Raw genomic sequence first — 57,671 nt, forward strand, 5'->3', positions numbered from 1 at the left:
AAAGTGAAAAAGGTTACATAAAAATGAATCTGTTTTGTTCTCACAAAATAATTCACACATCTAGTCATATAAAAAAACGCTATTGATTCCAATATCAATAGCATTTTTGTTTTTAATAAATATTTAGATCAAAATGAATTTCTGCTTGAATCGAACTAGCGAAATCAAGTATATCTTTTTGTAAATACATTGCGGGTGATTCGTTATTCTCAATTTGAATGACTACCATAAATAGAAATTCTAAATCATATTTTTTCTTAAGCTGTTTTAATGGTTCTGTTTTCTCTTCAAGTGATTTTAGAATAACATACAACTGATTATTTATATCGTATGATTCTTGATAGCCAGTGCTTAAAGCCCAATTAGTTTCTTTTCTATATAGGGTTTTGGTGGATACAAGATTCGGATTATCACGTCTTGCGACAATATCACCTTTTTTATAAGTTCTTGTAGGTTCGATATTTAGGGCGTCGGTAATTGCTTCAACAGGGAATATATCACCCGTTATACTAAAATAAGCCATAACTTTGGTTTTATCCAGAATGGTTCCTCCTCTATTGTTAAGATGTCACTCTTATTACATTATAAAAATTTAAGAATGTATTTGCTAGAAGGTAAATGTGTTTTTGATTGAAATTTGGTGTTGGGATATAAATGATAATGCTAGATATATACCTTTGTAGTAAGGGGGGAATTATACAAAAGTAGGATGATTTCAAATGTATTTATTTGTATGATAAAAACAAAATGTTTTTAAAAAATTGGAATGTAGGGGAGAGGAGTTATAATGATACAAAGCATATATGAAACGCATTTACATGTAAGAAATTTAGAAAAGGCGATAGATTTCTATCAAAATAAGTTAGGTTTAATATTGGCAAAAAAACTATCGAAAAGGCGGGTTGCTTTCTTATGGGTAGGAGAAAATAAAGAACAAATGCTTGGATTATGGGAAGTACATAGTAATGAAGATTTTGAGACGAAACACTTCGCCTTTCGTGTAGATTTAGCGTTTTTAAAGACTTCTAAATTGTGGTTAGAGAAACGTGGAATAGAGGTAGTAGGGAGTCAGGGGAAAGGAAATGAAGAGCCAATTGTCCAAAGATGGATGCCAGCTGCAAGCGTATATTTTTTAGATTGTGATGGAAATAAATTAGAGTTTATTTCTATGTTATATGATGATTCAGATGAATTAGAATATGCAACGTATTTAAGTGACTGGGAAGCGGAGCACCAAGAAGAATAAAGTTTAATCAGTAGGAGTGTTATAGCTTTGTATTATGTTAAATAGATAGAGACAAATAAAATCCCTCAAGAAAAGGCATGTTCTTGAAGGATTTTTTTTATTGTTTGTAACTTATTAACGATCTTCACGTTTAGATATTTCAGCGCGTTGAATATAACCATCAGAGAAGCTGAAATAAAGAGAATAGCTTCCTCGATTATATATAAAGCCTTCGCTAGTCATATCCTCTCCGATTAAATCGGGCTCACCAAACCACTCTTTTAATTCATTGATAGAAATATCCATTTTCACCCATATATATCTAGCGTCCCAAGGGTACATATCAATATTATAATCGCCGTATACTGCTATATTAGGTGCATCACATTCTGTACATGGTGCTTTTTTCAAAACATCAGGCACTCCATATTCTTTTTTTACATCAGATAGATCTTTACCCAATGAATTTAATTTAAATGGACCAAACGTCCCATTCTCTAAAGCTGTTGTTAACATTTGTTTCAGTTCTTCTTTTGAATTGATGTTGAAATTATAATCTCTGTTTTTTGCTATTGCATTATAGAAAAATTGTGCATATTGCTCACGCTTCACAAATGTATTTCCGTTAAAATTACCTGCTTCGTCACCTTGTGCTATACGGTTACTACGCAGTGTATTTACAGCTTCATAAGCCCAATGACCTTTTGGTACGTCTTTAAATTTCCCTTGTTCTTTTGATTCTAAATGAAATGCTTTTTGTAATATTACTGCCATCTCATATCGTGTTAATACATCATCTGGACGAAATGTACCTGTTCCATCACCTGTCATAATTCCAGCTTGCGCAATGGCTTTAATATCTTTTTCAAACATATGATTTGCAATATCACTAAACATATTTCCTTGTTTATCGTCTACTTTTAAACCTAAATGTCGATTGACTAAAGAAGCTACCTGTCCTCTAGTGATGTTGTCCCCAAAACCAAATTTGCCATTTCCATATCCCTTATAAATCCCTGCTGCCGCTAAGTAATCAATAGCATCTTTTGACCAGTGGTCTTTCGGTACATCTGTAAATACAATGTTCTCATTGGCAGCTATCTTATAGCTATTCGTAGTTGTTTGTGCATTAGCTGTGCCTACCATCGTTGTAGTTGCTAGTGCTGCGGTGATTACGAATCCGAAAAATTTTTTAGCTTTGCTTGTTTTCTTGCCCATTTGCGCAAGCCTCCCCAGTTTCATTTAACTTTATTAAATATACTCATTACGATGCATGCATTTAATACAACTAAATGCATGCATCGTAATTGTAACATGTAAGTTATAATTATTTGTCATTTATTTCCGTAATGTGGATGGAATTTTGATAATATAACCAAAAATGTAATATTTGGATAATGAATATTCAGCGTTATTTAATAATGGTACATACAGTAAAATGTTCTGTTTTCCATTCTACGATAGAAAACAGAACGTATATTTGGTATAATCGAAATATACTATATGAAACGATGTACATGAGTTTGACATGTATGTATTAAGGTACGTACTACATAACAATAACTACGCTTTATACAAATCAATTGTTAGAAAGGAAAAGAAGTAATGAATCAAATTTCATTTGAAGATTTATTTGAAGAAGAAAACGAGAAAGAAAAGGTGGAGGTAGCTGAAATACCAGTACCTTTATCACCATTGCAAAGAGATATATTGGAATTAATGGATTCTGAAGAAATAAGTGCACTTGAGCTGTGTGAACAATTAATACGAGCTGGAAAAATATCAGATGAAAGATTCACAACGAATAAGCCGAAAGCATATGGAGAAGTATGCTTACTATTAGAAGGATTTGTGAAAGAAGGAAAGCTTATTTTTGTCAAAAGTGATGAGAAAAGAGATAGGGTTTATAAATTAAATGAAGAAATGTTTAACGGATAAGGTGTGCAGGGGGAATTCATTCATTTTTCTCATCAAAAAAGGTGTCAATCTTACTTAGATTGACACCCTTTTAATCATCTAACACCTTACATATTTACGCTTGAAACCAAGTCTTCCTCTATCAAGTTCTTTCTGAATACTTTCTGCAGCATTTAGCAAACTGCTTTTTTTATTATCACGTTTTACTTCAACTATACCAACTTCTTTTGCAATCTCGACTGCCTTTTCGTGTAGTGGCACATATGAAATTGCTACCGTGTTTAGAAAATTATTCATAGCGGATTTAGTTCGTTCTGGCGAATCATGGATTGTCTTTTTCACCATTTCAAGCATATCGGAAATTTTGCTTTCAGAAAACTCATCGTCTTTGCGATTTCCTAAAAGCCAGCAGTAGCAACTCCAGCCTGCAGACATTTGTAGCTCGTCCCCACTTGCAATCCATTTATCAGCAACATCTTGTGCAATATTTGATTCTGATAAAGTGACTGCGACCACATAATCAGACAACATATAAAAATACGCTCCGTCTATCCATCGATCAAAATCAGACTCACTCATAGCTTTCGGGTCCGCAATAATGCCTGCAAAATACATAGCGTCGTAGTTGCCTGTGGCATAAAGTTCTTCTGCTAACTCTTGGTTTATTTTTATTTTTTTTGCGATTGGTTTCATAGCACCTGTAGCTACGCCGAAAACTGGCTCGTGCGCACCGTTAGATATGTATATTTTTTTCGTTCGTTCCTTGCCTAGGGCTTCAAGCTCGTGCATAACTGTTTTAAAATCCAAAGCTGTGTACTTCCTTTCTTCATGTAAAAACCATTTTAATTGCGAACAACTAGCCTATATTTTTTATCATGTTTTCCATACTTTCTAATTTTAAATCTTATGTGAGTAGGATGTCTACTTTCTATAATTTATCGATAGTGCAGATAGTGATTTTGAAAGTCTAGATTTTTAGGATGAAAAACTACTGATTAAAGTTTCACTGTATCTTTGGCTCTTTCTCGGTATTATTATGTTATTATTTGGTAAGAGGATAAATGTAAAGTGAAACATGTGAGGTTGGTTATAAATGATAAAGAAATTTACTAGAGTAGTATTAACTGTAGTTATGCCAATTAGTATGATTGTGGGGTGTGGAAATACTGAAAAAACTGAAGCAAAAGAACCGAAAGCGATACAATCAGAGAAAAAGGACTATACGGATTACTCGTATGGAAACAAAGGTATAGTAGTAAGCGGAAAAGCGAAAGAACGTCAACAATACGAGGTTGGATATATGGATGATAATAAGTTAATTGGGATTGATGAAAATATTGAGGACTGTATCGTTTTAGATAACAAGGATGAAGCAGGTCTTGTTTGGAAGCGAATAGAGCGTGGATCGATTATTGAAGTACAATATGGTAAGGACCGTAATGATATCGTAGGCGTACAATTAGTAGGAGATCGTGAGCCATACGAAATTAGTGATAAGTTTGATCGAAATACGATAAACGAGGTTGTCGAAAACGTTAAAGGGAATTTGTAATAGATGTATTTCGCTAGTATAGGATTTCTTATCATGAAATGATGAATCAACGGCATTTTTCATATGAAAATGCCGTTGATTTGTGTTAAAAATAAATGCTATTCTATAGTTTTGTAGAAAAACACGTATGAAACAAAAATGAATTATTCTTCTTTCGGCTGTTATGATCGACGTAAGGTTATTAACCAAAATAGAAGAGCGAAAGCACTAACAGATACACCTAATATGCATACTCCATCCCAACCATATTTTGCATACGTATTTGTTGAAAGAATTGCACCTGTTGCACTACCGATAGAGTTAAAAATTATGTAACTTTATAATTATTTATTTTTTGAAAAGTAGTAGGGTGTAAGGCGATAAGTGCTTTTGACGGCGATTGCAATTGGTTATTAAATAATGTCTGTTAAGGGGTTTTCTAGAAACTATCATTCGCCTGCTGGGGATAAAATGCAGTGTTTATAAAAAGGCGGAATAACCATATTTTTATACATAGTAGATTCATAGTCTTTCACGAATGAGAAAATAAAGGGAGGTTGAGATATTTACACGAACAGTGTAGGTATCGATTACAGCAATGAATATTAAAAAACGAGTAATCGCACTATCAACAAGTCTAGTAATTTTAGGGAGTGCACCTTTATCAATATCAGCAGAAGAGATAAATAAATCTCATACTGACCAACTTAGTATTGCACAAGGGGAGCGTAGAACGAACGTATTACGTTATTCTAATTTCAATCTAGAAACTCCAGATCACATGCAAATTAATGAAGCAGAAGTATCAGAGAACGAGGAAATTCTTCTAGAAGAATATAAACATAAACATGATGAAACAGAAGAGTTACAGAAAATGAAAGAAGCGAAAAAAGGTCAAGTAGCAGAAGATGAAGCTATCTCAAACATTGAAAAGGCATTTGAACATGTAGACGGACGAAATGATGGCTCTACTCGTGAAATGAAGCCGGTTGAAAAACGAAGAGCTATTCAGTATAGTGCATCGATGACTACAAAGAAATATGGAACACTTGCAGGTGTCCCGTTTGTAGAGTGGATTGTTCCAGCTGGAAATCCTGATATTCGCCCTGCAAATCCGATGAAAGCACGCTACATTACAATTCACGAGACTGCAAACACAGCTCGTGGTGCAAATGCTGAAAATCATGCGAAATATTTGTATAAACAAGCAACGGAAGATACGTTCCGAACAGCTTCTTGGCATTTTACTGTAGACGATAAACAAGTTTATCAGCACTTACCAACAAATGAAAACGGTTGGCATGCAGGAGATGGCGATGGCTCAGGAAATAGAGAGTCTATCGGTATCGAAATTTCAGTTAACCAAGATGGAGATTACAATAAAGCGTTAGAGAATGCAAAGAGACTTGCAGGTTATTTAATGAACAAAGAAGGTATTAGTGCGGACCACATTTATAGGCATCAACAATGGAGTGGGAAAAACTGTCCTGATATTTTAATTTCTCGTGGGAATTGGATTGGATTCGTACAAGGTATTCAATGGTATGCAAATGTTAACGCACAAATTGATTCGCCTTTACAAGAAAGAAATGAGCTATTTGATTCCAATGAATATAATCCAGCTGAACCTAATATGGAGCTTGTAGTAAATGGTGATGGTATAAACGTACGTAGTGGTTCGGGACTTGAACATCATATCGTTCGTAAAGCTTCAAACGGGGATCGTTACAAAGTGTTAGCAGTTAAAAATGGTTGGTATAAAGTAGGTAACGATGAGTGGATTTTCTATAACCCAAGTTGGATTAAGATAAACTATAATGTGCCACATAAAGAAGTACAAAAACCAAAAGATGATATTACAGGTGGATGGTTTGAAGGAAACATTCGTAAGCTGAACAGCCTAGGAATTATGAACGGTGAAGGAAATGGTGTATTTGCGCCTTATCGTAATGTTACGAGAGCTGAGTTTGCGACATTAATCTCAAATGCTCTCAAGCTACCAGAAGGAAACAAGTCATTTGTAGATATTGACAAAGCGCATCCATCCCTTCATAGCGGTATGAAACGTAGTGCAAGTGCAGGAATTATTAACGGTCGTGGCGGCGGGATTTTTGATCCTAACGCATCTATCACACGTGAAGAAGCATCGATCATGATTGACAACGCATTACAGTATAACCGTGTTACAGGTGAATTAGTTGCATTGCCATTTAGGGATAAACATTTGATCACATATAAACAGCCTATTCAACGATTATATAGCTTAAAAGTAGTTACTGGTGTTGGAAATAATGAGTTTAATCCTAAAGGGACAGCAACTCGTGGTGAAGCAGCTGCCTTTTTAGTGAAGATGTTAGATGCAAGTCAAAAATAGAAAGAATGATAAAGGAGCTATCCAAAATGAGAATTTGGAACAGCTCCTTTTTATATAAGCCCTTATTAAGCCCCTTCCAAGCCCCTTATAAGCACCTACCAAGTAATAAATCACTAAGAAAAAACAAAACAAAAACAACTACAAGAGCAAAAAAGCGCGAAAAAATAAAACCGTCGTTGTAGTAGTTAAAAAAATTTGGAATTCAACTGCAAAAACCAAGCCCTCACTCCTATATGTATATTGAAGGATTGAAATCTGCCTTTTTATGAAAACAAGGGGGAGGTAAACATATGGCGGTGTACCGTAATGTGCAAGTGAACTTTTGGCAAGATGAATTCATATTAGATTTAACGCCAGAGGAGCGTTATTTTTACATATATTTGTTAACTGGTACGAAAACGAAGCAATGTGGAATTTACGTATTACCGAAGCGTGTGGCAGAACTTGAAACAGGCTACAATATGGAGACTGTTGAGAAGTTATTAAATAGGTTTGTTGAATACGGAAAGATTTTATACGATGCGGAAACGAAAGAGTTATATATAATAAATTGGCTACACTATAATCCTATTTTAAATACGAATGTAGAAAAATGTGTGTTACGTGAGTTAAAGACTGTAAAAAATAAAGAATTTATACATATGTTTTTACGTACATGTCTGGAAGAAGAATGGAAGATTCCATTGTTATTGCAGTATTTTGGTATGCCAGAGGAAGAGGACACTCCACATAGTGAAGTTTATAAGTTTTACGAGCAACATATAAGTAGTCTATCCCCATATATCGTGAAGGAATTGAAAGAGTGGATACGAAAAGTTTCAGGAGAGAGAGTATTAGAGGCGCTTAAAATTGCGTTTGAACATAATAAGAGAACGCTCGCTTATGTAAAGGGGATTTTGAGGAATTGGTGTAAGAAAGGACGGGGAGATTTCAGTGGAAGAAAGGAAGGAGAAGTCTGTTTACATGATCCATAACATGAGAAAAGAAGGATTTTTCCTATTCAAAAAGGTTCTTTCAAAATAGAAGCGAATAGTTTGAGGTAGGAGGGGGTTATATGGAAGTTGTTATAAAAAAGAAACGAACTCGTGGTAAGAGAATTTTTATTTGGTCGAGTAGTATTGTTCTTTTGTTAATGATTTGTACAGCGATTTTTTTGAACATATATACGCTTAGATCTGTGCCAAAGATAGATGGAACGATAAAGCTAGAGGATTTACAACGTGCTGTTACGGTGAAAAGAGATAGTAAAGGTGTACCGCATATTAAAGCGGAAAATGCACATGATTTATATTTTTCGCAAGGGTATGTACAAGCACAAGATCGGTTATTTCAAATGGATTTAAGTAGAAGGCAAGCTTCTGGGATGTTAAGTGAAGTTGTAGGGGAAGCAGCTATTGATCGAGATAAGTTGTTTCGAACGCTCGGTTTACGGCGAGCAGCCGAAGCATCTGTTAGTCAATATGATGGAGAAGCGAAAGATGCTCTGCAGTCATTTGCTGATGGGGTGAATACCTTTATACGCGAGGCAAAAGTGGAAAAGAAATTGCCAGTTGAGTTTACTATATTAGGCTATGAACCTGCTGAATGGTCCATTGTGGATACGTTAACGATTGGAAAGTATATGGCGTTTGATTTAGGGGGACATTGGCACGGACAGGCATTTCGATATTGGGCGCTGAAAAATTTGCCGAAAGAGCAAGTAAATGAGTTATTTCCTACATATCCGAAAGATGCGCCTAGATTGCTAGCTGAACTGAAAAATACAAATGTAGACGTAGCACAAAGTTTTGCAAAAACGATCATTCCGTCAGAGTTTAATGGTAGTAATAACTGGGTCATAAGCGGTGAGAAGAGTGCGTCTGGTAAGCCAATTTTAGCGGATGATCCTCATTTATCTCTTGCCACGCCTTCTATTTGGTATCAATCAAAACTTGAAATGAAAGATTTGATTGTGAGTGGTGTTATTTTCGCTGGCGTGCCAGGTGTTATATTAGGGCACAATGACAAAATAGCATGGGGTGTTACGAATACCGGTCCTGATGTGCAAGATTTATATATTGAGAAGCGAAATCCTAATAATGAAAATGAATTTTTGTATAACGATAAGTGGGAAAAAGCTACCGTTGTTGATGAATCTATTAAAGTAAAAGGCGGGAAAACAATTCCGTATAACGTTACAGTTACGAGGCATGGCCCAGTCATTTCGGAGTTTGCGGATAAAGGGAAAGAGAAAACGAAAACAGTATTTGCTTTAAAGTGGACTGCTTTAGAGCCTTCGGCTGAATTAAAGGCTGTATTAAATATGAATCAGGCGAAAGACTGGAATGAGTTTGAAACGGCTCTTCAAGATTTTCATACACCAACTCAAAACTTTGTATTTGCATCAAATGATGGCACAATTGCTTATAAAGCAAATGGAAATATACCAGTGCGTAAAAAAGGTGATGGTAGTCTACCAGTGCCAGGATGGACAGATGAATATGAATGGGAAGGGTATATCCCATATGATCAACTTCCAAAAGTAATCAATCCAAAACAAGGGTTTATTTCCACTGCGAATAATAAAATTGTTGATGATCATTATCCGTACCATATTAGTAATACGTGGGCACAGCCATATAGGCAAATACGTATTCAAGAGTTTTTACAAGAGAAGGAAAAGTATACGGTGAAAGATTTAGAAGAGTTACAGATGGATCAAAAAAATTTATATGGGAAAGAGTTTGCTCCTATATTGTTAAAAGAGTTAAATAAAGCATCTTTAAATGAAGTAGAGAAAGAGGGCGTAAAACAATTAACGAAGTGGAATTTTTACGATAGTAAAGATGAATCGGCACCGTTAATATTCCATCTATTAATGAAAGAGATTTTAAATACGTTATTTTCAAAAGAAATACCGAAAGATGTGATGGAGTTATTTGAAGGAAAGGCACAAGTTGTTGATGAATTAATTCGAAAAGAAGTAGCAGGAGAACATAGCGCTTGGTTTATGAAGTACGGAGGCTTCACAAAAGTTGTGCATACATCGTACGAGAATGTAATGAAGAAATTACAGAAGGAGTATGGACCGAATGTTGCGGAGTGGAAGTGGGGCGATTACCATCAACTTGCTTTTACACATCCAATCTCCAAATCATCTAGTATGTTAGCATTACTTGCATTTAATCGCGAAAAACCAGTTCCAATTGGTGGAAGTCAAGTTACCGTTCAAGCAGCGAGCTACGGCGATAATGGTATCGTCAATCACGGAGCTTCTTGGCGATTCGTCATTGATACGAAAGATATGTCAAACGGTTATCATATCGTAGGGCCAGGACAATCAGGACATTTTAGAAGTGATTGGTATCATGATCAAATAGATGATTGGGTAAATGGAACGTATCATACGACTTCATTGAATACGGAGGGGATAGAGGGGAAGGTGTTAAATTTAGAGCCGAAGTGATAATATTTCCACTGATGAAAAATGTTAAATTAGAACATAACCCAGTCCTAAAATACAAAAGCCTACTATCAGATAAATTGATAGTAGGCTTTTGTATTTTAGAGGATAAGATTCAATGATTTTATTATTCCAAAACAGTAAGTGTTTTAACATTTACTTATACGATAAGGAGCTTTATTTACTCTGTTACAAAAGAAACCACACAAAGCATTCTTTTTCTTTGTTGCTCATTTTTATACACCGCAAAACATTTTGTTATTCAATAATTCCAATTTCTAGAGCCTTTTGAACAGCTTCTTCTTTGTTACGGACTCCTAGCTTTGTATAAGCTGTGGAAGCATAATTTCTGACCGTACCATTTGATAAATATAACCTTGATGCTATGGTAGTGTATCGAAGTCCCTTTGCTACTAGTTGCAATATTTCTATCTCTCTAGCTGTTAGCTCATAAGCGGTTGCTTTTGATTGTGGTGTCTTTTTTGGCTCATTAAACTTCTCAAATATTTTGTGAGACATTCCCTGATCAATTAGTGTCCCACCTTTGTGAATAAGTCGGATCGTATTAGCTAGCTCCAACGTTTCAATAGATTTGAGTAAAAAACCATCCGCACCGTTGCGAAGCGATTCCAACGCCTGTTCGGTATCCTGAAAAGTTGTAAAAATCAATATGCGGATATGTGGCCATTGTTGCTTAATCTTTTTGGTTGCTTCGACTCCATCCATGTGCTGCATATCTAAATCCATAAGTATAACATGGGGTTGAAGGCGCCCGCACAAATCGATGGCTTGATTGCCATCCTCGGCCAAACCGACTACATTTAAATCTTCATATCTATCAAGTAGTGTCCTCAAACTTTCTCGAACAAATGGCTGATCATCTACAATTAACAAACGAATAAGTCCATCTTTTATTTCAGTTTGTCGCGGTATGGTACATGTAACAAGCATTCCTTCATCTGGATTTGTATATACAGACAATTGACCTTGCAAATTCATTGCTCGTTCTTTCATCGCATTCATACCGAAGCCTTCCTGCCAGTCTACATTTCCTTTTCCATTATCTCGAACTTCTAATCTCGTATATTGTTGTTCAAACTGCAATGAAACTGTAATTTCAGTCCCCTGACCATGGCGTACTGCATTCGTAAGTGACTCTTGTAAGCAGCGAATGAACGCGATTTTCGCTTGCTGAGACAATTCATATTCCTCTCCGAATGTCCTAAAACTTACATTTACCTGAGCGTGCTCCTGAAATTCGGCTCCAAGATTTTGTAGAGATTGAATCAAGGAAGACGATTGACACGGAGAATCCATTTGATGTAGGTAACCTCTCACGTCCTCGATGCTTTTACGTCCCATTTCAAGCAGAGAATCTAGCCTCTGTATACCCATTTCAGTAGCAAGTTCGGTACGCAACGTTTCCATCCCCATAATAATAGAAGTATAAGCGTGACCAACTGTATCATGAAGCTCACCCGACAGTCTGTTCCGTTCTTCTGCGAGTGTAATACGTTCAATCTGAGACATATATTGCTCAAGTACCGCGTTTTGTTTACGAATCGCTTCATTTTGCTTATGATTGACGATTAATAAATGAAAAGCGAATCCCATTACATAAGCGAATCCATAATAGATGACCATAACCCAATAGCTATTACTTGGCGCAACCGCATAAAAAATTCCAGTTGTTATAAAAACTGTTGTTGGAGCTGTCCAATAATAGGACAAATGCTTACTATTTGCTGCAATAAGAAACACTGATATAAGAAAAATATTGTAAGCCTCTGGAAATAAAGAGGTTAAATATATACATAGTCCACCATAAAGTAATATTTCTATGAATAAATAATATTTATAATTGAATAGTAAGGCTACCCATGGAACAGAGAAGGCAATAATTTCCCAAAGAATAATAATCCAAAGTGGTAATGTTAAACCATCCTGAAAATTTAATGTAGCTAGAATGATAGACACACTAGCAAGTAGACGGATACCTAACATAATCCAATCATACCAAAACCAATATTTAACCATATCAAACAAGTTATTTACCCCCCTAAATAGCCTACCTTTTTACTTCCTATATTATAATTTAATCCTTCCTCATTATACTTTTTATTTTAAAACTGTGATACTACACACAGACTGCAAATTTCTACTGATTTAGTTGCCGAATCATGCTACGTGTATAGCCTCCAATTCTCTTTGTTAAACAATCTACTATTTTAATACTTATGGCGGTAAATACTATACCCATAAACATTACAAAGAGTGACTTAGCAAAAGTATCTATTTGTATGAATATAATATTCATTTCGATGTATTGATACAGTAGTGGTGCCAACAGCAACATAAGTGGCATTACATAAAAAATGATTGCACTAATGAGACTGAAAATGCCAATCACTAATTTCTGCATTAACCAAAAGACAGCAGACCAAGTGTGACGATCTGTAAGCACTAATTTCACTTGAACCCAGTTCGATGTATCCATTGTTATACTTCTATCGTAAGAGTCTGTTGAAATATCTGTATAAATTTTCGTCTGTATGCGCTCGAATTGGACAAAGGGTGTGGTAGTCTGTAGTACGCGTATAACTAGTGGAATCCCAACTACCGTAAATGAAAGGGTGAAGCTAAATAGCAGAGCTATTAGATAAAAACAAAAATAAAACAATCCTGTAACGAAAGTTAGCAATAAAAAATAACCATTCTGGATGAATCTTGATTTCATAAAGTTCTCGCTCCTATCTATGTAATAACCGAATTGTACTGCTTTTTTGTCATTCTCACTAGTGTAAAAATGTCATATGACATTTTTAAATGATGCAAAAAAGGGGAGAGTAACCTACTTCTAGTTAAAAAAGGTGCTTATATGAATCCCCATAAAACAATCCCGTTCTTACATCTGCAAGAACGGGATTGTTTTATACTTTTATTTAATATGAGATGGACTTGTTTTTCGAATGTGAAAAATAATATCAAATTGCTCAAGCAATGACTTATTAAAGTATGCCGAGTCGTTCGGTAAGAGTCGTGCCCCTATACTTAGTAATGGTCGTTTTGCTTTAACCCATTTATCTGCTGGTCCTTTAAGGTGACGGTTATCCAATAAAAACATTTTATATGGTACTTTTCCTAGGGTATAATTGAAACTATTTATATCTTGTGGAATCGGATTCGTTATAATCTTATCTCCGGTGTCATTGTATAAGGTGAAATTTCCCTCCGTAGTTGTACTACCAATTGTCACATAATTATTGTCTAAACGTTCCTTCAAAAATTGCCCCGCAACATAAGGGTATAATTCCTCATCGATAATTCCTTTAGCTATATGAATATTGTGTCCCCATACCATCGTTTTACCACCTAATGTCTCTTGTGCCCACATTGCATGATCGGTCAAGTATTGCTCATGCAGCTTTAACATACTTGGATAGTCGTTAGGAATTAGCATTGTGGTAAATTTCTCTATTGCAATTGCCGTTGCTTTCGCCCAGATGTACTCGGATGAAACTATTTCTGTGTTGGCTTGCCCATTCTCATCTTTTAGTAATCGAGCTACTCTCTCAGCGTTTGCTTTGAACTTTTCTTTTATTTCAGGAGCAAGGTCCATATATTCCTTTGTACTTCCATGAAAAGCCGACAATTCTTTATAATTTTCTTCTACTTCTGCCAACAAATCTGGTCGATGCAGTTTTACATAATCAATTACTTTATTAAAACAACCTTGGTCCAACTCCTTTAAGTCGAGCCCGATAAATTGGATCTTTTTTGTATTGGATGGATTAGCATTATAATCTTTCATCCACTCAATCATGGCTAAAATTTCATCAGTAGGATATAACAAGTTTAAAAAATCCCTAGGGTTTCCTTTTCCTGTTTGGATATATTCATTTAGCTTTAAGCCATTTCCCCAATCTTCTTCCATTGTGAAATTTGTAAAACCCATCTCAGTAACCAAATATTTCACAAGGCGAAACTTCATAGTGAAAATTTCAGAGCTTCCATGAGTATTCTCTCCTAATCCTACATATTGTGCGTTCCCAATCATTTTCTTAAGTGGTTTTAAATCCTCAAATGATTTTGATGGGTCTATCGTTTTTAACGGGTAAGCCTGTGATTGTATTGATTTAACTATATTTTTTTGGATTGATTGACCTGAATTTTCGACTGCTACTGTTTGAGCGTTTCCTACTTCCACACATCCTGTGACTAATAAAGCTGTACTAACCATTGCAATGATTCTTTTCTTATTCATTTTCTCCACCTCAATTGAATTATTTGTAAAAGCAAGATTGATTCATGTACTTGCACGAATCAATTGCCTTAATTCAATTGTTAGCTAGCTCATATCATATTTTCTAGTTACATATTGTCATAAGGTTAATTGACACAAGTCATAGAATAATCATTACACTTTTGTACTACCGGCTATGACAACTTATAAATAATAATTCCATTGATGAGTCGCAAGTAAGACTAGATTATAAGTTTGGGAGGGATTTTAACGATGAATGATCTGTATACCAAAATATTTTTATTCTAAGTTGTGTCTTTTGAAATGAAAAAAAGTACATTCGATAAACAAGTGAATGAAAGGGAAAGGGCGGATTACAATGATATTACACGCAAAATCGTTCCATAATAAAGATAAAATCCAACGTGCTAAAATAGGACTTCAACTCTTTTTGAGTATCTTAATCATTACTTCTATTATTCTAAATGTAGTAGTAATAATTACGAAAAGTATGCCGCTTATTGTGGTATATATGTTTACTCCAGCATTTTCTTCTATTTTGACTCGCATAATACTGAAAGAAGGATTTAAAGATGTATCTTTTAGTCTCGGTAACTTAAAGATATGGAAGGGGATTGGTCTTGCTCTGCTAATACCTATGATTATTTGTGGAATTACTTATTCTATCGCCTGGTTGAGCGGAATTGCAGGGTTTCAGCATCCCGAAGGTGGTATGTTAGAACCGATCTACAATTTACTTGGGCTTCAGTATGTAACGGCACCATTCAGTTTCATTTATCTAGTAGTATTGAGCGGTATTTTCGGAAGTTTGCTTAACTTAATCCCAGTTTTGGGAGAAGAAATGGGTTGGCGAGGTTATATGCTCACAAGGCTCGTTGATGCAGAGTTTTCACGGCCTATCCTTATTAGTGGATTGATTTGGGCAACGTGGCATGTTCCAATTGTTATGGCTGGTTTATATGTAGAGGGACCATCTGTCGTTTTTTCAGTACTTGGCATCTATTTTTGTATTGTGCCATTCAGTTATATTACGGCTTATTTACGACTTATCACAGGTAGCGTTTGGCCTTCGGTTATCATCCATACTACTTGGAATGCCATCATTCAAGGACCTTTCGCACGTGCAAGTACAGGATATCAAACTGAGATTTGGATTGGAGAATCTGGCTTGATAACCGCTATTATTATCTTGATAACTGCAATAATTATGTCTCGAATAATGAAGTAAATGTAAAAGTAATACAAACAAAAAGCGAATATAGATAAAGATTTAATTATACGAAAAAGTAGATTCGGTTAGGGTATGAGAAAAAATTAAATAACTTCAATTGTAAAAAGATAAAAAAGGAGCGGAAATACGCTCCTTTTTTATTTACCTTACTATTTTTAGGAGGTTAGTCTGAATAAGATATGGATAAAGGGTGAATAGCATTTTTATTGTTGAAATTTCATTAAATATTCTTGTGGAATATATGTGAAACATTGTATAGAATAAGCAAGAATGCCAAAAATTATAGGGGGGAAGTTGTGAAGAAAAATAAGAGTTTAATAAGTTTTTTAGGAGTGTTTATTATGCTGTTTTCTTTTTGTTTTCAAGGAAATGTACAGGCCGATGTAAATACTGTTCAATCTGGGAAAATCAAATCAGGAAATGTAACGGTATGGGAAGTTGGAAATGTGGCAAAAGTGTTAGCTGATGTAGAGCGTTTAAATTTAAATACAGTAAATGTACCAATTCAAGTAGATATTCCGAACGTGACTTCTACGAACATGGTAATTAATCAAGCGCAAAAGCAACAGGCTATTCTTTTAATTCGAGAATTATCAAAGCGTAATATTCAAGTTATTGTGGAACCGTTCCCATATATTCAGCAAGGAAATATTGGGGAAACGGAATGGAATCCGAGTAATATTAATGATTTCTTCTGGAATTGGAAAACGGTTATTTTGCAAGACATCTTTAACTCGATTACAAGTAAATACAATGTGTATGGGCTTAAGATTGCTTCTAATTTTGTAAATATGGAATATGCAGAAGGATACTGGAGCGATACGATTGATTTTGTTCGCCAGCAGTATAAAGGAAATGTTTTGTATCAAATGAATTGGTGGTTAACAGCAAGCTGGGATCCTTCTTATGAAGCGAAGTTTGTAGAGAAAATCAATCGTCCGTATTTAAAAAAGGTGGATATTGTTAGTATCGATAGTTGGTTTGAAGTTTCAGGGAAAAGAAATCCATCGTATGAAGAGGTAAGACAAAATTTATTTGCGACTACAGTATATAATCGTGGACAAAATGTCGTTCAACAACTAGAACAATTACATAAAGCAACAGGAAAGCCAGTTTACTTTGGTGGATTTAACGTTCCAGCGCGTGAATTGGGCTTGCAAAATCCGTGGAATCCAGATGTTTCTAATGTATTTTCAAAAGACATACAATTAAACGGATGGCGCGCTTACCGTGATGTATTAGAACCGAAACCGTATTTTAAAGGTTTTTCAATTTGGTTTATTGGTTCTCATAATAGTACGCATGCGTATCAAATACATAGTCAAGAAACGGCAGCAGTTATTAATGACTGGTACCGAAAATAATTTTTATAAAATAGGCAAGTTTTGAGGTTCACTACATATATTTCTAGTGAAAGGCCTTTCACCATCTTATCACCTAGGGGGCAATCATCATGAAATTTTTGTCTTACCTTACAGTAATTTTGGTGATTCTTGGCGGTTTGAATTGGTTATTTGTAGCGTTAGATTACAATGTAGTTGAGAAATGGTTTGGTTCTATGCCGGCGCTTGTGGACACTATTTATTGGCTCATTGGTCTTTCTGCTATTTATCAAATTTTTGATCGGTTCTTTACGAACAATTAGCTATTATTCTTTTATTACTAGAGTGTTAAGTACAATTATGTACTTAGCACTTTTTTGTGTGTTTATAAAGTAAGCATCAAATATTCCCTACCTACAATTTGTAAATAATCTCCATACATACTACATGTGGAGTTTTTTAGGAATTTATAGTTATAACATCTTGTATTTTGTTTATAATTGTAAATAGTTATTCAAATGTTATTTCTTTTTTATAAATAAAAAGGAAAAATAATGCAACTTTTTAACGAGCTTATTCGTGTTATATATGAAAGGAGGAGGGGGATGGAAATTGAAGAAATATATAAGGTTTATATAAACGATGTGTACAGGTATTTATTTTCCCTTTCTCGTAGCCATCATGTAGCGGAGGACTTGATGCAGGAGACTTTTTATCGGGCGTATCTTTATCTAGAAGACTATGAAAACCAAAAGGTAAAATCATGGCTTTTTAAAGTGGCGTATCATACGTTTATTGATTTTGTTAGGAAAGAGAGAAAAGTGTCTTTTGTAGGAACGGAGGAATTAGAGACAATACAAGCAGTTGAATCTACAGAAGAGTATGTAGTCGCAAAAAATAGTTATGGAAAATTAATTCAGATTATTCATACTTTACCTGTGGTAGAGGCACAAGCTGTTTTATTATGTGATGTACATCAATTAACGTACGAAGAGGGTGCTTCTGTATTAGATTTAAAGTTAAACACGTATAAAAGTCACATATTTCGCGGGAGAAAGAGATTAAAACAATTGTTAAAGGAGGAAAAGAGTCAAAATGACAAATGATAAACCTCATTCTGAACAAGAAGATTATCAAGACTTGTTGCAAGAAGCTCTTCATCAAAGGCCTGCATCTCTTCCTGATGGAAAACAGGAGCAAGTGTTGAAAATAGGAAAAAAAAGAGCGCGTATTACGAACGTTTTGATTGTATTTACTTTTTTATTACTGATTCAACCTATTATATATATATCTACGCTCTTATACTATGTATTTGCACCTACAAACGCAATGGAGATGCGGAATGTAGTACAACAAACGATAAGTGTAACGGAACCAAATGTATTTATGAAAGAAAGAGACATGGAGCAAACATTGTTACCGCTTAGTTTACAATTGAATTTTGATTTGTATAAAAGGGTAGGAAAGAAAGATATTCGAATAGGCGAAGAGAAAACATATTATTTATTAAGTAAAGTGGCGAAAGTAAGCCGCGAATATACAACAGATGAAAAAATTCCAGAAGTCCCATATATAGATAATGAGGTGTTGTCTCATCCTAATAATTATAATACGTCTTATAATAGTAGCGATGAAGCGCAGGTATTAAAAGGTCTTCCGCAAGAATCTGTTGTAGAAGCATTTGTATCTTTTAGAGAATTATTAAGTGTACAAGAGGTAACGAATATGTTTCCTACTATTGATATCGTCTGGTATGCCGTTAATACAGGATTAGAGGAGAAGCAAAAGAATGATGAGGGTATGTATGTTGCTCCGATTGGTTTTCCAGCAGATATGATTTCAAGTATAGGTGGTCCTTTTGTAAGTGATTCATCTCATGAGGAACAATTTATTGGTGTGCTAAAGTCATTACAGAAGCATGAAAATTTAGCGGTGAAGCTATCTAGAGCGAAAACATTAGAGTTGTCAAAGCGTATTTCTTTTCTTGAAAAAAATGGGATAAAAATATACGGGGCAGTTGTAACTGGCCCTAAAGGTGAAGTTGAAAAATTGATGAGTCATGAAAAAGTTAGAAACTTGAAAGTAGGTGAAGCGAGATTATGGAATTGGCATTCTTAAAAAAAAGAAAGAATCATAGTTATAAACAGGAAACATGGATGGGGACAATTTCATTAATGATTGCCTTTCTAGCGTTATTGTATTTGAACATTACATTGCTTAGTCAAGAAACATTTATAGGCGAAGGTTTTCGGGAAATAGTTGGAGTTGGATTGTTATGTTCAGTCGTAGGCATGATCACAAAAAGAAAAAGTCGAAAATATGCATTGTGGGCATGTAGTTTATTTGTTTTTATGCTACTTTTTACTGTATTTGGATATATGTTAGGTTGGATGATAAGCTTTGGACCGTAAATATGTGGGAAAGAGCGAATGTAGATTCGCTCTTTTTTATGTGTAAAAAGTAAAATAAATAAGAGAAGAACTTATCAAATTTGAAAGGAGAGCAGTATACGTTTTGAATGTTGTTGTGTTTTTTGTTCACTTTATAAAAAATATATTGGTACTTGCAAGCGATTCCATTGCGTCTTGCGCCGTAATAATAGAAAACAAATTGACCGTATATTATATTTCGGGTTATAATTCAGAAAGTTTAAAAAATAATAAGATTGATAAATAGGGAGGTTATTAGGATGATGGAGAGGGTATATAATTTTTCAGCTGGACCATCTATACTCCCTTTGCCAGTTTTAGAGAAAGTGCAAAAGGAGCTTGTAAATTATAACGGGACAGGCATGTCTATTATGGAAATGAGTCATCGATCTTCTTATTTTCAAAGTATTATAGAGGAAGCGAGTAGCTTGCTTCGTGAATTAATGAACATTCCTGATGAGTATGAAGTATTGTTTTTACAGGGTGGTGCTTCATTACAATTTTCTATGATACCGCTGAATGTAATGAATACGTATAAAAAAGCAGGGTACGTATTGACTGGCTCATGGTCTAAAAAGGCGATGCAAGAAGCTGAAAAAGTAGGAGAAGTACAAGTGATTGCTTCTTCTGAAGATGAGAAGTTTACGACAATTCCTAAACTGGATGGTATACTAGGCGATGAAAAACTAGATTATGTACATATTACAACGAACAATACAATTGAGGGAACGAAATATGTGGACATTCCACATGTAGATAAAGTACCGCTCGTTGCGGATATGTCTTCAAATATTTTATCAGAACGATATGATGTTTCGAAGTTTGGTCTTATATATGCGGGAGCGCAAAAGAATTTAGGGCCAGCGGGCTTAACGATTGCGATTATAAAAAGGGATTTAATTGGAGGAGCAGATCGCTCTTGTCCGACAATGTTAAATTATGAAACTTACAGCAAAAATAACTCCTTATATAATACACCGCCGTCTTTTAGTATTTACGTAACGAAACTTGTGCTAGAGTGGCTGAAAGAGCAAGGCGGGGTATCTGCGATTGAAGAACAAAATAAAATGAAATCTTCACTTCTTTACAATTTCTTAGATGAATCAAAAATGTTTACTTCACCAGTTGATCCTACGTATCGATCACTTATGAACATTCCGTTTACAACGCCGTCAGAAGAGCTGAACAATGAGTTTTTACAAAAAGCGAAAGAACGCGGCCTTGTTACGTTAAAAGGGCATCGATCAGTCGGTGGTATGCGCGCTAGTATTTATAATGCGATGCCAGCAGAAGGCGTACAGCAATTAGTAAATTATATGAAGGAATTTGAGCTTGAGAATAGATAGGGAGATGGGGATATGTTTCGTGTTCAAACGTTAAATCAAATTGCAGAAAAAGGTTTGCAAGTGCTTAGCGGAGAGCGCTATGAAGTAGGGGAGAGAATGGACCACCCAGACGGCATTTTACTTCGCAGTTATTCTTTACATCAAGAAGATTTTTCAAAAGACTTAAAGGCGATTGCAAGAGCTGGTGCAGGTGTAAATAATATTCCTGTCGAGCGATGTACAGAAAAAGGGATTGTAGTATTTAATACACCAGGAGCGAATGCTAATGCAGTAAAGGAACTTATTATTGCAAGTCTTATTATGTCTTCACGTAACATTATTAACGGAGTAAGCTGGACGAAAAATTTAGAAGGGGAAGAAATACCGCAGCTTGTTGAATCTGGAAAGAAACAATTTGTTGGATCTGAAATTGCGGGGAAACGTCTAGGGGTTATCGGCCTTGGCGCAATCGGTGCTTTAGTTGCGAACGATGCGTTAGCTTTAGGGATGGACGTTGTCGGATACGATCCTTACATTTCAGTTGAAACAGCATGGCGCCTTTCTACACATGTGCAAAGAGCATTTAGTTTAGATGAAATTTTTGCAACGTGTGATTATATTACCCTTCATATTCCTCTTACGAATCAAACGAAGGGGATTATTGGTGAACACGCTATAGAGAAAATGAAAAAAGGAATGCGTTTATTCAATTTTTCTAGAGGAGAACTTGTAGATGAAAAGGTTCTTCAAAAAGCGTTAGAAGAAGATGTTATTGCGCATTACGTAACGGACTTCCCGAATGAAAATGTAATAAAGATGAAAAATGTAACTGCGACGCCTCACCTTGGTGCATCTACATCTGAATCAGAAGAAAATTGTGCGATCATGGCAGCGCGTCAATTACGTGAATATTTAGAGACAGGAAATATTCGTAATTCAGTCAACTATCCAAACGTAGAATTGCCGTATGTTGGAAAGAAACGTATTACAATCATGCATCAAAACGTTCCGAACATGGTAGGACAAATTACAGGATGTTTAGCAGAACATCATATTAATATTGCGGATATGATTAATCGTAGTAAACATTCTTGGGCATATACAATGATTGATATTGATAACGGAATTGATGATATAATAAAAGAGAACATAGTGGAAAATATAAGCAAAATTACAGGTGTTGTAGCCGTTCGAATGATTGTGTAAAGGAGAGAGGGAATTTGGCAAAAATCCGACCGTTTCGGGCCATTCGTCCAGTAGAAGAAAAAGCAGCAGAAGTTGCAGCTTTACCGTATGACGTATTAAATAGTGAAGAAGCAAGAGAGGTTGTAAAAGGGAACCCATTTTCTTTCTTACACGTTGATAAAGCAGAAATTGATTTAGACCCAGCACTTTCACCGTACGATGATCGCGTATATGAAAAAGCGGGTGAAAATTTAAATCGTTTTATACGAGAAGAAGTGTTCATACAAGACGAAGAGCCAGCACTATACATTTATGAACTGACGATGCAAGGAAGAACGCAGTCCGGTCTTGTCGTTTGTACATCTATTGATGAGTATGAAGATGATACAATTAAAAAACATGAAAGAACGCGTCATGAAAAAGAACTAGATCGTATTCGTCACGTAGATGTGTGTGATGCAAATACAGGTCCTATCTTTTTAACATATCGTACAAAAGAAGAAGTGAAACGTTTCATTGCAAACTGGAAAGAAGAACATACACCAATTTATACATTTACAGCAGAAGACGACGTTAGGCATGTTGCTTGGAAAATAGCTGATGAAGAAGTAATTGCGAGTTTAGTAAACTTATTTGAAGATATTCCTAATCTTTATATTGCGGATGGACATCACCGCTCTGCATCAGCTGCAAAAGTAGGGCTTATGCGAAGAGAGCAATATCCGAATTACACAGGAGAAGAAGAGTTTAATTTCTTCCTATCAGTTTTATTCCCTCATGATGAATTATCTATTTGGGATTATAACCGCGTTGTGAAAGATTTAAATGGTTTATCAGAAGAACAGTTTTTAAAGCAAATCAAGCAATACTTCTATGTAGAAGAAGCATCTATTTCTCCGTATAAACCAAATGAACCAAAAACATTTGGCATGTATGTAAACGAGAAGTGGTATAAGCTCACAGTGAAAGAGGAAACGTTTGATGCGAACGACCTTGTAAAAGGTTTAGATGTATCTATTCTGCAAGATCATTTATTAAGCCAAGTACTTGAAATACATGATCCGCGATCTGATTCACGCATTGATTTTGTTGGAGGAATCCGCGGATTAGAAGAACTAGAACGTCTTGTAAATAGCGGTGCATATAAAGCAGCGTTCTCACTATATCCGACATCAATGGAATCTTTATTAGCAATCGCAGACGCTGGAGAAGTTATGCCACCAAAATCAACGTGGTTTGAACCGAAACTGCGCAGTGGGTTGTTTGTACATTCTTTAAAATAAATATAGACTTCATTAGTTTGAAAAACCGAAATGATTTTAGTTTCGGTTTTTCTTATTTTAAAAGAGGTTTTGAGGAGGGGGACCAATGAAATTGCAAGTAGGCGAAAAAATTACCTTTGAACGAACTTTAAGGACATTCCTAGTATTACAAGAAATGTCCTTTTCACTAAATTATAGGGTATTTTGCTAAATTTCAAATTCTAAAATGAGTTTACTGGTTTGACCTGCAAACTGATAATGATAGGATCCTCTCAGACTTTCTAAGTTACCGGTAGCTTTAATAATTGTTCCTGGGGAATCTAAATTTCCTTTATCAAATATTCCTTGTTCTATAGCTGTAAATGTCCCATGTTGCCCTTTATAAACTCCTTCAAAGTGTAAAAATCCAGAAATTTTAGCAGTAGCTAAGTGACCATCATTTATATTTGAGTCTAAATAATATAATAAGTATTCAACAAAAGCCTTTCCTTTTAATTCCCCATCAATATCATATTCGACATGAGCAATATTAATAGGGAAATCTTTTTTATTATCATCGATTGGTTTTTCATCCCATTTACTTACTGTAAATGTTACTTCCATACACGTAATCTCCCTCCAATTATATACTTTTAAAAAGTATCCATTCACAGACATATCTCATAGGAGTGTTTTTATTCATTCCACGCCACTCTCTAAAATAGAAAAAGATACATTTTCACAATCAATTTCTGCCATCGCACCGTAAGGTAAAATAAACTTCGGCTCAGTATGGCCGAAATTTAAATTATAAAGAACTGGCAAGTTTTCTAAGTTATATTCCCTCATAACTTTCAGTATTTCATGTTTATATTCTTCATAATACATTTCGTCTTTTGGTTTACCAAAAATGATACCTTTTGCTTGTTGCAGAATACCTTGCGCTGCGTAATTTCGCAACCAATACTTTATAAAACTTGGTTCTGGATGGTCTTCAGAAGTTTCAAAGAAGAGAATACTATTCTCCCAATGTTTTTTCTCAGGCCAAAGCTCCGTTCCTTTCGCAAATTCCAATACTTCTATACAACCACCAATTAAACGACCTTGTACAGTGGTAGAGCCTTGAAGTAGCTCATATCCATTGTTTTGTTGCATCGTACGTCTTGTATGCTTATTTATCTCTATCCATTCTAAACGCTCACTCGTCCATTCAGGAGCTTGTTGAATCTCGCCAATCGTTTCATTTGAAAAGAGAGTTCGATTTACCATTTCAACCGTATATGGATCCATCTCTACATTTTCGGCAAAGTCGGTCAAAATTGCTGGACCGTAAAAGGAGGAAATTCCTGCTTTATGACAAAACAAGTGTGAAACGGTAACATCAGAGTATCCCATAAAAATTTTCGGGTTTTCACGTATTACATTAAAATCTATATAAGGAAGTAAGCGAATGCTATCTTCACCGCCAATATTCGCAATAATGGCTTTCACGCGCGTATCTTGAAATGCTGTCATTAAATCTTCCGCACGAGCCTGTGGATTGTTATAAATGAATTCGCTACCTTTTAAACTATTTGGCATTGGGATAACCGTAAGACCGAAAATCTCTTCTAATCTCTTTACTCCTTGTTCATAACGCCATCTTATCTCAGAATCACCTGCGCCTCCCCATGAAGGACTTACTGTTGCTACAATATCACCTGGCTGTAATCTCTTTGGTTTTATTAACATATGAATTCCGCCCCTACATAATGTAATGAACTACGATTATACAAACCGTAGCATTGAAAAATATGATGCATGTCATTAGTTTCTTCATCATCAATTCGTTTCCCTGCTGTTATGCAAGAATTTGGCAGTATTGTTGAATATAGAAATAATCGATTTATATGTAAAAATCACATTATGCATCATTGCATGAGAAAGAGGGTTGCTATTTTTTATAACCTGTAACTATAATGGTTACAGGTTGGTTGTATCCAATCAAAAATAAAATCATCATGAATGGAGATGTTTCATAATGGGTATGAAAAAATTAATTTTAGCAGGTGCTTTAGGGATTGCAACATTATCAGGAACGAATTTACCAGGGTTAGAACTAACAAAAGTGAGTGCAGCTTCTATTGAATCGAATTTCTCGACGTTAGAAGGACGAGTAGTAGAAGTAGATAACGGTGTAATTGTTGTTAAATCTAAGCAATACGAAGAACCTGTTAGTGTATATATAGATTCATTTTCAAACGTGAAAGTAGGAGATGAAGTAAAAGCTACTGGATCTATGATGCGTAATTTTACAGAATATATGGTTGCAACTGCAATTGAAAATACAACAAACAAGTTAGGCATGCATATGAAAGAAGACGGTTCTCCTGATTATGTAATTGGTGAAGTATCAAAAGTAGGAACGATGGAAGATGAGGGAGACGGTGCTACTAAATATGTCGTAGTCGAGTATCCATCGCTAAACGGGAAGAAAGTTATTATTGATGTTTTCTTAACAAAGGGACAAGTATTTAAAGCGGGTGAGAAAGTGAAAATTGATATGAAGTATGTAGGCTGGGGCGGAAGTTCTATTAACTGGAACACAGTTGACCATATTGAAAAAGTTCATGAGGTAAAGAGCAACGTTGAAAATAATGATGATGTTTGGATTTGGTCTTAATTAGACTAATGTAAATAATAAATGTATCATGCAGTACCCAGCAAGCGGTCATACACATGACTATTTGCTGGGTACTTTTTTGTTTTGTATTTTATTTGAGAATAAGGGATTTTCGATTAGAATATGATATTTAAATCGGAGCGAATTTAAAAAATACAATAATGAAAGAGGTGTTTACATATGGAGCGAAATGAGAATTATTTACGAGCTAAAAAAAGGGTGGAGAATTTAAAAGCGTTTTACATTCATTTAACGGTCTATATATTAGTGAACTTAATGCTTTTTTTCATAAATATAAGTTCTGATTCAAGTAAATTATGGTTTTTATATCCACTTGGAGGTTGGGGGATCGGTATCGTTATACACGGTTTAACAACTTTTCCATTTGGGATATTCGGAAAAGAGTGGGAAGAACGAAAGATTAAAGAGTATATGGAGAAAGATAAGTGAATTTATTTTTGGAATGTATGAATATAAATCTCTACAATCAAATGTTTGATGCGAAGCCTATTCTATAGCTTCGCCTATTTGTTTTGTATTCGAAGTTTGTGCGAGTGAGAGTGTTCCTATTCACTTTTCAGCGTGAATAGCATATGAAATCAAAACTTTACTTGTAGCACATAATAAATAAAGTTGTTATCCTTTTTTAATTACATGTAGATATAGGATAAAGTTGATTTATCATCCTATATGAAAATAAAAATAAACTACTGTTCGATTTGAATATTCCACGATATAATGGTGAGAGTTTATATCTGAAGAAATATTTGCATAAGAAGTGAGGTACTATATGAAAAAAAGAACGACAGACATTATTTTTATTATTATTGGTGCATTCCTTTTTGCTTTAGGTGTCAATTTATTTGTTATTCCGAACGAATTTGGTGAGGGCGGAGTAACAGGTATCACGATTATTACGTACTATTTATTTGAATGGTCACCAGGTTTAGTTAATTTAATTTTAAATGCGATTTTGTTAATAGTCGGTTATAAATTTTTAAATAAAATCACAACGATTTATACGATTATCGCTGTAGTTACGAACTCGCTATTTCTCCATTTAACAGAAGGATGGACGATTACTTCGGATGAAATGCTCGTAAATGCTATTTTTGGAGGAATATTTGTAGGGTGCGGTATCGGTCTAATTATTCGCGTTGGCGGAACAACTGCAGGTACTACGATCTTAGCGAGAATGACGCATAAGTATTTAGGTTGGAGCATTAGCTACGGTCTACTGTTCTTCGATTTAATCGTTGCGTTTTCATCTTATTTCATCATTGGTGCAGAGAAACTGATGCTGACAATTATTATGCTATATGTAGGAACGAAAGTAATGGAATTTGTAATCGAAGGGTTAAATCCGAAAAAGGCCATTACCATTATTTCTGATAATCCAGATGAAATTGCAGGGAAGGTGACAACCTTAATGGGCAGAGGGGTTACCGTGTATTCAGGTCATGGCTATTACACGAAAACGCCGAAGGACATTCTCTATGTTGTTATTAATAAGCAAGAAGTAGTGAAGCTAAAGCGGATTGTTCAAACTACGGATCCGGCTGCTTTCATCGCTATCCACGATGTTCGTGATGTGTTCGGAGAAGGATTTGTTGATATTTCGAAGGCTTAAAAATTGTTTTTGATTAAAATAATCTTAATACTAAAACGTGAGAATCTATTTTGAATAGTCTTTTTTCAAAATAGATTCTTTTTCTTGCAAAAAATCCAATTGTTTCTTAATGTAGTGATGTAGAAGGATGAACAAGAGAGGGTTTAATGAAGATGATACATATTTTATTAGCTGATGATGATAAACATATTAGAGAGTTATTGCATTACCATTTACAAAAAGAGGGGTTTAAAGTTTTTGAGGCGGAAGATGGAAAGGTAGCGCAAGACGTATTAGAGAAGGAAAATATTCATCTTGCGATCGTAGACATTATGATGCCGTTCGTTGATGGCTATACGTTATGTGAAGAAATACGGAAGTATCATGATATTCCTGTTATTTTATTAACAGCAAAGGATCAGTTAGTCGATAAAGAAAAAGGATTCATTTCTGGTACAGACGATTATATCGTAAAACCATTTGAACCAGCTGAAGTCATTTTTCGTATGAAAGCATTATTGCGCCGTTATCAAATGCTGAGTGCTGACATAATTACACTTCACGGAACGACAATTGATCGTAAAGGTGTTGAAGTGAAGTGTAACGGCCAGACGATTTTACTTCCATTAAAGGAATTTGAATTATTATCACAACTAGCTAGTTATCCTGGGAGAACATTTTCAAGAGAAGAGTTAATTGAGTTAGTATGGGGAATGGATTTTGAAGGGGATGAACGAACAGTTGACGTTCATGTGAAGAGACTAAGAGATCGATTCTCAAAACGAACAGATGATTTTCAAATTACAACAGTGCGCGGACTCGGTTATAAGTTGGAGTTGAAATAAAATGAAATCACTATATTCGAGATTTGTATTTATGACAGTCGGTATTATGCTACTTAGTAGTATAATTGGTTTTTTATTAACAAATGTATATTATCAAGTGAAGTTAAAACCGTATAATAGTGAAAAGATTTTAACGTATGCTGAGGAAGTTAAATCGTTATATGAAAAGCAAAGTGAAGAGAATAAAGAAGCATACTTACAGTCTATTGCGAAATTGGGATATGAAATTTATATTGTCGATGATCAAAAGAATGGAAAGCGTATCGGCAATGCGTTTCGTAAGACGTCTATTAGTGATGATACCGTTCATAAAGTATTGAATGGCGAAACGTTTAATGGCGTTTCTACATATCCGACCCGCCTATTTATAACAGGTTTCTTCGATAATGAGTTAATTAATAGCGTCGGTGTACCAGTGCAACACGGTGATAAACAGTACGCTTTATTTATTCGTCCTGACATTCAGAACCAATTTGGCGAGATGCGAATTTTCTTAGCGGTATTACTTGTGTTTATCGTGCTATTAAGTATCATTTTTATAGCAATTGCAGCAGGTTATATCGTTCGTCCCATTCGTAAATTCACGAAGGCTACGCAAAAAATTGCAAGTGGTAAATATGATATCGAATTAGACGTAAAACGAAAAGATGAAATTGGTACGTTAGCTACGAGCTTTCAGAAGATGACGAAAAGTATAAAAGAATTGGATGAAATGAGACAAGAATTCGTTTCGAATGTCTCGCACGAATTTCAATCGCCGCTTTCTTCCATACAAGGTTTTTCGAAAACATTGCAAACAGAAAAGATGAGCGTGGAAGAAAGAAACCATTACTTAAGAATTATTGAGGGCGAAAGTAAGCGAATGTCTAGTTTATGTAAACAGTTACTTACGCTTGCTTCTTTAGATAAAGAAGAGAAAGTGTTGCAAATAAAAGAATTCAATTTGCAGAAGCAAATTAAAGACGTCATTTTTATGCTCGAATGGAAATGGCGTGAAAAAGATATCGCCGTTGAATTCGATGTGCCCGATATTGTTATAAAAGGTGATGAAAACTTGCTTCATCAAGTATGGAGTAATATTTTCACTAATAGTATTAAGTTTTCAAACGATGGTGGGACTATTGAGTTTTTTGTCGAAGAGTTAGAGTCTAGTGTTATTATCTCTATATCCGATAACGGAATCGGTATGGAAAAAGAAGAGATGGAACGTATTTTTGATCGTTTTTACAAAGTAGATACAGCAAGAACAAGAAACGTAGAAGGTAGTGGTTTAGGATTATCGATTGTGCAGAAGATTGTTGAACTGCATCATGGAAACGTTTCGGTGTATAGTACGAAGGGGGAAGGGACGACCGTTCGGGTTGAGCTTCCTAAATAGATGAAAGAGGCTGTTTCGGAACGGCCTCTTTTTTGTTCGTTAGTCTATGTGTAAAGTGAAAAGAGTTGTTTTAAAGATGTGAGTAATCCTATTCCATAATTGGACTTGTTTGTAGAATAAGATTAGGAGGAAGCTTATTTGAAAATGTAGAATCTCTACAGAGTTATAAGATTTTATTGAAACTTTAGCTATTTAGGGAGGAAATTACTTTGAAACGAATTGACTTGTTATTAAACGCACTAGATTCAACATTTGATAAAGAGAGTTGGTATGCACCGTTTAAACATGCTATAGAAGGACTTACAGCCGAACAGGCTATGTGGAAGCCATCTAGAGGGGTAACGAACAACATTTGGGAGAATGTTAATCATCTCATTTATTACAAAGAGAGGCTTGCTGCAAACTTGGAAGGCCGTGAATGGACACATAATCTTGACGGAAATGACACATTTTATCTGACTAAGCAATCTAATAATGATATGGAATGGAAGAAAGTCGTTGAACGTTCTGAAGATGTTCAATATAATTTAAGACAGGTATTAAGTGCAATTTCCGAAAGAGAGCTTGAGCAAAATTCACTAGAGGGGAAATTACTGGATATCATGCTTCATGATGCTTATCATACAGGACAAATTATTCAATTAAGGAAAATGCAGGGTGCTTGGCCATCAAAGCGTTAACTGTCGTTTTAAGTTGGTGCTATTGTTGAATAAAATTTAGATATTCAAAGGACTTTATTGTTATATTTTTAGTGAAGTATTTTACATCCAAAATGAAATAACTATATTTTTAACCCCGTCCCCAATTTAGAACGGGGTTATGTTTGGTTGCTATAAAGCCGCACCTTTCCCGCGCTCTTCTTTAAACCGTACTCCAAAAGTATCTGCTGTAATTTCATCAGCTTTCGGCAATGCCCGTAATTTCGGATGAAGTAGCCATACGAGAGAAATAAATAAAATCCCAATGCTAGCGAGCGCGAAAATGAGTTGGCTACTAAATACATTTGCAGTGTATCCGCCAATTAAAGAACCAAATGGCATCGCAATTGTGCCCATACTTCGCATGACAGAGTTGATGCGTCCAATATATTGATTTGGAATTACAATTTGACTAATTGTCGCAAATAATATGTTGGTTGCACCAATCGGTACCCAAGCTAGGCCGAATAAGAAAATAGACAGCCATTGAAACGGTACAACCGTAGAGAAAAACCAAAAGATAGCACCAGTCGCAAAGCCAATAATAGAGACACGGCCAACATTACGTTTGCCAACCCAGGAACTGAATAATGCACCAATGAGACTACCTGCTGATATAGCAGCTAAGAAGAAGCCGTATGATTTCACACCACCTAAAGAATCAGCGAAAGAAGGGAGTATGGCCATTGTCATACCGATTGAAAAATTGGCAACAACGGAACCGATTAAGAATACGCCCATTAAGGAACGAAAGACGATCGAAAACCCTTCTTTTAAATCAGTGAAATATTGTTTAGTTGAAAGTGATGTGACCGTTTCAGTTTGCTGTGGCATTTTTAATGAAAAAAACAAAAGAGCAGTAATCGCGAAAGTGAAAGAGTCGATTACATATAAAGTGATTGCGCCAAATAGTGCTACTAATATTCCAGAAAGAGTCGTACAAATTAGATCGATGCCTTGATATGCGAATGAGAAGAGTGAATTTCCTTTTAATAATTGTGTTTTAGGCAGTAGAAGTGGTAAAGCTTTTGATTGTGCGGGATAGGCGAATTGTTCGATAAAGGCTACGATGGGCATGATGATGAGTAGTAGTTGAACTGTTAATAGGTCGAAGTAGTGTGTAATAGGAATGATTAAAATAAGAATGCATTGCAAAACTTGTGTGATGACGAGGGTGTTTTTAATTTGCCACCTATCAACGAATGGACCGGTAAGAAATTGAAGTGCAGAAGGTAATAACGTAAGAAAACCTGCTAATCCAGAATAAAAAGGATTACCACTTAGCTTATATACGAGCCACATTGCTGCTACGTAATATAAGCTATCTCCTATGTTGGTGAAAATTCTTCCTAAAAATAATAAGAGGAAATTCCGGTTTTTTAATATGTCCACTTTATCTACTCCTTTATAATAAATTTATTCGGTAAAATAAATTTGACCGTTTATGTAAAAAAAATCGTTTTACGATTTTTCTTCTTTTTTCACAAACTGTTGCATTGCTCGTTCGTCTATTTGTAGTGCAGTAGTAGAAATGTAATAAGATTTCCTATTTGGATCTTTATCCCCGTCTTTTGCGATTTCATTTAATTCAGCCATCAATTGATGAAATTTTTTCACCCACACTTGAAATTGTTCTGGCGTAGCATCAAACTCCCAGCAAGATGAAACGTAATTCCAATCAGCAGGATCTTCGCTTTCTTTTCGTAATGTAAAAGCTTCTTCGGGTGCAGCGAGAATATGGCTTTTCGTTCTTTCCGCCATTTGTAAAAAGATTTGGCGACCAGATTCGCTTAATATTTCTAAATGAGGTAATAGTTCTGCAGCAGGGGTAAAGCCTCTAGCGACAGATTGATAAAACTTTTGAACGATGCCATTCTTTTCTTCTGTATATACAATTTCTATAAAACCGTTCTTTTCTAATTCTTTTAAATGATAATGAATTTTTGCCCTTGGAATGCCCAATTTCTCAGATAGTAGTTGCCCTGTATAAGGACGTTCGCATAGTCGCATCATCATTTCGACACGTAATGGATCGCTCATTGCTTTTAGTTGGCTATAAGTAGTTAGTGTGAACATGGGCTTCAAAATGATCAACTCCTTAAATGAAATTACTCGGTCAAGATTATTTGACTGAATTGTATCAAGGATTTTGATTGTTTTCAATACTTTCTGAAAATTTAATCTTACTCTCTGTAATCTTCTGTTCATATTCCGTTCATATTTCTTTTTTATGATAAGTGCATAGAAAGAAAGAGGAAGGAGCGAGCGAAATGTTTTTAGCTCTGCGTGAATTAAAACAATCAAAATTAAGATACGGATTAATCGGACTGATTATGGTGTTATTATCATTTTTAGTCCTTGTGATTTCAGGATTAGCAAATGGACTATCATATGATAATGCTTCATCGATTCAAAATATGGAGGCAAACAAGTTCGTTTTAGCAGATGATGCGGAAAATAAATTACTTCGTTCACAAATTAAGAAAGACGATGTAGATAACGTAGTAAATCAAGTAGGCGAGAAAGAGGCAGTTCCGTTTCGTGTGAAAGTTTCAACGTATGAAAAGAAAGATAGTTCGAAAAAAGTGGACGTTGCTATTTTCTCAAGTGAACGTGATTCATTTTTAGAGCCGAACATTGTAAAAGGTGAGAAATTAGGCACAGCAAACAACGAAATGGTTGCTGATGAATCGATTAAAGAAAAAGGAATCGATATTGGAGATACAATTATTGATCCTGTTTCAAAGAAAGAATTTACAATCGTTGGATTTACGAAAGATCAAATGTTTAGCCATACACCAGTTGTATATGTAAATGAAGATGTATGGGGATCTATTTCACAACCAAACCAAAAAGATTATAGTGCAATTGCGCTGAATACAGATAAAGAAATTAAAAATGCACATGTTATCGACAAAAAAGAAGTACTGCAAAGTATTCCAGGATTTAAAGAAGAGCAAGGAACATTAACGATGATCATTGCGTTCTTACTTGTTATCGCTGCATTACTAATCGGCGTATTCTTCTACGTAATTACATTGCAAAAAACACAGCAATTAGGTGTATTAAAAGCAATCGGTACGAAAAATTCTTATTTAGCAAATAGCTTAGTTGTACAGGCGTTATTCTTATCAGTCGTTGCGATGATAATTAGTATTGTTCTTGTACAAGGATTAGAACAAATTTTACCAGCGGGTATGCCGTTCTTATTAACAACACCGATGATTGCACAATATGCAGCAATCTTTATCGTAATTAGTATTTTAGGAACACTTATTTCGTTATACCAAGTATTAAAAGTTGATGCATTAGAAGCAATTGGAGGCGGGATGTAATGACTTCATTATTGAAATTAGACAAAGTAAGTAAAGTGTACGGAGAAGGGAATACGGAAGTAACAGCCCTTCATCCGATGTCGCTTGATGTGAAAGCTGGAGAGTTTATCGGCATCGTCGGTCCTTCTGGATCAGGGAAAAGTACATTATTATCAATCGCGGGTGCACTATTATCACCGTCAAAAGGGGATATTTACATTCGTGAGCAAAATATTACGAAGTTATCCGAAAAGGAAATGACAGACATTCGTTTGAAAAAAATCGGCTTCATTTTCCAGTTCGCAAATCTTGTTCCATATTTAAATGTAAAAGAACAATTGCTTTACATTGCAAAGCTTAAAAAAGAAAACAAACAAGAATCAGAAAAGCGTGCGGATCATTTATTAGCGGCATTTGGATTAGGAGAAAGAAAAAATCATTATCCAAATCAACTATCTGGTGGAGAAAAGCAAAGGGTAGCAATCGCTCGTGCGTTTATGAACAACCCAGACTTAATATTAGCGGATGAACCAACGGCAAGCTTAGACTCAAAACGTGCACGTGAAGTTGTAGAAATGATGAAACGTGAAGTGAAAGAGAGCCAAAAAGCAGCCATTATGATTACGCATGATGAAAGAATGCTTGATGTATGTGATCGTATATTGACGCTTCGAGATGGGAAGTTAATATAAAGAAAAAAGACAATCGCACAAGTGTGCGGTTGTCTTTTGTATAAGTGCTTTATTTTGAGAATAATGTTTTAATTTTATTTCGTGTTACTAATAAAACGCCGCCTAATACAGATAACATACCTAAAGCCATATTGTTTGATTGCTCACTACCAGCGTTAGGAAGTTCTCTAGCGTTATTGTTTGTGTTCATAGTACCAGTCTTTGTTTCTGTTTGTTTTGATTGAGATACTTCATTAATTTTGTTATCTACATTTTGCTTCGTTGTATGTACCTCAGCTAATTTGTCCTCAATTTTTTTCTCAGTATGTTTAAAGTCGTTGATTTTAATATCTAAGTCCTGTTTTTTCTTTGTTAAATCGTCTGAAACAGTTTGTTTCGTTTGTTTCATTTCGTTAATTTTATTTAGTAAATCTTCTCTAGCTTTTTGCAATTCAGCTAGTTTATTTTTTACATCTTGTTTCGCTAGTTCTAAGTTAGCAGAAAGACTATCTAAATTGCCTTTAATTTTCTTAAGCTCCTCTAACGTGTTACCAGTATTCGGCTTGTTTTCTTTTAGCTCAGCAAGTTTGTCCTCAGCAGTTTGTTTCGCTTTCTTTAACTCAGCTAATTTTTCATCTACCTGTTTTTTAACTTCCTTAAGTTCATTCACCTTTTGATCGATGTTCTCTTTATGTTGCTTCATTTCATTCACTTTTTCATCGACAGTTTGTTTATGTTCTTTCATCTCATTCACTTTATTATCGATATTTTGCTTATGCTCTTTTACTTCAGCAACTTTATCTTCTACTTGCTTTTTATGCTCTTTAATTTCAGCGATTTTATCTTCGGCGATTTGTTTGTCTTGCTGAAGTTTTGCGTCTAACTCTTCTTTACGTTGCTTAATTTCGTTAATTTTTTCATCAGCAACTTGTTTACGTTCATGTAGTTCATTCACCTTCGTATCAACATTTTCCTTAACCTTGTTAAGTTCATTCAATGTTTGATCCACGTTTTCTTTGTGCTGCTGTAATTTCGCATCTAACTCTTGTTTATGTTGCTTAATTTCAGCTAATCGATCTCCTGTACTTTGCTGAGTAGTAGAATCAGTTACTTCTGCATGAGCAGAAGTTGCACCAGCAATCATTGCCAGAGCTAGTGTAGACGCAGCGATTGTTTGTTTTGTTTTCATATTTTTGTACCTCTTTTCTTTCATATGCATGAACTGTTTTGTGTAAAAATGAGCATATAGAAGTAGATTATCTTATCATTATATACCATGTTAAGTGGTTAGAGGAAGGATTTGCATAATAATCTATCATTATGTAATTATTAAATTCTTTTATTTTGGGGTAGGGGACAAAACCTTAGCTAGATGAATAATTTCTTCTATAGTAGAGTTTACATCTTTGCTATTACGAATTACAAACAAATAGTCAGCTTCGTTTTCTATAGGATCCACCACATCTTCATCTAGTGATTCAGCCTGTTGTCGATCTAGTACTTCTTTGAAACTAGAATAACCACCTCTAAAAATATTGGTACTTCGTGTGCTTCGAGCCACTCTTTCGTAAAGTACATCATCTGGAATGTCAAAATGAACGAGTATGCGTACATATTCATTTTGTGGAAATAATTCGTTTAATAAATATAATCTTCCGTTTTTACTACGATTGGAGTTACTAATAATAAGGTGTAAATTTGTATGTCCTTTCGCATAATCAACAATGAATTTCGAAAGACCGTGCTTAAATGTATTAGCACCTTCAGCCGGCTGTAATTTTTCGTAATGCGTGTTAATAAATTCAGCTTGGTTATCTTGATCCATAACAAAAGAGTGGGGTAACTCTTTTTCTAAAGCTTTTGCAAATGTAGTTTTACCGCTGTGTGTTTTTCCTACCGTAATAATGACGAATCGTTTCATATTGGCCTCCATGTTTGTTGTTATAATTTGGTACATTCTGTGCGAATCGATAATTTTCCTGCTAGAGAATATACAAAGTGACGGAGTGATAGTAGGTTGGAAACTTGACAAAAAAACTTATTTATGCTATAATTTACCAATATAAAAATAAAGTGTATAATAGGGTTCTCCTGGCCAGGGGAATCCTATTTTTGATGTAAAAATGAAGGAGAGTGTATGTACGTGAAACAAGGTGAAGCAAGTGTAACGTCGTTAGTATCAGCTTTCAGCAGGGCATATCATAGTGAATTTGATAATCCGAAAATCTTTGATGATTATATCGCTAAAGAATTTATATCGCCAAAAGAACGAAGCGATATTGAAACGAATATGGTTCAAGGGATACATTTTTTCAATACAGACATTGCTGAGCGGTTTCGAGATAATCCGAAAGAAATATTAAAATGGATTACACAAGTTCAATTATCACCAACACCTTTAGCACGTGCGGCATATTGTGAAAGAGTATTACTACATGAAATTACATTAGGCGCAAAACAATACGTCATACTCGGTGCAGGCTTAGATACGTTCAGTTTCAGACACCGAGAGTTAGAAAATAAATTAGAAATATTTGAAGTGGATCATCCTTCTACGCAGCAGTTTAAGAAGGAAAGAATAAAAGAAGCAGAAATTGAAATTCCAAACAACCTTCATTTTGTTTCAATGGATTTCACAAAAAGATTTTCCTATGAAAAGTTACGGAATGAAGGATTTGAAAATAAAAAGACTTTCTTTAGTCTTTTAGGTGTTTCGTATTATTTAACGAAAGAGGAACTTTCCAGTTTAATAGAATGTCTATTTGAGATGGTTCCAGAAGGGAGTTCTATCGTTTTTGATTATCCCAATGAAAACTTATTCACGGAAAAAGGACTGTCCAATCGAGTGGCAAACATGGTGAAAATGGCTGCGGTAGGCGGAGAACCGATGAAATCATGTTTTTCTTATACCGAAATGGAAGCACTGTTAGAGAAGGCGGGCTTACTTATTTATGAGCACTTATCGCCAGAAGACATAAATACATTATATTTTGAAGGACGAAACGATTATTTAAAAGCTTTTGAGACGGTACATTATGTACATGCGGTGAAGAAGTAAGGAATTAGTAGGCATGGGGAGGAATCTCTATGTCTTTTTTTGTGGAAAACAAGAGGATGGGATTTATTGAAAAAGATAATGATAGGTATATTGCTACATGAGTTACTACATCTAAATGAATATCAGGAAGAATGTGGGGTGTATTTGTGTGAAGAAACAGAATATTCAACAAAAATTCACAATTATGTTATATAATGATTTTAATAAACCATATTTTAGAAATTAACCCCGATTGTGTAGAAATTATATTTTGTTTGGATAAGCTAAAATGTTTAGCTAAAAGAACTTGTAGTGGGGCTTGCTACAAGTTCTTTTATTTGTAAAATTTCTATTGGGTGAAATATGGAAAAAGGGAGGGTGTAAGTTTGATAAGAAATTTAAAGAAAGCAGCACTTAATTCGTTAGATGGGAAATGGGGCGTAAGTATAGGGGGATCGGCGTTATACTATTTTGTACCAACTTTAAGTGCATCAGCAATCGCTAGTTTTATATTTTTAATATTTGGCCTGTTTATTGGGGTAATTGGTTTGGATGTTTTCTTTATTTATTCAATTGGTGGGCAGCCACAAGTAGATCCAACAGCAATAGTTTTACTTATTCTAAGTTATTTTTTTATAGGACTGATTTGTTTTTTTATTTACAGTGTCATACAAGGTATCTTTAATTATGGGTATTCTGTTTTCACCTTACGCTTAGGTAAAAATGAAGATGCTAAGGTGGACGATATATTTGTAGGGTTTAGGAAGAACAATTTGTTTAGAGCAATGAAATTAGGAGTATTGCAGGCTATTTTACTATTTTTATGGAGTCTGTTATTAATTGTTCCAGGTATTATTAAATATTTTTCTTATTCAATGTCATATTATATTTTAATAGAGAATCCGGATTATACAGCGAGTGAAGCATTAAGGGAGAGTAAAAGAATAATGAAAGGACATAAGTTCAAGTTATTTGTTCTTTGGTTATCTTTTATTGGTTGGTTTTTATTAACTGCATTTATAGGCATGTTTACATTTAATCTATCATTCATATTCATTTCCCCTTATTACAACACAACTGTCTCGCATTTTTACTTAGACTTAATTAAGAAACAGGATGATAGAGAAGCGAAGGTAAGTATATAAAGAATATAAGTAGTAAGAAAATATGTATAATGTATATTTTCTCGATTGTGGACATGCAATTAAGCATATCCCTTTTTAATGTGATATTGAAAGAAATAAAGAAGCTGCAATTGGATATGTTTTACTTATAATAATTTGGATAAGGATGTTATAACATTGGAGGAATTTAAAATGGGAAAGAGTGAAATGTTTCAAGATTTTAATTTTAAATTAGTAGTAATTGAAGCTTTATTAGATAAAGAGCCACTATTTCAAAAGGAATTGAAAGATTTAATAGATAAGTATACGAATAATTTCGAATGGTATGCAGGAGCTGGACCAATTGTTGAAATCAGAGATTTTTTAGAAGAGTTAACTTTGGAAATAAGTGATTTGGAAAAGATTGAATCCCTTTGCTTTGATGGTGGGAATGAAATTTATCATATTTTAAAGCCTGATTGGGACGGTGAAGACAGTTTATTTGATGTTATATCTGTTGAAGGATTTCAAAATCTAAAAAATTTAAAAACAGTGGAATATATTTCAATGTGTTACCCAAAAGTATTAGAACCATTTAAACAAGCTGGAATAGAAATTGAGGATTAATGAGGGACAAGTTATATAATAATGGAAGTGATTCTTATTTAGAAAGAGTCACTTTTTCTTATGCAACGAACAAAGCAGAATGGAGGATACTATGATACTAATTGATAAAGATGGTGAAGGCTACTGGAGTAAAACTGTTGATTTAGGCATTTTAGGTAAATTCAATAGCATTTTTATAGATTTAGATGGATGCGATATAACAGGGGCGACGGATAATATGACTCAAGAAGAAAAGGTAGAAAAGGCTACAAAATATTATGGTAATAGATTCAAAGAGTTAGAAACAAATGTTGGATTTATAAATGAGCAATTTCTAATGTGGGTTATAACGCATTTATGCGATATAGAATATCCATTTTGGGAATTTGGTGATGAAGATGAAAGTAGTGAAGATTATCCAGATTATATAGTAAAAGAAGAAATAAAAAAATTCGAAGATGAAAATGGACAATTGCAACATGATCCGTATAGTCCAAGTCCGATTTATAGAGAAATTCAAAAATATAATGCATATAATAATGAAGATAATTTATTAAGCTATGAAATCATAACGAAATATTTACCGGTTCTTGATTTCAAAAAACTTGTAGATACAATTAGACCTAATAGTATAAATACATTTGAAGATAACATAAACTTTCAAGTGAGTAGTGAGGCTTGTGGTGGAATGTTACTTTGTGCTACTTACGGAACAATTTATGCTAATAATGAGCTAGAAGTTACGCATAATTGTTAGTACAAAGATTACTGATAGGTATATTGCTACACATCTATTAACTGAAAAATATTAATTACAATCGGGCGTAAAAAAGTGATTCATAGTAAAAAATGGATTTTTCACTATTCAAATATGGTTACATCTGAATTTAATGAAGATTTCTTCTACAAAAGTAGTAGCTTTTTTGGAAACAAAAGAGAAAATAGAAGATGTTAAAATGACATGTATATACGTTCCATATATTTATATTTGCTGCGCAATAAACTATCATCTTACATAAGTTTATACCACATATTCACTTTTATTTACAAAAAAATACTATTAATTATTTTTGGATAATTGTTATAATATAATTAAATTGATATAAAAGTTTTTTCTAGATTATGTATTTGAAGAATTCTCATGCAAAAAGAGCCAGTTCTCAAGTAGAGAACTGGCTCTTTTTTGAAGAAAAATAGAATTAGATGTACATAATGGGATAGCAGAATTCCACAAAAGAATCTGTATGTATCCACAACAGTAGTTATATATGACGGAATTTTTGAACTTATAAAAAGATTAAGAGGCGATAGAAAATGAAAAGATATATTAGTATAAAAGGCATTGGCACATATCTTCCAAAACGAAAAGTAGATTCTCTTGAAATAGATCGTATGCTAGACGTACCAGATGGCTGGACGTTAAAAAAAGCTGGGGTAAAAACACGATATTTTGTTGATGGAGAAACGTCTTCTTATATGGGGGCGGAAGCTGCAAAAAAAGCTGTAGAAGATGCGAAGTTAACATGGGATGATATTGATTGTATTATTTGCGGAAGCGGAACGATTCAACAGGCGATTCCTTCTACTGCATCACTTATTCAAGAACAGCTCGCGCTACAGCATTCTGGTATTCCATGTTTTGATATTAATTCAACATGTCTAAGTTTCATAACAGCACTTGATACAATTTCATACGCAATTGAATGCGGGAGATACAAAAATGTTGTTATTATTTCTTCTGAAATTTCTTCTGTTGGATTAAATTGGGGACAAAATGAAAGCAGTATTTTATTCGGTGATGGTGCGGCAGCTGTTGTCATAACAAAAGGCGATCACTCATCTTCTATTATTGCTTCCCATATGGAAACATATAGCTCTGGTGCGCATTTATCAGAAATTCGTGGCGGTGGAACGATGATTCATCCTAGGGAGTATAGTGAGGAACGAAAAGAAGACTTCTTGTTCGATATGAATGGAAGAGCCATTTTTAAACTATCTTCTAAGTATTTAATGAAGTTTATCGACAAGCTCCTTATGGATACTGGTTATTCTCTAGCCGATATTGATTTAATTGTTCCTCACCAAGCAAGTGGACCAGCTATGAGACTTATTCGTAAAAAATTAGGGGTTGATGAAGAGCGCTTTATGACCATTTTTGAAGACTACGGTAATATGATTTCCGCATCTATTCCAATCGCTCTTTTTGAAGCCATTAAGCAAAAGAAAGTGCAACGCGGAAATAAAATATTATTATTAGGTACTTCTGCAGGACTTTCTATCGGGGGCATCCTTCTTGAATACTAAGAAAACAGTATTAATTACAGGGGCACGTGCACCAGCAACTTTGCATTTATGCAGACTGTTTCATAACGCCGGACATACCGTTATTGTTGCAGATAGTATTCCGTATCCGTTAAGTAAAGTTTCAAAAAGTACGGATTACTTTTATGAAATCCCATCTCCAAAGTGGAAAACAAATGAAAGTATTCGTGCGCTACTATCCATTATTCAACGTCACAATGTAGATTTGCTTATTCCTACTTGTGAAGAAGTATTTTATATATCTAAATATAGAGAGGAATTAAGTGCATTTTGTCATGTATTAGTAGATGATTTTCAAAAACTTTCACTACTGCATAATAAGTGGGAATTTATTCAGTTTGTAGCGAATTTAGGGTGGCAAGTACCTGCAACATATAGAATAGATGATGAAGAAGCGATAAGTTCAATGATGCACAAAACACCCGCTCATACTCCTTTTGTACGAAAGCCGATTTACTCCCGGTTTTCTGATAAAGTGGAATTTATTACAAAAGAGGCTGCTCTAAAAGAAAGCATGATACGTAAGCCGAATTATATTATGCAAGAGTTTATACGAGGAACACAGCATTGTTCTTACAGTATCGCACAATCTGGGGAAGTGTTAGCGCACTCTACGTATAAAACAGAATTTACGGCAGGCTTAGGTGCTACCATTGCGTTTCAGCATATGAATCATCCTAAAATTGATCAGTTTGTTACGCATATTGTAAAAGAGTTAAATTTCTCAGGACAAATTGCCTTTGATTTTATCGTTACAGAGAATGGAGATGCGATTCCAATTGAATGTAATCCACGTACTACAAGTGGATTACATTTATTCGATGAGGAAATATTGCCGGCTTTCTTTCATGAAACAGTAAACAATACACGTATTCCAAGACCAAACTCTGAGTGCGCAATTCGGTTAGCGATGCTTTTATATGGATTTCCTTATTTAAAAAGTAAACAAAAACGTAAGCGATGGTTAAAAGTTCTATGCTCTTATCCAGATATTGTTTATCGTCACAATGATTGGAAACCATTTTTTTATCAGTTTTTTAGCATGTATAAATTATGGCGTGAAAGTTATAAATATGAACGGACTATTTTAGAGCAAACAACATATGACATATCGTGGGATGGTGAAGATTTATGAAAATGCTAGTAACTGGTGGAACGGGCTTTCTAGGACAAAAACTCGCCTTTCGACTGAAGAATATGGGCTATGAAGTAACGGCAACAGGGAGAAATAAAACAATTGGTAAGGTATTGGAACAAAATGGAATTGAGTTTGTTCATTGTCCTCTTGAAGACAGGGATCGTGTGCTACAAGTTTGTAAAGATAAAGATTATATCTTTCATAGCGGGGCACTTTCTTCCCCTTGGGGCAAATATGAAGATTTTTATAATGCGAATGTGTTAGGAACGAAACATATTATCGAGGGATGTCAAAAGTACGGTATAAAACGCCTGATCCACGTATCAACACCAAGTATTTATTTCTATTATGATGAGCGACAAAATGTAGTAGAAAACGCGAAACTTCCTGCTACATTTGTAAATCATTATGCAACAACGAAGCACATGGCTGAACAAGCTATTGATCAAGCTTTCATGCATGGTTTACCAGTTATCACAATACGTCCGCGCGCTTTATTCGGACCAGGAGATAATGCGATTCTTCCGCGTCTTATTAAAGTATGTGAAAAGGGTGCTTTACCGAGAATTGGTACTGAAAATGTTCTCGTTGATATTACGTATGTTGAGAATGTTGTAGATGCTTTACTTCTTTGTATGCATTCCCCAAAACATACATTAGGTCAAAAGTACAATATAACAAATGACGAACGTGTAAATTTATATGAGGTCATAGAAAATGTAATGAAGCGTCTTGATAAGGAAGTAAAATATAAAAAAATTTCCTACAAAACCGCTTTTTCACTAGCTGCTATACTAGAAGGAATCTCAAAAACTATTTTATTCGGAAAAGAACCTATTCTTACAAAGTATACTGTTAGTGTCCTTTCAAAAAGCCAGACATTAAATATTGATAAAGCTAAAGAAGAACTAGGATATGCTCCAAAGGTTAGTATAGAAGAAGGAATTACAAAATTTGTAGACTGGTGGAAAATACAATGAAAATCAAATCTTTAAAGCTATATGATACAGGATATTGCACACATCCAGAAAAAATCGCATACTCCAAGGGCAGTTGGAAACAAATTTGTTTTCCAGCAACAGTAGGATTACTCCAGCATCCAGAATTAGGATATATTTTATTTGATACTGGATATGCAGGACACTTTAAAGAAGCGACAAAAAAATTCCCTTACTCTGTATATGCAAAACTGACGCCTGTTCATTTTACGGAAGCGCAATCGATTAAACAGCAACTTCTTCTTGATGGTATTCAGTCAGAAGAAATTAAATATATTATTCTTTCTCATTTTCATGGCGATCACACAGCTGGTTTACCCGATTTTCCAAAAGCGAAAATACTAACCTTCGCAAAAGCTTATGAGGATATTAAAAAGAGAAGTAAATTTGGTGCCCTATTAAAAGGGTGTCTAAAAGATACACTGCCAATGGATTTAGAGCAGAGGATGTCATTCATTGATCAAACTCCATCCCTTAACTTACCTTCTACATATGGAAAGTTTGAAGAGGGGTATGATGTATTTGGTGATGGTTCATTATTTGCTGTTGATTTAACAGGACATGCAACGGGACAATTTGGTTTATTCGTTCATTTACAGAGTAATAAAATTGTCTTTCTTTGTGCAGACGCAGTGTGGCTAAGTAAAACGTATCAAAACCTTGTATTTCCTAGTAAGATTGCCAATCTTTTAACGAGCGATCCCAAGTCTTACCGAAAGAATATCGAGAAGTTACACCATTTATCACAAACATCACCTGAGATTGAAATTGTACCAACTCATTGTGAACATACATGGGATAAAATTAAAGCAGGGGTGTACTATGAATAAACTACGAATTCTCAAGCAATACTTGAAAACAAAATATGGCTCGAGATTTTCAAATCGTAAACAGTTGGAACAGTTTCATAAACAACAAATAGAAAAACAACTTTTGTTCACGATAGAGGCGTCGCCTTTTTATCGCCAGTTATATACGCCGTTTTTACATGAAATTCAAAAGGGGAATTTGGCTGCACTCCCGATTATTGATAAAGAAGTAATGATGGAACATTTTGATACATTAAATACAGTACATATTTCAAAGGAAGAAGCGTTTCATGTAGCATTTGAAGCAGAAAAGACCCGGAATTTCTCACCAACCATTCGCAATATAACTGTCGGTTTATCATCAGGCACTAGTGGAAATCGTGGGGTTTTTCTCGTTTCCGAGGAAGAACAGACGTTGTGGGCTGGCTCGATTATTGGAAAGGTGCTTCCGTCTAGCATTCTACATAAACACACGATTGCTTTTTTCTTACGTGCAAATAGCAATTTATATGAAGCGACAAAAAATAAGCGAATCTCATTTCATTTTTTTGATTTACTAGATTCGTTTCAGCAGCATATCACGCGATTAAATGAAGTAAAGCCATCTATTTTAATTGCACCTCCGTCTATGTTACGGAAAATCGCTTACTGGCAGCAAGAAGGACTGATTACAATTTGTCCAAAGAAAATTATCTCTGTAGCAGAAGTGCTTGAAGATATTGATAGAGACTTTATTCGTGCAACTTTCAAGCAGACAGTGCACCAAGTTTACCAATGTACAGAAGGTTTTCTTGCTACCACCTGCGAGCAGGGGACATTACACATGAATGAAGATCTCGTTCATATTGAAAAAGAATACTTAGATCAAGAGCAGGGGATATTCGTTCCCATTATTACTGATTTCATGAGGAAAACACAGCCGATTATACGCTATCGTCTCAATGACATATTAATTGAGAAAAAAACGTCGTGCAGCTGCGGCTCACCTTTCTTAGCATTAGAACGTATTGATGGTCGATGCGATGATATATTTATTGGAATAAGTGAAGTGGATCATAGTGAAATATTTATTTTTCCAGATTTCATTAGAAGAGCAATTTTGTTTGCATCTAGTGACATTCAAGAATTTAAAGTAATACAACATAGCGTAGACAAAATTGAAATTAAACTTAAATCACTACCTGAAAATCTCGAATTATGTCAATCAAAGGTAATGCAAGAATTACATACACTATGGTCTACGAAAAAGTGTACGATGCCACAGTTCTTCTTTTCACATTACGATATTCAAGTATATGATAAAAAATTAAAAAGAATAGAAAGCCTTGTAAGACGTGGTGAACATAAATGATTCAGTTACATGATGTTCATTCTTTGCATAGTATTGATTGGGAATCCAAAAAAGATGGAGCATATGTGCGAGATAGTTTCCTGCCTCTTTTTCAAAAGGGCGTTACAGCATTTATTAAAAATGTTAACACGGAGCTCTTTCTATTAGAGATTGATGATCTCATCTTGCCAGTTACTCTTAATAACGCAGAGTTCGAAAATTCATATGTATGTTCTCCTTATACGCATTACGTATCTTATGCGTTAGAAGAACTATGGGAGTTGAAAAAACCATGGCTAGAGAAGCTATTAACCTATCCGATTCATCTTATGGGAACTTGGCTAAGACGAACGAATATAAATAAAGTCATTGTCGTAAATAATTGGATGCTTTCAACAAATCTTTATCACTCTATCAACGAACAACAAATCGAACAAATAACGAAATTATTAGTTAAAAAATTTCCAGAGCATACCATTCTATTTCGCTCTTTAAATAACAAATTATATCCCGTAACGACAGAAGCACTAGCTACAGTCGGTTATAATAAAATTATGTCTCGTTCTATATACTTATTTGATCCGAAACACTATAAAAAAATGAATAGAAAAAAACGAAAAGACTTATTAAATGATAAAAGTTTATTAGAGAAAAGCAATTATGAAATCATTACGAATGAAGAATTAACAAAAGATGATATTTTACAAATTTCCCAGCTATACAACCAACTATATATTGAAAAATATTCCGCCCATAACCCAATGTTTACACCCGCTTATTTATGGAATGCTCTTCAGCATCGTTTATTTGAGATAAAGGCCATAAAAAAAGGGGATACAATTGATGGTGTCATTGCCTATTTTATTCGGGATGGAGTTATGACAACGCCGATTCTTGGCTATCATACAAACTCTGATCAGCAACAAGGTTTATACCGTATACTTTCCCTCCTTATTACAATGGATTCTATCGAAAAAGATTTAATTTGTCATTGTAGTGCTGGAGCTGGAGAGTTCAAACGAAATCGTGGTGCAACACAGCAGATTGAATATAGTTATGTATATAACGCTCATTTACCACCTAGCGAACAAAAGGTATGGAAAGTATTAATGTGGATATTAAATACATATATAGAACCGATGGCAAAAAAACATCGCTTTTAAACAAAAAGACTTTTATGATTGCTTGTTACCAGGAACTCTTTATTTTAGTGTAGCTGTAATACCCACGCTATGGAACTTATATAGTATATTTTTTATAATTTATTTTATATGTATCGTTTGGATGAAAGAGAGAAGTGCTTGAAGAGTAGTTCTCTTTTTTATTAAGTTTTTGAAACAGCCCATTATGTACATACAGTAAAGAAGTAGAAGATTAGTAGGCATGGAGAGAAATCTTTATGTCCTTTTTTATGAGGATTTTTAATTTTTAAAATATATTGTAAGAAATAATTTACAATTTGTAAAAAATAAATTACAATTATCTAAAGAGGTGTTACTATTGTTGCATAATAAAATTGTAGTTTGTCGAGCAGAAAAAGGTTGGACCCAAGAAGAACTGGCAACAAGAGTGGGAGTTAGTCGTCAAACTATCGCTACTCTTGAAAAGAATAAATATAACCCTTCTCTAATTCTTGCCTTTAAAATCGCAAATGCATTTGAAAAGCCGTTAACCGACGTATTTGATTATCTAGAGGAGTGATACATATGTTTTTGTTAAAAATTTTATTATTTGTTTTAATAGTGATAAGTAAGATGTATGTAATAAAATTTCAATCAAGTGATGAAGCAAATGACGAAAGAGGAAGAGAAATTCTATATAAAACAAATAATGCTTTGTACAATATTCTATATTTAGGTATCCTTGCCATTATTGTTTTACAATTAATTGATATTATTCCTTTGAAATTTCTACCTGATTTGTTATTATATTTTGCACTTTCATTAAGCGTGTTAGGCAGTATTTTTATATTTATCAACAGAAACAGTAAAAATTACTAATACGAGTTAAGTGTTTAATCTTGTTCTGTTAGCTGATTGAACAAAATGGTTTTTTAGTAAGCTACATAAAATAATCAATCTTTTTCATAAAAATTTAAGGAAGCCAAAAGAACCCACACATTTTAATCAAAATGTGTGGGTTCTTCTTTTTATAAAATGAATATTTGTAGTGTGGAATATATCCAATTGATTAACCAAACTAGTATTTTAGGGGCTTTAACTGAAACAATACATATAACTTCATATCGATCTTGTTAATGAATTTCATTGCTCTCGGATAAAGGACAATAGTAGATCTTTGATTTTTATTACAATTTTGTAAGGTTAAGTAATAAAAATCGATAGAACGGGATATTGGAATGGGATACTCTGATTAATGGTTAGAACATTCTGAAAAAAGAGAGGTGAAGCAAATGAAGAATAGACAAAAAGCATCGATAATATGCAAAAGGATTTTATGTTTAATCATTTGCATATTGATTACGAATGAAGCATGGTTTACAAATGTGGTGAGGGCAGAATCGGGCACGTTGACTGATAGGAGTATAGAGGATTTCAAAAAAAAGCTAGATGAACAGGTACCAAAATGGCAGGGGAATTATAATGTACCAGGGGTTGCAATAGGAATTGTACATGAGGGGCGTATTGCTTATACACTTAACTATGGTTATGTAGATAAAAAGACAAAAAAAGCGGTGCGTGATGATACTTTGTTTCAGGCTGGTTCCATATCTAAAAGTCTTACAGCGTGGGGAATCTTGCATCTTGTAGATGAAGGTCGTTTATCACTAGATGATCCCGTTGGAAAATATCTGACCAAATGGAAATTACCTAATTCAGAGTTTAATAATAATGAAGTCACGATCAGAAGATTATTAAGTCATACAGCAGGGCTGTCTGCACATAAAGGATACCTTGGGGTTGCACCAGGGAAACATCTTGATTCTACTGAGGAGTCTCTGTCTGGAAAAGGATGGCTTAATGAACCAGTGGAGGTTACCAATAAACCAGGTTCAGAAACAATTTACTCTGGTGGCGGATATACAATTTTACAACTTGTAATTGAAGAGGTTACCGGAATACCGTTTAATCGTTATATGAAAGAGCAAATTATGAATCCTTTAGGAATGAAATCAAGCTCATTCTTACAACGTCCTGAAAATCCTAATCTTTCGAAAGTCTATGGATATTTTGGAGAGGAGCTCCCTAGTTACCAATTTACCGAACAGGCTGCTGCAGGTCTCAAGACAAATGTTACGGATATGATGAGATTGATACTTGCAAGCATGGATGCAAATAATAAAGGGAGTGGTGTCATCAAAAGTGAACGTGTTGAAGAAATGCAAAAGCCAGTATTAGGGGAGAATGGTTTAGGTATATTTGAAAAAAAACTATCTAATCAATGGAAATTACTTTATCATTCTGGTGACAATCGAGGCTGGCATTCTTTTTATGGTTTCATTCCTAATACAAAGGATGGATTGGTAATCCTTACAAATGGTGAAGGTGGTATAGACTTACGACAAGATATTTACCACGCATGGATTGAATATGAAACGGGAAAATTACCTGAAAGTTACTTCGCTCTAGCTGAGCAGAGAAAAAGTAATTCCATTGTATCAATTGTTATTGGAGCCATACTTAGTGTATATTTGCTGTTATTTGTGATTAGATTGTACAAAGGTAGAAGAACGTTCATTTTTAAGCAAGAGAAGAAATCCTACATTGAATTAGTAGTTAGGACATTTTTACTTATTATTACTGCTATTCTCGTTTTTTGTGCTGCCTATTTGTGGAGAGTTTTCAGCTTGAATTCCGGTAATACAATAAATTTCATTCTAATAATGGTATGGATTATAACATTATTAATTAGTGGATTTTTCCCGAAAATTAAAAGTAATAAAAAACAACGTATGAAACGAAAAGATTTAACATAAAAATTTACATTTATGTAATGTTTAAGGTTAGAAAGCTAGATTGGCGTGAATCGCTAATTGCGGTTTGCAAAAAACGACAAAATCTCTTAAAAAACACTTAACTTTTAACTCCATCTATCTTTACAATGCCTCCCTATAATGTGAATTGGACAAGCACCTAAGAGAAAGCAGAACATGTCAGTTTGTACATTCTATTATTAGGGGGAGAATTTGTATGAAAAAGACAGTTGCTTCGTTATTGGTTATGACGGCATTATTACCGACGTTTTCAGCACATGCGGAAGGGAAAGAGCAAGTTCGAAAATCGGCTACAACTTTTAATGTTATTAGTGATATTCAAGGGGATTTAGGGGATTTTGATCACGTATTAAAAGATATGAACAAAGTGACGCCACTTTCTAGAGCACTTATTATGAATGGGGATATAACGCCAACGGGACAACAGTCACAATATGATGATGTGAAGCGTGTGTTAAACAAAAATAAGCATCCAGAGAATGTATGGTCGGCTATTGGGAATCATGAGTTTTATGCTGGTAAATGGACAGCTGATGGGAAGCTCTCTCAAAGTACATGGCCAAATGGTGTAACTGAGGAAACTTTATTTAACCGCTATCTGAAATTTAGTGGACAAGAAAAGGTATATCATAAAAAAGAATTAGACGGTTATCCGCTTCTATTTTTAGGAACTGAAAAATATATGAAATACCACGATTCAAAAATGTGGGACGAAGTATATATGAGTGATGAGCAACTAGGTTGGTTAAAACAAAATTTAGAAGAATACAGTCAAAAAGATAAAAATAAGCCAATCTTCATTTTCTCTCATCACGTTTTACCTGATACTGTGTCTGGGTCAAGACAATCACCATATTTACAGGACTATTTAAACGTTGATAAATTGTACGATATATTAAAAGACTATCCGCAGGTCGTTTTCTTCACGAGCCATACGCATTGGGATTTAAACTTACCGGACTGGGCTGGTAAAAAGAAAATTGCAGGCGGAGATAAAAAAGGATTTACTGTTGTAAATACGGGCGGAATTGAAACGGGCTGGATGTCGGCTGGACCAAATGGCGGAGAGAAAACTGCTCCTGATGGCTATTCATTTAAACAAGGGTTGCAAGTGAAAGCATACGGTAATGATGTGATTGTAACAGCTTACGACTATAAACGTGATAAGGATATAAAGAAGCTATTAATTAGTGATGCGAAAGTCGCACAAATGGCACCAAATGTAACCGCTGATGATAGTAAAAACGTAATCGTCGGTGCAACGGAGTATATGGAGTATAATGTAGAAGGAGCGGATGAGTGGCATACTTATAATCCAGGAAACCCGCCCAAATTTGAGGGGGACAAAACCGTATACGTACGCCATAAAGGCGAAATGAATTTAGAACCAGGATTAACACAGCTACTTCGATTTTCTGCAAATAAGTGATTGGAAGAGGGCCTACTTTTTAAAGAGTGGGCTCTTTTTGTTTTGTCATTTTTTGTCGATAAGTCGATATATTGAAAAAATCGTTGATATATTTCAAGTTATGAACGATATATTTGAAAAATCGTCGATATAAATTTCATGTACCGTAATATGGTTAAAATCATTATTATAATTTCATGTGCCGTATTGAAGATAAAACCTTTAATGCAATTCCATTCGCCAAAACCGAATTCCAACATATTTTTACCCCAGAAAGATGACTTCATCATTTTTACATGTAATAATAGTATCGTTACATACATTGTGAAAGAAGTACAAAAGGAGCGTTATTCATGAATTTAGCTAAATTCCCGAGAAAAAAATATACAGAGTCATATACACCAATTGAAAAATTAAACAATTTTTCTGAGGCACTTGGTGGGCCGACTATTTATTTTAAACGAGATGATTTACTTGGTTTAACAGCTGGTGGTAATAAGACGAGAAAGTTAGAGTTTCTAGTTGCGGATGCGCAGGCAAAGGGTGCAGATACGTTAATTACAGCTGGCGGCATTCAATCAAATCATTGCCGCCTAACACTTGCAGCTGCGGTAAAAGAAAAAATGAAATGTATTCTTGTATTGGAAGAAGGGCTTGAGCCAGAAGAGAAGCCAGACTTTAACGGAAACTATTTCTTATATCATTTATTAGGTGCTGAAAATGTCATTGTTGTACGAAACGGAGCAGATCTTATGGAAGAGATGCATAAAGTCGCGAAAGAAGTTAGTGAAAAAGGTAGTACACCATATGTAATACCAGTTGGTGGTTCAAATCCTACTGGCGCAATGGGGTACGTTGCTTGTGCGCAAGAAATTATGGCGCAATCATTTGACCAAGGAATTGATTTCAGTTCAGTCGTTTGCGTAAGCGGTAGCGGCGGTATGCACGCTGGTTTAATTACAGGTTTTGCTGGAACACAAAGTAACATTCCAGTAATCGGCATTAACGTAAGTAGAGGAAAAGCAGAGCAAGAAGAGAAAGTAGCAAAACTTGTAGAGGAAACTTCAGCTCACGTTGGCATTCCAAACTTTATCCCGCGCGAAGCTGTTACATGCTTTGATGAATATGTAGGACCAGGTTACGCGTTACCAACGCCGGAAATGGTGGAAGCAGTGCAATTACTTGCGAAAACAGAAGGTATTTTACTGGATCCAGTGTATACAGGTAAAGCGGTAGCGGGATTAATCGACTTAATTAGAAAAGGTACATTTAAAAAAGAAGACAAAATTTTATTCGTACATTCAGGTGGTTCACCAGCTTTATATGCGAATACGTCTTTATTTGCGTAAGTGTAAAAAGCATTGGGTATCCAATGCTTTTTGTTATATAATGGAATTATTAGAAGGTGAGAAGGGGAGTATATGAGTTCAAATTTAAAATGGATTATATACACGGTACTTGATTGAAATGAGGTAGATGAATATGAAGGATAGAAATTTATCTGTAGTTTTTATCGCCATAGTTATATTCATAGTAACGGGCTGTTCGAATATAATAGGAAATGAAGATCAAACAATCAAAGTGCAAAAACATGTTGATAATAAATATGAAGATTTGAAGGTAGTTACAGATAATAAGCAAGTTCGGCAAGTAAAGAAAATATTAAATGATGCTCATTTTGAAAATAAAAAAGTGGAAATGTCTCGTCCAGCTGATTATCACTTTATTTTTCAATTTAAAAATCCGAAAATAGAGGCAAAAGCTGTGTTGTATCAAATTTGGATAAGTCCTAATAAGGATAAAATAGAAATCATAGCGGGGAATAGTCAGTACGTTCAATTAGAAGGGGAAAATGCAGCCACGTTGTTTCAGATTGTTACAGGGGAGAAGTTAGTTGAATAAATGTATATGGAGTCTACAGTTTTTTGTTTTGGAAGATACTTAGTTTTCAAGAAAAATAGCCATCTTTTATATTGGAATAAACTCTGAGAGCGAATTAAACAGAAATTGAACCTTGACTTGATGAACGTGAAGTTTTACCCTTATAAATGCAAAAAAAACACCTTAAAGCGTCCATTAATCCGCTAATGAAAATAAAACTAGTAAATATATTGTTTTTACAAAGATTCGATGGTATGTTTAATTTTCTCAATATAATATTTTGCTTATATAGGAGTGGCTATTTGAATAAATTTATATTATTGGTTTTATTGGTTACATGCTGCCTTACTATTGCAGGATGTTCTAATAATAGGGTTATAACAAAGAATGAGTCAAAAACTTCAACACCTGTAAAGGTTGAACGTATCAATAAAGCGTGGTACAAACGTATATAATAGTTTAAAGAATTTTAAAATTGTTGATGATAAAAGGTCATAAGGTGAAATGAGTTAGCCTAATAGTAGATGTTGTGAACTTTGGTGAAAAGCGAAAAGCATAGGGAATTCTATGTTTATAAAAATACGATATTAAAATGTTCACAAAAAAGAGTCTACATGTAGACCCTTTTTTGTGGATATTTTTCATAAATAGAAGACATGCTAAGGTGCTGTGCTCTAACTTGAACCTACTAACATTTATTTCACTAAGTTAAAGTTCATGGAGAGTACCACTCTTCAAAATTCAGGGAATGCTAGGGGCCTGTAATAGCTCGATTGATGTGGTTCCTTTTCCACTTTATCTACCATATTTATATATCTTTCTATAAAAAATCTAACTTTTAACGATTAAATGAGATAAATCCTAGTTAAAAACAATGAAATTTCAGGGAAAATAAGGTACACTATTCAATGGTTTTGGTTTAAAATCAATTGACGTTAATGTATACGGGGGAAAGATTGATGAACAACAATACAGTAAATGAATCTGTTGAAGAAGTTGAGAAAAAACGGGTAAGATCCAAAAAACGTTTTACAAATTGGAAGCTTATCGCAGCAGGTGGCGGTGTACTTGCACTTCTCCTTGGGGGAATGAGCTATTATCAGGCAACTCACTTCAATTCTAATGTTACGATTAATGATACAAAAGTCGGTGGTTTGAGCGCTGATCAGGCAATACAGAAATTAAAAACATCTGGATTAGCAAACAAAGTCTATATTGATAAAGAACAAATTTTAGATGAAAAAGAGACAAAGACGGAACTGACGGAAAAAGATTTGCCGCAAGTTAAGAAACTATTAAAAAGCCAGTGGACATTTTTCCCTTCTTCAAAGGAAAAAGATTATTCATTGTTACCGAAAGAAGCGGATCAGTATCGTAGTGAAACGATGAAAAAACTTGTAGAAGAAAAGCTTGTTTCCATGAATGAAAAATTAAAAGCACCTCAAGATGCTATGGCGAAGCTTGAACAAGGAAAAGTTGTAATTTCGAAGAGTGTTGATGGAAAACAGTATGACGTTGCGAGTTTACTAAAAGATTACGATAAGCAGAAACATAAAAGCGAAATCCATCTAAAGTCTGCATACATACAGCCTATTAAAGAAGACGATCCGATTATTAAAAAAGAAGAGAAAGCATTACAAAATCTTCTTACGCAGTCTGTTGATTATAAAGTGCAGGATGAAGTGTATTCGTTAAAAGCGAAAGATTTAATTCAAAACGCGTCTATGTCAAAAGATATGAAGGTGACAATCGATGCGAGCGAAATTAAGAATAAGATTGCTGAAATTAATAACGCTAAATCTACATTACATAAAGACTTCGCTTTTAAAACACATTCTGGTTCGGTTATATCAGTAAAAGGTCAAGGATACGGCTGGGCACTAGATGTGGAAAAAGAGACAAAACAAGTTCAACAAGCCTTTGAGAAAGGTGAAAAATCACTTTCTGCTTCTAATATTCATGGAAATGGTTGGGAGAAGGAAGGGATCGGTTATAAAACAACATCGAATAATGGTATTGGAGACACATATGCAGAAGTTTCCATTGCAGATCAACAAATTTGGATTTACAAAGATGGGAAATTAGTCGTCACAACAAATGTAGTAACGGGTAAACATAGCACAGGTGAAGATACATCACCAGGTGTGTGGTACGTTCTATACAAACGAACACCATATACGCTAAGAGGCAGCGCAGTAGGGAAAGCTGATTATGCAGTGAAAGTAGATTACTGGGTTCCATTCACAAATAGCGGTCAAGGATTCCACGATGCCGGCTGGCGAAAAGACTGGGGAAGTAATGCTTATTTAACAGGAGGATCAGGCGGGTGTGTAAATCTTCTTCCTAACGTTGCAAAAACTGTGTATGATAGTTTGAACACGTATGATCCAGTTATCGTGTACTAGAATATAATTGCGCATTAAAAACTTAAACGAGTAAACAAAGCAGGAAATTTTACCTGATGGTCCATGAAAAAACACCTCTTGCATTCGCATACTAAGTGTGCAAATGCAATGGAGGTGTTTTTGTTTGAAGACAAGAGTTCATTGCTTATAAGAAGCAAAGTGGAGAGAGATTCAGATGAAGAAACAGGTTTTCAAATAGTCAATAAAATTGACACTGAATATCATTTTCATTTATGATGGAATCGTCGTATGTAAATAGATATGATTTTCGTGAAAAAGTTTACTAATATAATAGATTTTTATTAAGGTGTCACATTCAAAAACTATCACTAATTTTTTCAAGAATTTAAAAGTAGGAAAGGGTAATATAAAATGAACTGGAAAAAAGGCGGATTATGGATTATTATTTTTTTCATTGTAAAAGGAACGATTTCTACACTTTTAATCGTTACAGGTGCTAAATATTTTGATTTATCATGGATGCAACTTGTCGTATTGATACTGACTTTATTAGTGATTTCTCTAATAAGCCGAAAATTGCTGTATAGATATAAACAAAACAAAAAGCAAAAAGAGCTAAATATATAAGGAAGCCCCAGAGATCTTTGGATTTCTGGGGCTTTACTTATTCAATAGTGAGTTTTGGCTCCGTGATACGAATGGTATACCACATCAGTTTTATCGGTTGTAAATCAAAAGAAAGATATATTTACAAGGACTCTTAACAAGTCTTACGAACCCAAAAGTCTCTTTATTCTTTATTGCATTTCTGCCGCAGTTTATAGATACAAGGGCTTCAGGTCCTATACCTTTTATCATTTTAGGAATTACTTTTACAGTAACTGGACTATTGTGGTGTTTATTTGTTGCTTATTTCTCTTCCTATGTCACCAAAAAATTAAGAGGAAATCAAAAGGTAGGAATGATTCTAAATAAAGTAACAGGACTGATTTTTATTAGCATGGGGTTAAAGTTGCTTCAAACGAAGGCTCCTCAATAAACATGAATAATAAAAAAATGCCCCCCTTTTAAGAGATGTTATTTTTAATTTAAGTTAATTTCTATATATTAAAAAGCCCCTTCAAATTTGAAGGGGCTTTTTGCTTGTTATTTTGGTTTATCTAAAAATTTATCCCATAGGGCTTGATGTATTTTAATCAATTGTCATGTATATATGTGTCCTCCAATAACAAGGTTAAATCCATTCAGTTCGTCATCGTAGCTTCGTTATCTTGCTATTACATTCCAAAATGCGTACAACAGCGTGCCTGCAAGGTTATACTGATGCTGGAGGTGATTCAAAGTGACATACAATCGGAAAATGAATTCGAAACAAACTAATTAATAAACTGATTCTTACAAGCAAATTCAATCCGTATATCAATTGATTTATAAATGAATGCGGAAGTATCTTTCGGAAGGTGAGCTTTTCATTAGCCAGGTAATTTTTAAACATCAAGTTTTCATTTTGAAACTAAACTCGCTTGTATAGCAGGTTTCGAATTTTTATGTGGTACAGACATTAGTTGAAAGATAGTTTTTGCCTACTCTGACTTATATCGTAAACTTGATAATTTATAAAGATGGATTTAACGGGGGGATATTATGAAAGGTAGCAAACATTTTAATTTTCACAAGCTTTGTCTAGGACAGTCTATAAGTTTGTTAGGTACTCAGTTTACAATAGTAGCTTTGCCACTTTTTGCATTAGAGGTGTTACAAACAAGTGAAGCAAATGCTGCTATGCTTCGTGGGGTTATATTCGTCCCTTACCTAATTTTTGGGTTAGTAGCCGGTGCTTTAATAGACATTTTTCATAGGAAAAATGTTTTGCTAATTTGTAGTATATGTCAAGGCATATTGTTTTTATCAGTATTCATACTTACTGTAACAAATATAATTACGTTCCCTTTATTGGTGTTTATCATGTTTTTAAATGGAATATTCACCACGTTTTACAACATTGCCATTCCTTCTTTCTTACCGGAAATCGTAACAGATAAAGACAACTTAAAA

54 protein-coding genes and 2 pseudogenes (1 of these 56 only partly in view) are annotated in these 57,671 nt (G+C 34.6%); 43 read left to right on the plus strand and 13 right to left on the minus strand.

Annotated elements, in window-relative coordinates; genetic code table 11:
* Positions 1-112: 112 nt before the first annotated feature.
* Positions 113-523 carry a DUF4279 domain-containing protein gene (locus AC0NJG_RS20850; RefSeq protein WP_087954905.1) on the minus strand — a complete coding sequence of 137 codons (411 nt, stop codon included), beginning with the start codon at positions 521-523 and terminating at the stop codon, positions 113-115.
* 264 nt (positions 524-787) lie between these two features.
* Here AC0NJG_RS20850 and AC0NJG_RS20855 point away from each other — a divergent pair, with 264 nt between their 5' ends.
* On the plus strand, positions 788-1,246 hold the full coding sequence (locus tag AC0NJG_RS20855; protein ID WP_087954906.1) for a VOC family protein: 459 nt from the start codon (positions 788-790) through the stop codon (positions 1,244-1,246).
* A 114-nt stretch (positions 1,247-1,360) separates the two neighbouring features.
* On the opposite strand, the gene AC0NJG_RS20860 is transcribed toward AC0NJG_RS20855, so the two are convergent.
* The gene (locus tag AC0NJG_RS20860) at positions 1,361-2,443 is read right to left on the minus strand and encodes an S-layer homology domain-containing protein (protein WP_087954907.1); all 1,083 of its coding nucleotides are present in this window, start codon (positions 2,441-2,443) and stop codon (positions 1,361-1,363) included.
* 387 nt (positions 2,444-2,830) lie between these two features.
* On the opposite strand from AC0NJG_RS20860, the gene AC0NJG_RS20865 reads away from it, so the two are divergent.
* Entirely contained in the window at positions 2,831-3,163 is a 333-nt protein-coding gene (locus tag AC0NJG_RS20865; protein ID WP_001071915.1) for a DUF3895 domain-containing protein, read from the plus strand.
* Between the two features lie 78 nt (positions 3,164-3,241).
* Here the strand turns inward: AC0NJG_RS20865 and AC0NJG_RS20870 are convergent, their stop codons facing one another.
* Entirely contained in the window at positions 3,242-3,949 is a 708-nt protein-coding gene (locus AC0NJG_RS20870; RefSeq protein ID WP_143881321.1) for a DNA alkylation repair protein, read from the minus strand.
* 286 nt (positions 3,950-4,235) lie between these two features.
* Between AC0NJG_RS20870 and AC0NJG_RS20875 the strand changes: the two genes are divergently transcribed.
* Positions 4,236-4,694, plus strand: a complete 459-nt coding sequence (locus AC0NJG_RS20875; protein ID WP_143881320.1) for a hypothetical protein — start codon at positions 4,236-4,238, stop codon at positions 4,692-4,694.
* Positions 4,695-4,855: 161 nt separating this feature from the next.
* On the opposite strand, the pseudogene AC0NJG_RS20880 reads toward AC0NJG_RS20875, so the two are convergent.
* Positions 4,856-5,011 (minus strand): annotated as a pseudogene (locus tag AC0NJG_RS20880) (MFS transporter); the annotation flags it as partial.
* 260 nt (positions 5,012-5,271) lie between these two features.
* On the opposite strand from AC0NJG_RS20880, the gene AC0NJG_RS20885 reads away from it, so the two are divergent.
* From AC0NJG_RS20885 to AC0NJG_RS20895, 3 genes are all read left to right on the plus strand, one after another.
* Entirely contained in the window at positions 5,272-7,047 is a 1,776-nt protein-coding gene (locus tag AC0NJG_RS20885; RefSeq protein ID WP_474063361.1) for an S-layer homology domain-containing protein, read from the plus strand.
* A 290-nt stretch (positions 7,048-7,337) separates the two neighbouring features.
* Positions 7,338-8,021, plus strand: a complete 684-nt coding sequence (locus AC0NJG_RS20890) for a DnaD domain-containing protein (protein ID WP_474063362.1) — start codon at positions 7,338-7,340, stop codon at positions 8,019-8,021.
* 80 nt (positions 8,022-8,101) lie between these two features.
* Positions 8,102-10,492, plus strand: a complete 2,391-nt coding sequence (locus tag AC0NJG_RS20895) for a penicillin acylase family protein (protein ID WP_474063363.1) — start codon at positions 8,102-8,104, stop codon at positions 10,490-10,492.
* Positions 10,493-10,747: 255 nt separating this feature from the next.
* On the opposite strand, the gene AC0NJG_RS20900 is transcribed toward AC0NJG_RS20895, so the two are convergent.
* From AC0NJG_RS20900 to AC0NJG_RS20910, 3 genes are all read right to left on the minus strand, one after another.
* The gene (locus tag AC0NJG_RS20900) at positions 10,748-12,535 is read right to left on the minus strand and encodes a helix-turn-helix transcriptional regulator (protein ID WP_087954914.1); all 1,788 of its coding nucleotides are present in this window, start codon (positions 12,533-12,535) and stop codon (positions 10,748-10,750) included.
* Positions 12,536-12,647: 112 nt separating this feature from the next.
* Entirely contained in the window at positions 12,648-13,226 is a 579-nt protein-coding gene (locus AC0NJG_RS20905; RefSeq protein WP_474063364.1) for a sensor domain-containing protein, read from the minus strand.
* A 201-nt stretch (positions 13,227-13,427) separates the two neighbouring features.
* A complete protein-coding gene (locus AC0NJG_RS20910) occupies positions 13,428-14,753 on the minus strand; it encodes an erythromycin esterase family protein (RefSeq protein ID WP_242293967.1) in 1,326 nt (441 codons plus the stop codon).
* 358 nt (positions 14,754-15,111) lie between these two features.
* Here AC0NJG_RS20910 and AC0NJG_RS20915 point away from each other — a divergent pair, with 358 nt between their 5' ends.
* The 9 genes from AC0NJG_RS20915 (at position 15,112) to AC0NJG_RS20955 (ending at position 23,528) form a co-directional block, all read left to right on the plus strand.
* Positions 15,112-15,981 carry a CPBP family intramembrane glutamic endopeptidase gene (locus AC0NJG_RS20915; protein ID WP_139866113.1) on the plus strand — a complete coding sequence of 290 codons (870 nt, stop codon included), beginning with the start codon at positions 15,112-15,114 and terminating at the stop codon, positions 15,979-15,981.
* A gap of 299 nt (positions 15,982-16,280) precedes the next feature.
* Positions 16,281-17,348, plus strand: a complete 1,068-nt coding sequence (locus AC0NJG_RS20920; protein ID WP_431084725.1) for a glycoside hydrolase family 113 — start codon at positions 16,281-16,283, stop codon at positions 17,346-17,348.
* Between the two features lie 89 nt (positions 17,349-17,437).
* Positions 17,438-17,629 (plus strand): DUF378 domain-containing protein, encoded by a 192-nt coding sequence (locus tag AC0NJG_RS20925; protein WP_062822221.1) that lies wholly within the window; start codon positions 17,438-17,440, stop codon positions 17,627-17,629.
* 282 nt (positions 17,630-17,911) lie between these two features.
* The gene (locus AC0NJG_RS20930; protein WP_431084724.1) at positions 17,912-18,412 is read left to right on the plus strand and encodes a sigma-70 family RNA polymerase sigma factor; all 501 of its coding nucleotides are present in this window, start codon (positions 17,912-17,914) and stop codon (positions 18,410-18,412) included.
* Positions 18,402-19,424, plus strand: a complete 1,023-nt coding sequence (locus tag AC0NJG_RS20935) for an anti-sigma factor (RefSeq protein ID WP_431084723.1) — start codon at positions 18,402-18,404, stop codon at positions 19,422-19,424. Before AC0NJG_RS20930 ends, AC0NJG_RS20935 begins: the two co-directional genes overlap by 11 nt.
* The gene (locus AC0NJG_RS20940; protein WP_139866109.1) at positions 19,406-19,717 is read left to right on the plus strand and encodes a hypothetical protein; all 312 of its coding nucleotides are present in this window, start codon (positions 19,406-19,408) and stop codon (positions 19,715-19,717) included. The genes AC0NJG_RS20935 and AC0NJG_RS20940 overlap by 19 nt, the downstream gene beginning before the upstream one ends.
* A gap of 281 nt (positions 19,718-19,998) precedes the next feature.
* Entirely contained in the window at positions 19,999-21,081 is a 1,083-nt protein-coding gene (gene serC / locus AC0NJG_RS20945; RefSeq protein WP_474063365.1) for a 3-phosphoserine/phosphohydroxythreonine transaminase, read from the plus strand.
* Positions 21,082-21,093: 12 nt separating this feature from the next.
* Positions 21,094-22,266: a 3-phosphoglycerate dehydrogenase family protein gene (locus AC0NJG_RS20950; RefSeq protein ID WP_474063366.1), complete on the plus strand. Its 1,173-nt coding sequence runs from the start codon at positions 21,094-21,096 to the stop codon at positions 22,264-22,266.
* Positions 22,267-22,280: 14 nt separating this feature from the next.
* Positions 22,281-23,528, plus strand: a complete 1,248-nt coding sequence (locus AC0NJG_RS20955) for a DUF1015 domain-containing protein (protein ID WP_087996119.1) — start codon at positions 22,281-22,283, stop codon at positions 23,526-23,528.
* Positions 23,529-23,714: 186 nt separating this feature from the next.
* Here the strand turns inward: AC0NJG_RS20955 and AC0NJG_RS20960 are convergent, their stop codons facing one another.
* Entirely contained in the window at positions 23,715-24,110 is a 396-nt protein-coding gene (locus tag AC0NJG_RS20960; protein ID WP_087996116.1) for a DUF3224 domain-containing protein, read from the minus strand.
* A gap of 75 nt (positions 24,111-24,185) precedes the next feature.
* On the minus strand, positions 24,186-25,217 hold the full coding sequence (locus tag AC0NJG_RS20965; RefSeq protein ID WP_474063367.1) for a S66 family peptidase: 1,032 nt from the start codon (positions 25,215-25,217) through the stop codon (positions 24,186-24,188).
* Between the two features lie 289 nt (positions 25,218-25,506).
* On the opposite strand from AC0NJG_RS20965, the gene AC0NJG_RS20970 reads away from it, so the two are divergent.
* The 6 genes from AC0NJG_RS20970 to AC0NJG_RS20995 all read left to right on the plus strand — a co-directional run bounded on the left by AC0NJG_RS20970 (position 25,507) and on the right by AC0NJG_RS20995 (position 30,660).
* Positions 25,507-26,148 carry an ATP F0F1 synthase subunit alpha gene (locus AC0NJG_RS20970; protein ID WP_087953132.1) on the plus strand — a complete coding sequence of 214 codons (642 nt, stop codon included), beginning with the start codon at positions 25,507-25,509 and terminating at the stop codon, positions 26,146-26,148.
* A gap of 180 nt (positions 26,149-26,328) precedes the next feature.
* Positions 26,329-26,598, plus strand: a complete 270-nt coding sequence (locus tag AC0NJG_RS20975) for a 2TM domain-containing protein (RefSeq protein WP_000440733.1) — start codon at positions 26,329-26,331, stop codon at positions 26,596-26,598.
* A gap of 340 nt (positions 26,599-26,938) precedes the next feature.
* Positions 26,939-27,778 (plus strand): YitT family protein, encoded by an 840-nt coding sequence (locus tag AC0NJG_RS20980; protein WP_071710615.1) that lies wholly within the window; start codon positions 26,939-26,941, stop codon positions 27,776-27,778.
* A 146-nt stretch (positions 27,779-27,924) separates the two neighbouring features.
* Positions 27,925-28,602, plus strand: a complete 678-nt coding sequence (locus AC0NJG_RS20985) for a response regulator transcription factor (protein WP_000781961.1) — start codon at positions 27,925-27,927, stop codon at positions 28,600-28,602.
* Position 28,603: 1 nt separating this feature from the next.
* Complete coding sequence (locus tag AC0NJG_RS20990; RefSeq protein ID WP_474063368.1) at positions 28,604-29,980, plus strand: sensor histidine kinase; 1,377 nt, start codon at positions 28,604-28,606, stop codon at positions 29,978-29,980.
* Positions 29,981-30,189: 209 nt separating this feature from the next.
* A complete protein-coding gene (locus AC0NJG_RS20995; RefSeq protein ID WP_087996108.1) occupies positions 30,190-30,660 on the plus strand; it encodes a DinB family protein in 471 nt (156 codons plus the stop codon).
* Positions 30,661-30,810: 150 nt separating this feature from the next.
* On the opposite strand, the gene AC0NJG_RS21000 is transcribed toward AC0NJG_RS20995, so the two are convergent.
* Both AC0NJG_RS21000 and AC0NJG_RS21005 read right to left on the minus strand, forming a co-directional pair.
* Positions 30,811-32,070: an MFS transporter gene (locus AC0NJG_RS21000; RefSeq protein ID WP_087953135.1), complete on the minus strand. Its 1,260-nt coding sequence runs from the start codon at positions 32,068-32,070 to the stop codon at positions 30,811-30,813.
* 69 nt (positions 32,071-32,139) lie between these two features.
* Positions 32,140-32,763 carry an ArsR/SmtB family transcription factor gene (locus AC0NJG_RS21005; protein ID WP_087953136.1) on the minus strand — a complete coding sequence of 208 codons (624 nt, stop codon included), beginning with the start codon at positions 32,761-32,763 and terminating at the stop codon, positions 32,140-32,142.
* A gap of 185 nt (positions 32,764-32,948) precedes the next feature.
* On the opposite strand from AC0NJG_RS21005, the gene AC0NJG_RS21010 reads away from it, so the two are divergent.
* Together AC0NJG_RS21010 and AC0NJG_RS21015 are read left to right on the plus strand one after the other, a co-directional pair.
* Positions 32,949-34,013 carry an ABC transporter permease gene (locus AC0NJG_RS21010; RefSeq protein WP_087953137.1) on the plus strand — a complete coding sequence of 355 codons (1,065 nt, stop codon included), beginning with the start codon at positions 32,949-32,951 and terminating at the stop codon, positions 34,011-34,013.
* Complete coding sequence (locus AC0NJG_RS21015; RefSeq protein ID WP_000202604.1) at positions 34,013-34,684, plus strand: ABC transporter ATP-binding protein; 672 nt, start codon at positions 34,013-34,015, stop codon at positions 34,682-34,684. Before AC0NJG_RS21010 ends, AC0NJG_RS21015 begins: the two co-directional genes overlap by 1 nt.
* Positions 34,685-34,733: 49 nt before the next feature.
* Here AC0NJG_RS21015 and AC0NJG_RS21020 read toward each other — a convergent pair whose 3' ends face one another.
* Both AC0NJG_RS21020 and AC0NJG_RS21025 read right to left on the minus strand, forming a co-directional pair.
* Positions 34,734-35,852, minus strand: coding sequence for an LPXTG cell wall anchor domain-containing protein (locus AC0NJG_RS21020; protein WP_087996106.1), 1,119 nt, complete (start codon positions 35,850-35,852; stop codon positions 34,734-34,736).
* A 150-nt stretch (positions 35,853-36,002) separates the two neighbouring features.
* Positions 36,003-36,584: an ATP-binding protein gene (locus AC0NJG_RS21025; protein WP_087996105.1), complete on the minus strand. Its 582-nt coding sequence runs from the start codon at positions 36,582-36,584 to the stop codon at positions 36,003-36,005.
* Positions 36,585-36,800: 216 nt separating this feature from the next.
* On the opposite strand from AC0NJG_RS21025, the gene AC0NJG_RS21030 reads away from it, so the two are divergent.
* From AC0NJG_RS21030 to AC0NJG_RS21125, 20 genes and pseudogenes are all read left to right on the plus strand, one after another.
* Positions 36,801-37,721 (plus strand): class I SAM-dependent methyltransferase, encoded by a 921-nt coding sequence (locus AC0NJG_RS21030; protein ID WP_087996104.1) that lies wholly within the window; start codon positions 36,801-36,803, stop codon positions 37,719-37,721.
* A 365-nt stretch (positions 37,722-38,086) separates the two neighbouring features.
* A complete protein-coding gene (locus AC0NJG_RS21035) occupies positions 38,087-38,845 on the plus strand; it encodes a DUF975 family protein (protein ID WP_087996102.1) in 759 nt (252 codons plus the stop codon).
* Positions 38,846-39,016: 171 nt separating this feature from the next.
* Positions 39,017-39,430, plus strand: coding sequence for a DUF6892 domain-containing protein (locus AC0NJG_RS21040; RefSeq protein ID WP_062822207.1), 414 nt, complete (start codon positions 39,017-39,019; stop codon positions 39,428-39,430).
* 91 nt (positions 39,431-39,521) lie between these two features.
* Positions 39,522-40,166 (plus strand): hypothetical protein, encoded by a 645-nt coding sequence (locus AC0NJG_RS21045; RefSeq protein WP_087953142.1) that lies wholly within the window; start codon positions 39,522-39,524, stop codon positions 40,164-40,166.
* 557 nt (positions 40,167-40,723) lie between these two features.
* The gene (locus tag AC0NJG_RS21050; protein ID WP_087996100.1) at positions 40,724-41,713 is read left to right on the plus strand and encodes a beta-ketoacyl-ACP synthase III; all 990 of its coding nucleotides are present in this window, start codon (positions 40,724-40,726) and stop codon (positions 41,711-41,713) included.
* Positions 41,703-42,866 carry an ATP-grasp domain-containing protein gene (locus tag AC0NJG_RS21055; protein WP_140168654.1) on the plus strand — a complete coding sequence of 388 codons (1,164 nt, stop codon included), beginning with the start codon at positions 41,703-41,705 and terminating at the stop codon, positions 42,864-42,866. The genes AC0NJG_RS21050 and AC0NJG_RS21055 overlap by 11 nt, the downstream gene beginning before the upstream one ends.
* Positions 42,863-43,849, plus strand: coding sequence for an NAD-dependent epimerase/dehydratase family protein (locus AC0NJG_RS21060; protein ID WP_087953144.1), 987 nt, complete (start codon positions 42,863-42,865; stop codon positions 43,847-43,849). The genes AC0NJG_RS21055 and AC0NJG_RS21060 overlap by 4 nt, the downstream gene beginning before the upstream one ends.
* On the plus strand, positions 43,846-44,697 hold the full coding sequence (locus tag AC0NJG_RS21065; RefSeq protein ID WP_429680976.1) for an MBL fold metallo-hydrolase: 852 nt from the start codon (positions 43,846-43,848) through the stop codon (positions 44,695-44,697). Before AC0NJG_RS21060 ends, AC0NJG_RS21065 begins: the two co-directional genes overlap by 4 nt.
* Positions 44,690-46,027, plus strand: a complete 1,338-nt coding sequence (locus AC0NJG_RS21070; protein ID WP_474063369.1) for a F390 synthetase-related protein — start codon at positions 44,690-44,692, stop codon at positions 46,025-46,027. The genes AC0NJG_RS21065 and AC0NJG_RS21070 overlap by 8 nt, the downstream gene beginning before the upstream one ends.
* Complete coding sequence (locus AC0NJG_RS21075) at positions 46,024-47,169, plus strand: hypothetical protein (protein ID WP_474063370.1); 1,146 nt, start codon at positions 46,024-46,026, stop codon at positions 47,167-47,169. Before AC0NJG_RS21070 ends, AC0NJG_RS21075 begins: the two co-directional genes overlap by 4 nt.
* Before the next feature lie 337 nt (positions 47,170-47,506).
* The gene (locus AC0NJG_RS21080; RefSeq protein ID WP_000903048.1) at positions 47,507-47,707 is read left to right on the plus strand and encodes a helix-turn-helix transcriptional regulator; all 201 of its coding nucleotides are present in this window, start codon (positions 47,507-47,509) and stop codon (positions 47,705-47,707) included.
* Between the two features lie 5 nt (positions 47,708-47,712).
* Positions 47,713-48,006, plus strand: a complete 294-nt coding sequence (locus AC0NJG_RS21085; protein WP_016108765.1) for a hypothetical protein — start codon at positions 47,713-47,715, stop codon at positions 48,004-48,006.
* Positions 48,007-48,419: 413 nt separating this feature from the next.
* On the plus strand, positions 48,420-49,943 hold the full coding sequence (locus AC0NJG_RS21090) for a serine hydrolase domain-containing protein (RefSeq protein ID WP_474063371.1): 1,524 nt from the start codon (positions 48,420-48,422) through the stop codon (positions 49,941-49,943).
* Positions 49,944-50,157: 214 nt separating this feature from the next.
* Positions 50,158-51,390, plus strand: a complete 1,233-nt coding sequence (locus tag AC0NJG_RS21095) for a DUF4073 domain-containing protein (RefSeq protein WP_474063372.1) — start codon at positions 50,158-50,160, stop codon at positions 51,388-51,390.
* A gap of 332 nt (positions 51,391-51,722) precedes the next feature.
* Positions 51,723-52,718, plus strand: coding sequence for a D-cysteate sulfo-lyase (gene cuyA / locus AC0NJG_RS21100; RefSeq protein ID WP_087953151.1), 996 nt, complete (start codon positions 51,723-51,725; stop codon positions 52,716-52,718).
* A 133-nt stretch (positions 52,719-52,851) separates the two neighbouring features.
* Positions 52,852-53,271, plus strand: a complete 420-nt coding sequence (locus AC0NJG_RS21105; RefSeq protein WP_140168653.1) for a YhfM domain-containing protein — start codon at positions 52,852-52,854, stop codon at positions 53,269-53,271.
* A gap of 938 nt (positions 53,272-54,209) precedes the next feature.
* A complete protein-coding gene (locus AC0NJG_RS21110) occupies positions 54,210-55,655 on the plus strand; it encodes a L,D-transpeptidase family protein (protein ID WP_087953153.1) in 1,446 nt (481 codons plus the stop codon).
* Between the two features lie 372 nt (positions 55,656-56,027).
* Positions 56,028-56,243: a hypothetical protein gene (locus AC0NJG_RS21115; RefSeq protein ID WP_016717976.1), complete on the plus strand. Its 216-nt coding sequence runs from the start codon at positions 56,028-56,030 to the stop codon at positions 56,241-56,243.
* Positions 56,244-56,352: 109 nt separating this feature from the next.
* A pseudogene (locus AC0NJG_RS21120) lies at positions 56,353-56,655 on the plus strand (LysE family translocator); the annotation flags it as partial.
* A 605-nt stretch (positions 56,656-57,260) separates the two neighbouring features.
* Positions 57,261-57,671 carry the start of an MFS transporter gene (locus AC0NJG_RS21125; protein WP_474063373.1) on the plus strand. 834 nt of this gene lie beyond the right edge of the window, so the window shows 411 of its 1,245 coding nt (coding positions 1-411); it begins with the start codon at positions 57,261-57,263; its stop codon lies off the right edge, out of view.

The organism is Bacillus sp. SSR7 (genome assembly GCF_055902415.1).

Coding starts and splice junctions, on each gene's coding strand:
- AC0NJG_RS20850 (WP_087954905.1), bottom strand. CDS start 523: ATGGCTTATTTTAGTATAACGGGTGATATATTCCCTGTTGAAGCAATT.
- AC0NJG_RS20855 (WP_087954906.1), top strand. CDS start 788: ATGATACAAAGCATATATGAAACGCATTTACATGTAAGAAATTTAGAA.
- AC0NJG_RS20860 (WP_087954907.1), bottom strand. CDS start 2,443: ATGGGCAAGAAAACAAGCAAAGCTAAAAAATTTTTCGGATTCGTAATC.
- AC0NJG_RS20865 (WP_001071915.1), top strand. CDS start 2,831: ATGAATCAAATTTCATTTGAAGATTTATTTGAAGAAGAAAACGAGAAA.
- AC0NJG_RS20875 (WP_143881320.1), top strand. CDS start 4,236: ATGATAAAGAAATTTACTAGAGTAGTATTAACTGTAGTTATGCCAATT.
- AC0NJG_RS20885 (WP_474063361.1), top strand. CDS start 5,272: ATGAATATTAAAAAACGAGTAATCGCACTATCAACAAGTCTAGTAATT.
- AC0NJG_RS20890 (WP_474063362.1), top strand. CDS start 7,338: ATGGCGGTGTACCGTAATGTGCAAGTGAACTTTTGGCAAGATGAATTC.
- AC0NJG_RS20895 (WP_474063363.1), top strand. CDS start 8,102: ATGGAAGTTGTTATAAAAAAGAAACGAACTCGTGGTAAGAGAATTTTT.
- AC0NJG_RS20905 (WP_474063364.1), bottom strand. CDS start 13,226: ATGAAATCAAGATTCATCCAGAATGGTTATTTTTTATTGCTAACTTTC.
- AC0NJG_RS20910 (WP_242293967.1), bottom strand. CDS start 14,753: ATGAATAAGAAAAGAATCATTGCAATGGTTAGTACAGCTTTATTAGTC.
- AC0NJG_RS20915 (WP_139866113.1), top strand. CDS start 15,112: ATGATATTACACGCAAAATCGTTCCATAATAAAGATAAAATCCAACGT.
- AC0NJG_RS20925 (WP_062822221.1), top strand. CDS start 17,438: ATGAAATTTTTGTCTTACCTTACAGTAATTTTGGTGATTCTTGGCGGT.
- AC0NJG_RS20930 (WP_431084724.1), top strand. CDS start 17,912: ATGGAAATTGAAGAAATATATAAGGTTTATATAAACGATGTGTACAGG.
- AC0NJG_RS20935 (WP_431084723.1), top strand. CDS start 18,402: ATGACAAATGATAAACCTCATTCTGAACAAGAAGATTATCAAGACTTG.
- AC0NJG_RS20940 (WP_139866109.1), top strand. CDS start 19,406: ATGGAATTGGCATTCTTAAAAAAAAGAAAGAATCATAGTTATAAACAG.
- serC (WP_474063365.1), top strand. CDS start 19,999: ATGGAGAGGGTATATAATTTTTCAGCTGGACCATCTATACTCCCTTTG.
- AC0NJG_RS20950 (WP_474063366.1), top strand. CDS start 21,094: ATGTTTCGTGTTCAAACGTTAAATCAAATTGCAGAAAAAGGTTTGCAA.
- AC0NJG_RS20960 (WP_087996116.1), bottom strand. CDS start 24,110: ATGGAAGTAACATTTACAGTAAGTAAATGGGATGAAAAACCAATCGAT.
- AC0NJG_RS20965 (WP_474063367.1), bottom strand. CDS start 25,217: ATGTTAATAAAACCAAAGAGATTACAGCCAGGTGATATTGTAGCAACA.
- AC0NJG_RS20970 (WP_087953132.1), top strand. CDS start 25,507: ATGGGTATGAAAAAATTAATTTTAGCAGGTGCTTTAGGGATTGCAACA.
- AC0NJG_RS20975 (WP_000440733.1), top strand. CDS start 26,329: ATGGAGCGAAATGAGAATTATTTACGAGCTAAAAAAAGGGTGGAGAAT.
- AC0NJG_RS20980 (WP_071710615.1), top strand. CDS start 26,939: ATGAAAAAAAGAACGACAGACATTATTTTTATTATTATTGGTGCATTC.
- AC0NJG_RS20985 (WP_000781961.1), top strand. CDS start 27,925: ATGAAGATGATACATATTTTATTAGCTGATGATGATAAACATATTAGA.
- AC0NJG_RS20990 (WP_474063368.1), top strand. CDS start 28,604: ATGAAATCACTATATTCGAGATTTGTATTTATGACAGTCGGTATTATG.
- AC0NJG_RS21010 (WP_087953137.1), top strand. CDS start 32,949: ATGTTTTTAGCTCTGCGTGAATTAAAACAATCAAAATTAAGATACGGA.
- AC0NJG_RS21015 (WP_000202604.1), top strand. CDS start 34,013: ATGACTTCATTATTGAAATTAGACAAAGTAAGTAAAGTGTACGGAGAA.
- AC0NJG_RS21020 (WP_087996106.1), bottom strand. CDS start 35,852: ATGAAAACAAAACAAACAATCGCTGCGTCTACACTAGCTCTGGCAATG.
- AC0NJG_RS21025 (WP_087996105.1), bottom strand. CDS start 36,584: ATGAAACGATTCGTCATTATTACGGTAGGAAAAACACACAGCGGTAAA.
- AC0NJG_RS21030 (WP_087996104.1), top strand. CDS start 36,801: ATGTACGTGAAACAAGGTGAAGCAAGTGTAACGTCGTTAGTATCAGCT.
- AC0NJG_RS21040 (WP_062822207.1), top strand. CDS start 39,017: ATGGGAAAGAGTGAAATGTTTCAAGATTTTAATTTTAAATTAGTAGTA.
- AC0NJG_RS21045 (WP_087953142.1), top strand. CDS start 39,522: ATGATACTAATTGATAAAGATGGTGAAGGCTACTGGAGTAAAACTGTT.
- AC0NJG_RS21050 (WP_087996100.1), top strand. CDS start 40,724: ATGAAAAGATATATTAGTATAAAAGGCATTGGCACATATCTTCCAAAA.
- AC0NJG_RS21060 (WP_087953144.1), top strand. CDS start 42,863: ATGAAAATGCTAGTAACTGGTGGAACGGGCTTTCTAGGACAAAAACTC.
- AC0NJG_RS21065 (WP_429680976.1), top strand. CDS start 43,846: ATGAAAATCAAATCTTTAAAGCTATATGATACAGGATATTGCACACAT.
- AC0NJG_RS21070 (WP_474063369.1), top strand. CDS start 44,690: ATGAATAAACTACGAATTCTCAAGCAATACTTGAAAACAAAATATGGC.
- AC0NJG_RS21075 (WP_474063370.1), top strand. CDS start 46,024: ATGATTCAGTTACATGATGTTCATTCTTTGCATAGTATTGATTGGGAA.
- AC0NJG_RS21085 (WP_016108765.1), top strand. CDS start 47,713: ATGTTTTTGTTAAAAATTTTATTATTTGTTTTAATAGTGATAAGTAAG.
- AC0NJG_RS21090 (WP_474063371.1), top strand. CDS start 48,420: ATGAAGAATAGACAAAAAGCATCGATAATATGCAAAAGGATTTTATGT.
- AC0NJG_RS21095 (WP_474063372.1), top strand. CDS start 50,158: ATGAAAAAGACAGTTGCTTCGTTATTGGTTATGACGGCATTATTACCG.
- cuyA (WP_087953151.1), top strand. CDS start 51,723: ATGAATTTAGCTAAATTCCCGAGAAAAAAATATACAGAGTCATATACA.
- AC0NJG_RS21105 (WP_140168653.1), top strand. CDS start 52,852: ATGAAGGATAGAAATTTATCTGTAGTTTTTATCGCCATAGTTATATTC.
- AC0NJG_RS21110 (WP_087953153.1), top strand. CDS start 54,210: ATGAACAACAATACAGTAAATGAATCTGTTGAAGAAGTTGAGAAAAAA.
- AC0NJG_RS21115 (WP_016717976.1), top strand. CDS start 56,028: ATGAACTGGAAAAAAGGCGGATTATGGATTATTATTTTTTTCATTGTA.